Raw genomic sequence first — 56,263 nt, forward strand, 5'->3', positions numbered from 1 at the left:
GGTGTAGAAATCATGCGGCTCTGTTCTCTGTATCCGAGCCTGCAGGATAGGGGATCATACGCCGAAGGGTCGGATCTTTTCGGATGAAATGGTGCCACAGCGCCGCTGCCACATGAAGAAGCACAACCCCTGCTGCGAGATACGCCAGAGTCGCGTGAACGTCAGTCCAGAAGGCCTCGGATTGGTCGGAGATTGCCAAGGGCAACCCCGGCACAACGATGAGATCGAATACATAGCTGGGGATTTGCAGGGGAGACGTCGACGCTACTGCCCAGCCGGCAATGGGAACGGCCAAGGTGAGGAACATCAATGCAGTGTGAGCTGCCCGGGCGCCCAACCGGGAAACCGGACCTTCGCCATCAAGTGGCCATGGCTTTCTGCTGAAAACTGACCAAATGAAACGCGGTACGGCCAGGGCGAGCACCAGAAATCCAATCGACTTGTGATACTGAAAAAGGTCGAACTGAAGCACCGGGTCGATGTTGTCGCGGCTCATCAGATATCCCAGCGCAAGCTGGGCGAGGAATAGGACCGCGATCGTCCAATGGAAGGTGATCGCCACCAGCCCGAAGGATCTAGGCGAATTGCGCCATAGTCGTTTATCCGTCGATGCGCTATCACGATGATCCTCGAAATGGGTCATTGGCTAACTCAGCTGTTGATAGGTGTCTTTGGCAATGGCGTCCATGCGGTCGGATGGCAGGTTGCCAACCAGGACGCAGCGGATCGTTTCGTCGTCCCAGGATACGGTTTCCAGCGAGCCGACATTGGAGCGACGCATGGCGGTGTCGCTCGCTTCAGCCGCAGCCACGATATAAAGAGTGACGCGTTGTCCACTTTTGTCTTCGTACATAAGCTGGGCTGCGGCGCCCTGTGGGCTGGGAAGTACCCGTCCACCGACAAGGGACAGACCATGGCGGGTGAGGTCCGGGATATTCAGTTTGCGATCCAGCCGTTTCGACAGCCATTTTAGCAGATTGGCAGCGTCCTCTGCGTCGGCGCGAACCTCCACCGGATGGAGAACATCGCCAGCGAACAATTTATGTGCCTGCGTCGCATCCGCCACGATGGAATGGGCAGGTTCCGCGACCTGCGAGAGAAGCCCACGCCCGAACCAGCCGCCTGTCAGTCCAACAGCCAGAACAAGGATGGATGCCGCCGCCATGTTGCGCCAATCGGCGCGCTCCGATCGCAATCGCCGTTCCATACGATAAACATCGAGGCGCTCAGGTAAAACGTCTACATCAAGAGGAGGATAGAGAGCCGCCAACGTGGCATTTTGCTGCTGCCATAGCTCAACCCTGCGTGCGTCAGCGGGATTGGCGGCGAGATGGGTACGAACGGCGTCACGCCGCTGGTCGTTGAGCTGCCCGTCGACATAAGAGATCAGATCGGCTTCGGTTATCTGCGGCTGGCTGCCAGTCATTTTATCACCTTGAGGTTTGGCTGATCTTCCTGGGTCATCCGGGCCAGGGCTGTTCGGGCTCGCCCCAGACGGGACATCAGAGTGCCCAACGGAATTTCAAGAACCTTTGCCGCTTCCGCATAACTTAGACCTTCGACGACGACGAGGAGGAGCGCCTCCCGCTGTTCGCCGGAGAGTTTTTCAATAGCGCGGGCCATTTCAGCAAGCGCTATCCGGCCTGTCTGCGCCGCCGGCACGAACAGCTGTTCCGCAACATCGTCAATCGGGATTTGCGACGGCCGCCGATTTCGACCGCGCAGATTGTTGCGGTAGACGTTGAGCAGCACCCGGTACAACCAGGGACGCAACGGACCCTGCGGTCGCCACAATGCCTTTTTACGGATGGCCCTTTCCAGGCAGTCCTGAACGAGATCGTCAGCTGTGTCACGGTCGTGCGTGAGCGCATTCGCGTAACGTCGAAGCGCTGGTATGCAACCTGTAATCTCGTCCAGAAAATCCGGCATGGGTTCTATTCCTTGGCAAGGTGCCAGATATCGCCGCCGCCATCGTCTGTGGCGTCGACGGGGGTCTTGTCCATCCGCAAGCGAGACGGCGGCTTTTCGTCATGTGACGAGTGCATCATTCCATTCTTGCGGGTGACCGGTTTGTCGTCACCATCCGCCGTATCAGTTTTGGAGGCGAGCAACGGCCATTTCCCTGCACAACCATCATAGCCGAACGACGATCCATCGACGAGATGCACACGCATAAGTTAGTCCCTTGGGAGGTAACGGATCGGACAACATGTCCAACATTATACAGAACACCAGCCAGCTGCACTTAATCCCACGCCACTGGCTTTTTTGGCCTTTTTTGTTTTTATCTGACGCCCTTCAAGTCTATGTCGAACGCAACTGTATTCGAATAGAGCGGTACGCCGACACCCATGCCATAGGGCATGCGGGGGACATTTCCGGTGACGTGGAAGGTGACTGAACCCTTTTGCTGCTCAACGAATGTTGCGTGAAACGTTTCGGGCCTGGATACGCCTCTGGCCGTCAGGACACCTTCGACCACTGCGCTGCGCGGCCCGTCCTGAGTAACGCGGCTGGAGCGAAACATGATTTGCGGGTAAGCGGCGATATTAAAAACCGCACTGGATCGCAGGAAATTTTCCACGCGTTCCTGTCCCGTCTGGACGCTGGAAGGGTTCAGTTTGATTTCCACGAAGGATTTGGACGGCTGGTCCGGGTCGATGTCGAAGCGGCCGGATATATCGGGAATTGTGCCTTTGATCCCCGGGCCGGCAATCTGGTCGATTGAAAAGCCGATGTGAGACGTAGAATCGATTCGATAATGTCCGGCGGCGGATGAGAACGGATTGGCAGACACGGGCGTGCAAGCCAGTGCCACAATCACGAAGATGGCGGAATAGGGGGATTTCACGGCGCAAGCTCCTTTGTACGCGTGTAGTCGTACCCAAGAGAACACTGCAGGAAGCTATTTAATCCACGTCTGTTCCGGTGGAATTGTCGTGCCTGTTAAAGCTTCAGCCATGAAGCTGCTCGGGGCAATTCGATGAGCGTGCCGCGCACCGTGCCAAGTGACTCAGCGCTGATCCCTTGCTTATGGGCCTGTGCATCGGACATACTGGCACTTGAACCACAAGGGCCAAGGGCAAGACGAACCGGCAATGCAAAGCTGGATCGCGGAGCCATGCGAGAAGATTTTACCTCATGAATACGCGATTTCTCGAAACCTTCCTCTGGGCTGCACGGTTGAACAGCTTTTCGGCGGCGGCGGAACGTTTGCACACGACCCAGGCGTCGGTGTCCAACCGGATTGCCGCTCTGGAAAGAGAGCTTGGTGTCGTGTTGTTCACCCGCGATGTGCGCTGCGTCAACCTGACGCCGGCCGGTCGTCTGGCGCTGCAGCATGCCGAAAAGATCGTCAACCTGACCGGGGAATTCCGGCAGATCGTGAGCAGCCGCGAGGCGCTGAGAGGTACCGTGCGTATCGGCGCTGCGGATACCATTGTCTACGCCTGGTTGCCGCTTCTCATTCGTCGAATGAACGAACAATATCCCGGTGTCAGCCTGGATCTGACCATCGATACCAGTCTGAAATTATCCCAGCGCATTCAAAACGGCGAAGTGGATGTCGGTTTCATCATGGGACCGGTCATGGCTGCGAACATCTATAATTCGCCGCTGTGTACGTTCGAGTCCTGTTGGGTTGGTGCGGTTGATTTGCCATTGCCGGAAACAGGTGTCACGCTTGAAGATATCGCACATTTTCCGCTACTTACCTTCTCGACCGGCTCCCAGCCGCATCAGGCATTGCGTGCGCTGCTCGATGCCCACGGACTGTCTGACAGCCGCATTTATAATTCCAATTCCCTGTCAATCATGACCCGCCTCGTGGCAGCGGCCGTCGGTGTGGGCGCTTTGCCGCGCGTGCTGGTGGACGGCATCATCAAGTCCGGGGAAGCGCGTATCCTCGATATTGCGCCGTCTGTACCGCCCCTGACATTCCACACTGTTTATCAGGAACGTGGCGACAACGCGCTCGCCCGGGCCATTGCCGATATGGCGACGGAAATCGTCAGTGAAACCACCACGCAATGGATGACTGTTGCCGCCTAAATTTTGCGCTGCAACACGAAATGATTAATCTATAAGCTTACCTTATGGGTTCCGATAGAGTTTTTCCGTTTGTCATGAAAACCGTTCCCGTTCTTAATTCTCCTCGCAACATGAGAGGAGAGCAACGTGAAAGTCTCACTTGTTCAAATGAATACCCAGAACGACAAGGCAGAAAATCTTAAGGTTGCTGCCGATCTTATCGAAAAAGCAGTCAAGGCGGATAATCCAGACCTTGTTGTTCTTCCAGAATACTTTGCATTTCTTGGAGATAATCCTCAGGAGATGCATGAAAGCGGGGAAGAATTTCCCGATGGCGAGATTTATACGCTGCTTTCGGGGCTCGCCAAAAAGCACGCGATTACGCTGCATGCCGGTTCCATCGTCGAGAAGGAAGGCAACCGTTTTTACAATTCGACGCTCGTTTTTGGTCCTGATGGCAAGCAGATCGCCCGCTATCGCAAGATGCACCTGTTCGACGTCGATACGCCGAACGGCATCAGCTACCGTGAGTCCGACTCCGTCGCCCGCGGCGAAGACGTGGTGACCTATAAGGTCGGCGACAAGACGGTTGGTTGCGGCATCTGCTACGATATCCGCTTCCCGGAACTGTTCCGCGCCCTGCGGGACAGGGGGGCGGACGTGATCGTTCTGCCAGCCGCCTTCACCCTGATGACAGGCAAGGACCATTGGGAAGTGCTGGCCCGCGCCCGCGCCGTCGAAACCCAGACCTATTTTCTGGCTGTAGGCCAGATCGGCACCCATGCGGGCGGCAAAAAGGCGTGCTGGGGGCATTCCATGGTCATCGATCCCTGGGGCCACATCATCGCCCAGTGCTCCGACACCGTCGGGACCGCAGGTGCTGCCCTCGACTTCGACTATTCGGCCAAGGTGCGTGCCAACGTGCCGGTGGCAAACCACCACGTGCTCTGATCGGAGAAAGACTTATGTTTATCGTCAATCCCATGCCGGAGCAGATCGACGCCGATATCGTCGATCTTCTTGAAAAGGTCGAAGTCGCAACGATCGGCCATGTGCTTCATTCCGGCTTCGTCGATCCGGAAATCCGCGCGGTTCTTCCGGGCAAGCGGGTGGCCGGTACCGCCGTCACGCTGCGCATCCCGAACGCCGATTCGACCATGCTTCACTACCTGACGCAGATTGTGCGTCCGGGCGATATCGTGCTCATTGATCGCTGCGGTGATACCCGCCACGCCTGCTGGGGCGGCGTCATCACCAACACGATGAAAATGGCCGGCGTCAAGGCTGGCGTGGTCGATGGACCGGCGACCGACTTTTCGGAGTTCGTCAAGGTCGATATGCCCATGTGGTGCCGCGGCCCATCGCCGATCACCACCAAGATCCTTGGCCTTGAAGGCGCGATCAATGTTCCGATCAGCGTCGGTGGCCAGATGATCAATCCGGGCGATGCGATCCTGTGCGATGAAAGCGGCGTTGTCGCCCTTCATCCGAGCCAGGCCCGCGCCATGGCCGAGCGCGCCATCGGCATGCAGGAAGCTGAACTCGTGCTTCTGGAGCGTCTGCGCAACGGCGAGAAGTTGCCGGATATTTCCGGCGCCAACAAGCTCGTTCAGGCCAAGCTAAGCGCCTGACACCGCCTTACGGGTGGCGGACCAGTCCGCCACTCCCAATAATAATAGAGGAGAACAGGACAATGAAGAAATCTATACTTCTGAGCGGGATTCTCATGCTTGGCGCGGCGGCTCTGCCGGCGCACGCCCAGCAGACCGTAACGTTCCTCGGCTATAGCGGCCTTTTCCAGGAGCGTTACACCAAGGCTGTTATCGAGCCTTTCATGGCCGCCAACCCGGATATCAAGGTTGAATATTTCCCGCAGCAGGGTTCCGCCGCCATGCTCGGTTCGTTGCGCGCCCAGAAGGCTGCGCCGCAGGCCGATGTCGCGCTGATGGACGTCTCCGTTGCCAAAACCGGTACGGATGAAGGTCTGTTCGACAAGATCGATGAAAGCGTAACCAAAAACGTCGCCGACCTCTATCCCAACGCCCGTTTCGAAGGCGTGGCCGGCGTTGGTGTGACGTTCGACAATCTTGTGCTCATCTATAATACCGATGCGATCAAGACCGCACCGGACAGCTGGAACGCTCTGAAGGACAGTGCCCTCAAGGGGAAAGTCGCCATGTTGAGCGCTCCGGATATTGTCGGTATCGGCACGACGATCATCATGGACCACATGAATGGCGGCACTGACTTCATCAAGAATATCGACGCCGGCATCAATGCGATGGCTGAAGTTGCGCCAAACATTCAGACCTGGGAGCCGAAGCCGGAAGTTTATCCAAATGTCGTCAACGGCCAGGTTTCACTGGGGGTGGGCTGGAATGCCCGCAGCCAGGTGAATGCCGATGGCTCCAAGGGCAAGATGAAGGTTGCGCTTCCCAAGGAAGGCACGATCCTCCAGATCAATACGCTCAATCTCGTCAAGGGCGGCCCATCGTCCGAGGCGGGGCGTAAATTCGTCGATTATGCGCTGAGCCCTGAAGCACAGGCCGCCTTTACCGCCGCCATGTATTATGCGCCGACCAACACCAAGGCCACCGTCGCCGACGATGTCAGCGAGCGCACGGTCATCAAGGCGATGGATAAGGTTATTCCGGTTGACTGGATCGGCCTTTCAAAGGTCCGCGACCAGATCACGCAGGACTGGCGTCGCAAGGTCATCCCGCTCAGCCGCTAAGGCTCGTGCAGAATGGCAGATCTTCCGCATTACTCATGCGGCTGCGGAAGTAAGAAAACAACACATTCCCTCTGTCGACACTGGGGTCGGCGGAGGGGGTAAGACGGACATGCATTCCCTTTGGCCTGGCATGTCTGCGATACGGGAAACGCCGTGAAACAGCGCAGCGAAGTTCTGCTGCGACTGTATAGATCAAGGGACAGGCCACTTCCGCGCCTAACCGGCCGGACATGTCCTGGAGAAAGGCAAAAAGCCAGAATGGGAACTTCAGACATCATGCAGCCCGGATTCCTCTCGATTCGTTCACTAACCAAGCGCTACGAGACCATGGTCGCCGTAGATGATCTCAACCTCGAGATTCCCAAGGGCGAACTGGTTGCCTTCCTCGGTCCTTCGGGTTGCGGCAAGTCGACATCGCTGCGCATGATTGCGGGCCTCTCTCCCGTCTCGTCAGGTTCGATCTTGATTGGCGGCAAGGATGTGACGCAGCTTGCGCCTTACAAGCGCGACATCGGCCTCGTTTTCCAGAGCTATGCGCTTTTCCCTCACATGACGGTTTTGAAGAACGTCATGTTCGGTCTTGAAATGCGCAAGGTGCCGGCTGCCGAGGCCGAACGCCGTGCGCGTGAAGCCATTGCCATGGTGCATCTGGAAGGGCGCGAGGACCGCCGTCCCGCCCAGCTTTCCGGCGGCCAGCAGCAGCGGGTCGCACTGGCGCGCGCCCTCGTCATCCAGCCTTCCATCCTCTTGTTCGATGAGCCGCTCTCCAATCTTGACGCCAAGTTGCGCGACGAGATGCGCGCCGAAATCCGCCGTATCCAGAAACAGCTCGGCATCACCTCCATCTTCGTCACGCATGATCAGGTCGAGGCGCTCAGCATGTGCGACAAGGTCGCCGTCCTCAACGGCGGGCGCCTGGAACAGCTCGGTACGCCGCACGATCTCTATGAGCGCCCGGCGACGGCTTTCGTTGCTTCCTTCGTTGGCCGCACCAACAGGCTGGTCGGCAACGCGGCCGGCGATCGCATCACGGTCGGCGATGCGGTTTTGCGTGCACCCGGCTCACACGCCGGCAAGATCGACCTGATGGTACGGCCACATCGCATGGCCATGACGATTGCCGGCGACGCTGTGCCTGATTTCAATGGAGCGCCGGTCAACCGCATCGCCGGCGAAGTGCGCGATGTCTATTATGCGGGCGACATTCTCCACTACGAGATCGCCGCCGGCGGGCAGATTATGTCCGTGGAGCGTGCGACGTCCGGTGGCGAAACACCGGTAGTGGCGGGTAGCGCAGTCAGCCTCGTCTGGCGCGTGGAGGACACGCTGGTTTTCGGAGCAAACCAATGACAGCGTCGGTCATGATCACGGCTCCCGGCAGCCGCACCTCCTCCATCGTATTTCTGGCAACGCTCCTGCTCGGACCGATCATCGCGGTCAATGGTCTGGCTTTCGTGATGCCCGTCTTCAACCTGCTTTTGCTTTCCTTCCGCGAAAGCCTCGGCGGCGGCGGTCTCGGGGAAGCCCACACGCTTGAAAACTGGTCGTCCACCCTGACAGACGGTTTTTATATCGAACTGATCGGACAGAGCATCCTGACCAGCCTTATGATCACGGTTCTGACGCTGGTCGCCTCCTACCCAATCGCTCTTTATCTTCACAGGGCGCAGGGCCGCTGGAAGACGCTGCTGCTTGTGCTCGTCATTTCGCCGCTGCTCACCTCGGCCGTGGTGCGCACTTATGGCTGGATCGCGATCCTTGCGGATGATGGCCTCATCAACAACATCCTCTTCGCACTGGGTGCTGAAAGCGGCGTGCGCCTGTTATTCAACAAGGTTGGCGTGGTCATCGGCCTCACCGAAATCCTGATGCCCTATATGATTCTCGCATTGCTTGCCGGTTTCGGCAGGCTTGATCCGCGGGTCGAGGAAGCTGCTGAAACGCTCGGCGCATCGCCCTGGAGGGTGTTCTGGCGGATTATCGTGCCGCTCACCATGCCCGGCGTGGCGCTCGGTTGTCTGCTCTCCTTCGTGCTGGCCGTCAGCTCGTTCATCACCCCCAAGCTGCTCGGTGGCGGCCGCGTCTTCCTTCTGGCGACGGAAATCTACGACCAGGCCATTGTGACGCTCAACTGGCCTCTCGCCGCAACGCTTTCGATGATCATCCTCGTGATTTTCGGTGCTGCCCTGGTGCTCTATTCCCGGCTTCTGCGGGCTGTTCTGTAAAGGAGATCGAAGATGGAAGAACGTCCCGTTCCGCTGGCGCTGAAAATTATCGCCTTCGTCATGTTCCTCTTTCTGCTTGCGCCCGTGGTGCTCGTCGTGCCGATCTCTTTTTCGGCCGACAGCTACATGACCTTTCCGCCTTCCGGCTGGAGCCTGCGCTGGTATATCGAGCTCATGCACAATTCCAAGATGATTGGCGCGCTGGGCACCAGTACGCTCCTCGCCGTCATCGTCACGGTGCTGTCGATGCTGATTGCGCTGCCGGCCTCCTACGCCATCGTCCGCATGCGGGTGATCGGCGCAGATGCATTGCTTGCCTTCTTCACTGCGCCCCTGCTTCTGCCGACCATCGTTCTCGGCCTCGCGATCCTGATCGTTTTTGCCGGTGCAGGTCTGCTCGGCGCGTTCACGGGCCTGGTGATCGCGCATCTCATCATCGTGCTGCCCTATGCCCTGCGTGTGCTCACCACGTCGCTCGCCGGCCTGCCGCTGATTTTCGAAGAGGCTGCCTCGACGCTCGGGGCATCGCCGTTCACCGTCTTTAGCCGTATCACCATGCCGATGATTGCGCCGGGCGTTGTTGCGACGGCGGCGCTTTCCTTTCTCGTCTCGTTCGATGAGGCCGTGATTTCGCTGTTCCTCACCGGTCCGCGTATCACAACGCTCCCCGTCGCCATGTATCAGCATGTCGAAACCCAGGCTGATCCGCTCGTTGCGGCCATTTCCGTTCTTCTGATCGTGCTGACGCTTGCCGTCGTCCTGATCGTCGATCGAACGGCGGGCCTGACGAAGACTTTTGTCAAATAAGGGCGGCAGGCCTATCGAGAAATATTCCTCGTGAGGCCGATTAAATTCAAAGGGTCGGCGCCGGCTTTGTCTGGCCGGAACCAGCACTAATTTCATTCCCGTTGATGAACGCCTCCTGCATCGGCGTGATCCGTCACGTCTGTTGATTTCGTTTTTAAACTACGAAGGGGAAACCAATGGTCCAGAGCCTCTCCACGGAATTCGACGTTGCCGTCATCGGTGCCGGGGTTGTCGGCTGCGCGGTCGCCCGTCGTTTCGCTCTTGCCGGTGCGAAGGTGGTCGTCATCGAGAAGGGCGCTGATATTCTCTCCGGGGCTTCGAAGGCCAACAGCGCCATTCTTCATACCGGCTTCGATGCGCCGGAAGGTAGTCTGGAACTGGAACTGGTAAAGGCGGGTCGGGCGGAATATCTGTCCATCCATGGGCAGATGGGTCTCAGCCTCGTCGAGACCGGTGCACTTGTCTGCGCCTGGAGTCCGGATGAGGCGGAGAGACTGGCGGCGATTGCCGAGCAGGGGCGGCGCAACGGCATTGCCGAACTCGACCTTCTCACGGCCCGGCAGGCCCGTGAAACCATGCCCGGCCTGTCCAGCCATCTCATCGCCGCGCTCGAAGTTTCAGGCGAACACATCATCGATCCGTGGTCCGCGCCGCTGGGCTATCTGACGCAGGCAGTGGGGTTGGGCGCGCAACTGGTGCGCAATGCCGAAGTCCTGTCCGGTTCGTTCGATGGCGTATGGCGGATCGAGACGACGGCGGGTCCGATTCTTGCCGCAAGCGTTGTCAACGCCGCCGGGTTGTTTGGTGATATTGTTGATGTGCGGCTGGGTTTTGTCCCCGAATTCACCATCATGCCGCGCAAGGGACAATTCGTCGTTCTCGATAAGGCCGCTCGCCGGCATGTGCCGCGCATCGTCCTGCCCGTTCCCACCGAAATCACCAAGGGTATCGTGGTCTGTCCCACCGCCTTCGGCAATGTTCTCATCGGCCCGACGGCGGAAGAGCAGGATGACCGTGAGCGTGCGACCGTGGAGACGGCGACGCTGGAAGCGCTGCTGAAGCGCGGCGCGGAGATCGTTCCGGCACTGGCCTCCATTTCCGTGACCGCCGTCTATGCCGGCTTGCGCCCGGCATCTGACAAGAAACATTACCGGATTTCCGCGCGGCCGGACCGGCGGGCGATCACGCTCGGCGGCGTGCGTTCCACCGGCCTCAGCGCTGCGCTCGGGCTGGCGCAGCATGCGTTGACGCTTCACGCAGGTTTCGGCACCCGCTTTGAACTGCCTCTCTCCGTGCCCGAGGTGACGATGCCCAACCTGACCGAAACCTGCGAGCGGGACTGGCAGCGTGCCGATCACGGTGAAATCGTCTGCCATTGCGAACTCGTCACCCGGCGTGAGATCGATGCGACATTTTCCAGTCCGGTGCCACCGGGCGATTTTGGCGGGGTGCGCCGGCGCACCCGCGCCGGCATGGGGCGCTGTCAGGGGTTTTATTGCAATGCCCGGCTCGCCGCGATGACGGGCGAACGTCTGGCCGTACCGCTTGCGGTCAGCGCGGGAGACGAGCGATGAGTACCGTGAAGCTTTTTCAGCAGGAGCGCGAAGACGCTTCCTATGCCGATGTCATTGTGGTGGGCGGCGGCCCGGCGGGCGTGGCGGCAGCTCTGGAGCTGAAAGCACGTGGCATCGCGCATGTGATGCTCCTCGAGCGCGAGCCGGCCCTTGGCGGTGCGCCCCGGCATTGCTCGCACTCGCCTTTCGGTATGCGCGAATTCGGGTGCGTCTATTTCGGCCCGGCCTATGCGCAACGCCTAGAGAAGGAAGTGCAGGATGCCGGTGTCGATATCCGCACCGGTCATTCCGTGGTCGAACTCGGACAGGATGGCGCATTGCTGGTCACATCGGCGCGCGGTGTCGAGAGCATGAAGGCCCGGCGCATCGTTCTGGCCACCGGCGCACGGGAAAAACCACGCTCGGTGCTGCTTCTGCCCGGCGACCGGCCGGTGGGTGTGATCACCACCGGCGCGCTGCAATCCTATGTTGCCTTTCATGGCATCATGCCCTTTCGTCGGCCGCTTGTCATTGGCTCTGAACTGGTTTCATTCTCTGCGCTTCTCACCTGTCTGACGCATCGCGCGCGGCCTGTGGCGATGATCGAGCCTGAGCCGGAACCGCTGGCACGGTTGCCTTTTCAATGGTTTCCGCGACTGGTCGGGGTGCCGTTTCATTGTGGTGCCGTGCTTATGGACATTCGCGGGCGCGGCCGTGTCGAGGAGGCTGACATCCGGCTGGCGGATGGCCGTCTCCTGACTGTCAAATGCGATGGTATTCTTTTGACTGGGCGGTTCACGCCGGAGGCGGCGCTTTTGAACGCATCCACGGTCGATGTGGCGGCAGGCAGCGCCGGTCCGATGATCGATCAGGACGGCCGGATGGCTAACCCAGTCTTTTTTGCCAGCGGAAACCTGTTGCGGGCCGTGGAAACGGGCGGCTGGTCGTTTCGTGAAGGCCGCGGCGTGGGTGCTGCCGTTGCCGCCGATCTTGCCCGCGAACCCTGCAACGACCGGGCGATACCCGTCACTTTCGCTGACCCGCTCAAACTCGTGGTACCCACCATGGTGCGCAGGGGAGGGCTTGACCGTCCCGCTTTTCGCGACTTTCAGCTGCGTTTTACCAAACGTGTTCGAGGCCGGCTTTCTCTTCATCTTGATGGAACGGAAGTGTGGAGCAAGAGCGGCCCGTGGCTGCCGGAGCGCCGTGTGCTCATGCCCATTCCCCGCGCTGCGTTTGAAGCAAGCCAGATTGTCTTTCACTTTCGGGAAACAAATTGATGCGCATTGCGGCGATCGATCAGGGAACGACATCGACCCGATGCCTTGTGGTCGGCGACGGCATGGCGCAGGTCGTCTCCAGCCTGCGTCATGCGCAGTTCTATCCGGCGCCCGGCCATGTGGAGCATGACCCCGAAGAACTGTTGCGCAATATCCGCGCGGTGCTTGCCGCTGCCGGGCCGGTGGATGCCATTGCCATAGCCAATCAGGGCGAGAGTTGCCTGGCGTGGGACGCCGAAAGCGGTGAGGCGCTGTCGCCGGTCATCGTCTGGCAGGATGCCCGCACCGCCGATGCTCTTGCCGCTCTGCCGCCATCGGCAGCGGATCGTTCGAAAGAGATTTGCGGCTTGCCGCTTGATCCCTATTTCTCGGCAAGCAAACTGTCCTGGCTGGTCGAGCATAATCCAGCCGTGGCGCAGGCAAGGGCGGCCGGGCGGTTGCGGCTGGGCACCACCGATGCGTTTTTTCTGGATCGGCTGGCCGGCTGTTTCCGCACCGATCTTGCCACGGCGTCGCGCACCGGGCTGCTTGATCTGGCAACCGGAGGCTGGAGCCCGGAACTCTGCATGCTTCACGGTGTGCCGCTGGATTGCCTACCCGTTATCGGCCCTGTCGATGGCGGTTTCGGTGCAATCGAGGCAACGCCCGTCCGCGTTTCCATCGTTGACCAGCAGGCGGCGCTTTACGGGCATGGTTGCCGCAAACCGGGTGATTGCAAGATAACCTTTGGCACGGGAGCTTTCCTGTTGGCTGTCGCTGGTAACGAGCGCCCGCTGACGGGGGAGCTTTTGCCGGCCATTGGCTGGCACAGGCAAGGCGCGCCAGCCGTTTTCGCCATTGAGGGAGGGGTCTACGATGCCGGTGCCGCGCTCGAATGGGCGCGAAAGGTCGGCCTATATGCTGATAATGCCGAACTCGACGGTTTCGAGGGACCATCGGCCGTTCGGCGCGGCCTTGTGTGCGTGCCCGCATTTTCGGGCCTTGCTGCGCCCTATTGGGACAGACAGGCCGTGCCGTTGTTCATCGGTATGGAGCATGCCACTGAGCGGCATGACATGGTGCGCGCGCTATTGGAAGGTATTGCGATGCTGACGGTTCGATTGATCGATGCGATGCCGGCTGCAACCCCCATCGGTGACACGATCTCGATCGACGGTGGCCTGTCGAATAGTCGCTATTTCGCCCGTTTTCTGGCGGCGGCCAGCGGCCGGACTATCTGCGTGCCGGCCATGCGGGAGTTGACGGCGCTCGGTCTGGCGGAGCTGTGCGGTATCGATGTCACCGCCACGCGAAACGATACAGAGATATTCATGCCCGATGGATCGGTTGATGCCGCAGATCATCATCGCTTCGCACGTGCCGTGGACAATGCGCGGGCTTGGCGAAACGCGTAAGCTTTCGTGAGGACGATCTTGTCCATCGGCGTGCCCGTCGTAAATTTCCTCTGCCAGACCGAACTGTCGTGTCTTTGAAATGTAAAACGGGCATCATCCCTGCAACCTGGGGAGGATCAGATGCGTCTTGCTGTCTACAACGTTGAAAATCTCTTTGATCGCGCCAAAGCGATGAACCTTGGGAGCTGGGAAGAGGGAAAGCCCGTTCTGGAGCATTTCGCGGCGCTGAACCAGTTGCTTGGCCAGATCGAATATAGTGACGAAGATAAGGTCGAGATCGCCCGGCTCGTCGTCGCGTTAGGGATGGAGCAGTCCGACACGGGGCCTTTCGTCATCCTTCGCCGAAACCGTGGCGGTTTGCTCAAGCGGCCGACTGCGGGCGGTGTCGTGGTCGTTGCCGAAGGCCGGGCCGACTGGGTCGGGTCGCTGGAACTGCGCGACGAGCCAGTCAACGAGCACGCCATGCGCAACACCGCGCGGGTGATGGTTGATCTCGAGGCTGACGTGCTCGGTATCGTCGAAGTCGAGAGCCGCCCGGTGCTTTCCGCCTTCAACCGCGAGATTCTGCCGGCGATCGGCGGCACACCGTTTCGGCATGTGATGGTGATCGACGGCAATGACGAGCGCGGGATCGATGTCGGCATGATGACCCGCAAGGGTTATCCCATCGGCGCCATGCACAGCCATGTCGATGATTGCACACCGAACGGTGAGGCGATCTTTTCGCGCGACTGCCCGGAATATGAAATCACCACGCCCGCCGGCGCTAAGCTTATCGTCATGGTCAATCACCTCAAGAGCAAGGGTTATGGCGGAAAGGCTAAGTCGGATGCCAAGCGAAAGGCACAGGCAAAGCGTATCGCCGAAATCTACGAGAAACTGATCGAACGGGGCGTCGAATATGTCGCTGTTATCGGTGACTTTAACGATACCCCCGGCAGTGATCCGCTGGAGCCACTTCTTGGCGGCACCTCGTTAAAAGACATCTTCAAGCATGAGGCTTTTGATGATAGCGGTTACCCCGGCACCTATGGCGGGTGCACGGCCTCCAACAAGATCGACTATATCCTGCTGTCTCCAGCCCTTTTTGCAAAGGTCAAGGACGGCGGCGTGTTCCGCAAGGGCATGTGGCCGGGTGTTCGGCCGAAGAAGTGGGAAAGCTATGACGAGGTGAAGCGTCAGGAGGACGCCGCGTCCGATCATGCCGCGCTCTGGGTCGATCTCGACATTTGAATGCTGCCGGGGCGACACCGACTGATCTGGGGCGGTGGGCTGATCTGTCGCTCACGGTCGGCGACAGAGAAAACTCGTCTGGATCGCGGAGCCTTTGAAAAACAAATTGGCGGATGCGCCATGTCACTCAAAACCCGGAGCCATTCTGGTGTTCAAACGACTGGACATATGGCGCAGCGCGATGAAGGCCTCTTAAGTGGCTCCCGCCGCACCCGGCCAGTAATACGACGCCGGCAGGGCGCGCGCGCCGAAGACTGCCTGGCCGACACGGACAATGGTCGCCCCCTCTTCGATCGCCCATTCAAAATCGCCCGACATGCCCATTGAGAGGTCGCTTAAAGCTGCCCCCTGCGGTGCATCGGAACGCGCACGGTCGCGGATGTTGCGCAGGAGGCGGAAGCAGCGGCGGACCTCCGTTTCCTCAGGTGTGAAGGTTGCAAGGGTCATGAAACCCCGCAGGCGTATTGCGTCGAATGCCGTCAATTCCTTGAGAAAGGGTGCCACGGCATCGGGCGCGAGACCAAATTTGCTGGCTTCGCCTGATGTGTTGACCTGCACCAGCACATCCAGACCACGTCCCAGAAACTGCAGCCGCTTTTCAAGCGCTGTCGCCAGTGAGAGGCGATCGAGCGATTGCACTTCGGAGGCGAAACGCAGGACGTCCTTGACCTTGTTGGACTGAAGATGGCCGATCATCGACCATTGCGCCGGTTCGCCGGAAAGGGCTTCAGCCTTGCTGCGCCCTTCCTGCACCTTGTTTTCACCCAGATCTCCCGCTCCGAGGCGGATGACTTCACGGACGCGTTCGGCCTCGATTGTTTTCGTGACCAGCACGAAGCGGACTGCGTCGGTCGGTCGGCCGGCGCGCGCGGCGGCGCTGGCGATCCGGGCCGTGACGCTGGAGAGATTTGCGGCAAGCGTGCCCGTGGGTTCGGAGGTGTTGCTCATGCCTCAGCCAGTCCGCGCGTGTTTGAATGTTCGGTCTCGCATTCAAAGTCGAGTTCCCTCAACCATTCGGTAAACATTTTGCGGGCAGCTTCGCGGAGTGCGGGTCCATGGCGCGAGGCGTCCCTGCGTATGCTGCCGGGGTCGATACCCGCGCCGGCCAATTCCGCGGCATGGCCGACGAGCCATTTTTCAAGGCCGGAACCGGCATCAACCTCGGGGTGAAACTGAAGCGCCAGCACATTGCGGTCAATTGCGAAACCCTGTGTCGCGCAAAGAGGCGTTGTTGCCAGATTGACGGCTTCTCTCGGGGTTTCAAAGGCATCGCCGTGCCAATGCAGTGTGGCTATGCCCTCAAGATGCCGCATCGGCCCCAGCCGCCCCGCATCGGTTAATGTCAGTTCCGAAAAGCCAATTTCCTTGTAGCCCATCGGTTCGACATTGACGCCGAGTGTAGCAGCGATCTGTTGCGCGCCGAGGCAGATGCCGAGGATCGGCCGGCCGGTGTAGAGACGATGTCGGATCAAGGCCCGTTCTTCAACAAGAAAGGGATAGGCGTCTGTCTCGTAAACACCGACCGGACCGCCCAGTATGATGAGCAGATCCGGCTCCGCCGGCTTGAAGGTTGCAAGATTCACCTCACCCAGATCGCAATAGCGCAGGTCGTAGCCGGCTTCGGAAAGCACACTTTCGAAACTACCCAGATCCTCGAAATGAACGTGGCGAATGGCTGTTGCAGTCCTCGACATAATCCTGCTCCCGGCATTAGCGCAGGGCTGCAAGATCGGCGCCGTGGTTTATGTGATAGACGGCGCCGTCAATGACGAAAGCTGGGACGGACTTGACTCCCGCTTTTTCGGCTTCGGCGAGGCGGAGTTTATTCTCTCCCAGATGAACGATCTCGACGTCGAATAGGCTTTTATCGAGAGAGGTTGCAAAGCGCTGTTCCGCATCAACGCAGACCGGGCATCCGGCATGATAGAATATTGCTTTCTCGACCATCGTATTTTCCTTTCGGCTCATCGGAGCGGCGTGGTTGTCGCGCCGGTATCTGCCATGCAATAAATCCTATCCGGCCTAGTGTAGTGAGCCGGATTTTAGAAAATGGATATGCCGGATGGGCAAGGGTGCGACACTTGTGATCGAATGGCGGCAGAAGGAGGGGGAGCCTGTCTTTCTTGCGATAGCACAGGCGATCATTACGGAAATCGAACGCGGGCGGCTGAAACCCGGTGATCCCCTGCCGGGTACCCGTGCACTTTCAAAAAACCTCGGTGTGAACAGGAATACGGTGGATGCAGCCTATCATGAGCTGCTGATGCAGGGATGGCTGGTGGCGGAGGCATCGCGAGGCACCTTCGTTGCAAGAGACCTGCCGGACTTTGCACAACACCGGCCCCTGCAAGAACCCGGCGGTGCGGAAAAGACCAGTGCTGCATCTGGCAAGCAGCCGGCGCTGAACCTTTCCGACGGGGCGCCTGATTCCCGCTTGGCGCCGACCGTACCGCTGGCGCAGGCATTTCGGCGCGCGTTGAATTCGCCCGTGTTCAGCGCCGATCATGGTTATGGCGATCGGCGTGGCAGCGCCCATCTGCGAGGGACCCTGTCTGATTATCTCAAGGACGAGCGTGGGCTTGCGGCAGATGCCGGCGATATCATGGTGACACGCGGCAGCCAGATGGCGCTTTTCCTCGCCGCCGCAACCTGTGTCGAGCCGGGATCAGTCATCGCGGTTGAAAATCCGGGTTATCCGCTCGCCTGGGCCGCATTCCGGGCGGCCGGTGTCCGGACTGTGGGGGTGACGGTGGATGCCGGCGGGATCGATATTGATGCGCTGGAAAAGCTTGCAGTACGGGAAGCAGCGCTCAGAGCCATTTATGTCACGCCGCACCATCAATATCCTACCACTGCCACCCTTAGCGTCTCCCGGCGATTGCGTTTGCTTGATCTGGCGCGCCGTTACCGTCTGACGATCATCGAGGATGATTATGACCATGAATATCGCTTCGATGGGCGTCCTGTCCTGCCACTTGCCGCCAGAGCCAAGGCGGAAACGCCTGTTATTTATATCGGGTCGCTTTCCAAGCTTATCGCACCCGGGATCCGCATCGGTTACGCCGTTGCACCGCCGACCCTGCTGCGCCGGATGGCTGATCTGCGCGAAGCGGTTGACCGGCAGGGTGACCTGCCACTGGAACACGCCTTGGGCGAGCTAATTCTCGACGGCACGCTCAGGCGTCATGCACGCAAGGCACGGCGTATCTATCATGCGCGCCGGGATCATGCCGCCGCCTTGCTTGCCGAGCATTTTTCCGACGTGGTGGATTTCACGCTGCCTGCGGGTGGGCTGGCCATCTGGCTGCGCATGCGTCCGGGGGTGAGTGCCGAGAGCTGGGCGCTGAACGCCAGCCGGCTTGGCCTTGGCATTCTTCCCGGGCTTCGCTTCGCGCTTGATCCCGCGCATCCGCCTGAAGCCTTCAGGTTTGGATTTGCCCGCCTCAGGGAAGCGGAGCTTGAGCGGGCGGTCAGAATATTAAAACAGGCAAAGCCGTGATGGTAGGTGTCGATCAGGCGGGATTGAATTGACTGGACCGGGAGCACCAATCGCCGCGTGCCGCAGCAATTATTCGTTCAGGTTTGCTTTGACGGTTGCCGCCTTCTCCTCGGCCGAAATGATCGCATATTCATCCGCCAGAAAGTCCAGAAGTGCGCGCACGGAAGGCAGGAGACCGCGGCGCGATGGGAAGGCGGCATGGATGATGCCGCTTCGCGGCGCCCAGTCCGGCAGGAGGTCGATCAGCCGTCCCGCCGCCACATCCTCCCTGACGACCATGGTGGGAAACTGGCAGACCCCGATGCCTTTGAGCGTTGCAAGCCGCAGGGCCACCATGTCATCGGTAATCAGCAGCGGCTGATAGGGAATTGCCGCCGAGGCACCGTTGGGGCCAAGCAGGTTCCATTCGAAACTGCTGTGGGATGAACCCCAGGCGAGGCCGGGCATGTTGACGAGATCGGCCGGAACGGTGACGCCTGATTTGACGATTTTCGGACTTGCGACCAGCCGCTGTTCACTTTCCGCCAGCTTGCGGATAACGAGATCGCTGTCCTCGAGCGGGGGAAACCGCACCCGGATGGCAAGGTCGAAACCCTCGCGGATGACATCCACCCGGCGGTTAGTACTTTCCAGATGGACTTTCACCTTGGGGTATCTGGCCATGAAGCGGGCGATCATTTCTCCGACCTGAAAATAGATCACCGATGCGGGGCAACTGACCCGCACCGTGCCCTGCGGTTCCGCCCGCATACGATCGATCACCTCCAGCGCCGCATCCGCCTCCACCACCATCGCCAGACAATGGCGGTAAAATTCCTGGCCGATCTCGGTAATCGCAAACTGCCGGGTGGTGCGCTGCACCAGCCTCACGCCAAGATCCTCCTCCAGCAGGCCGATGCGGCGGCTCAGCCGTGAGCGGGGTACGTCCAGTTTCCTGGCGGCGGCCGAGAACCCGCCTTGTTCCACGACGTCGACGAAGAGGCGCAGATCGTTCAGATCGGGCATGATGATGGCCTTTCATTGTCCTGTTTTCAGGACGGTATATCCTGATCTTCGATCTACCGGCCAGTTTGTTCCAGAACTATTTTGCTCTCACACGATCACCAGCGACCCTTCACAAGAAAGAAGGGCATCCAGGAGACTATGATGAGACAGGTTCTTGGCGTTTACAGCAGCACATCGCCGCATTGGGTGGGGGATGGATTTCCGGTCCGCTCCATGCTTTCGCACATGACCCAGGGCGAACATATCAGTCCCTTCCTGCATCTTGACTATGCCGGGCCGGAACGGTTTGCGCCGGGCAAGACGCCGCGCGGCGTCGGCGCTCACCCGCATCGCGGGTTCGAAACGGTGACCATCGTCTATCAGGGCGAAGTGGAGCATCGCGACTCGACCGGCAGCGGCGGGCTGATCGGCCCGGGCGATGTTCAATGGATGACCGCGGCTGCGGGCATCCTGCATGAGGAACGCCATTCGCAGGCCTTTACGAAACAGGGCGGTACGCTGGAAATGGTGCAGCTCTGGGTGAACCTGCCGGCCAGGGACAAATCCGCACCGCCCGCCTATCAGACGGTGCTCGACGGGGATATCCCCGCCGTGGCGCTGCCTGACAATGCGGGAACCGTGCGTGTCATCGCCGGCGACTATGCGGGACACAAGGGGCCGGCGCGCACCTTCACGCCGATCAATGTGTGGGATTTGCGTCTGACGCAGGGAGGGCGCGCGATATTCGACCTGCCGGAAGGGCATAGCGCCGGTCTTGCCGTTCTTCGCGGAGCCATCACGGTCAACGGGACGCGATCGGCACGGGACGTTCAGTTTGTCATGCTTGATCGCGAGGGCGGCAGTTTCGAGATCACCGCCGACAGCGACGCAACGGTGCTTTTGCTGAGCGGTGCGCCGCTTGGCGAGCCGGTTGCCATGCAGGGGCCGTTCGTCATGAACACGCCTGAAGAATTGCAGGAAGCCTTCATGGATTTCCGGGCCGGAAAATTCGGTGGCATCCCTGCCTGAGCCATTCCCGTGGCTTTGCAAGGGGCCACGGGCCTCACCGGGCGGAAGTGATTTCAGCCCACAAGTCCATGCCTACCAACCAAGGAGACTTACAATGAGTACACCTGCCAATTTTAACGGCCAGCGGCCTGTCATCGATCCCGATGATGCGGTGATGCTTTTGATCGACCACCAGAGCGGTCTGTTCCAGACGGTGGCGGACATGCCGATGCCTGTTCTGCGCAGCCACGCAACAGCGCTTGCCAGAATGGCAACGCTGACGAAGATGCCCGTTATCACCACGGCATCGGTACCGCAGGGGCCTAATGGTCCGCTGATCCCGGAAATCCATGAAAACGCACCGCATGCGCAATATGTGGCGCGCCGCGGCGAGATCAATGCCTGGGACAATCCGGAATTCGTGGCTGCCGTCAAGGCGACCGGCCGCAAGACGCTGATCATTGCCGGCACCATCACCAGCGTGTGCATGGCCTTCCCGGCGATTGCAGCGGTTCAGGATGGCTACCGGGTATTTGCGGTGGTGGATGCTTCCGGCACCTATTCCAAGATGGCGCAGGAAATCACCCTTGCACGGGTGGTTCAGGCCGGCGTGGTGCCGATGGACACGGCTGCGGTTGCCTCGGAACTGCAGAAGACTTGGCATCGCGACGATGCCCAGGAATGGGCGGCTGTCTATACGAAGATCTTCCCTCCCTACCAGCTTCTGATCGAAAGCTACATGAAGGCGCAGTCGGTCGAGAAGAACAGCGAACAGCTCGATTCACAGCGCGGCTGATCGTAAAAGGCAAAAGGGCGGCGCAGCTTGCGCCGCCCTTGTTCGATCATGACGGAAGCCGTTCAATGCCAGTCAGGCTTCGGCGGTTCGCGCGGCTCATTTTGAAGGCATGCGCACAACAAGTTGTTCACGTTGTTACAGCCGCTCTCTTAATCGTCAATTTCAGAGGTGCGGCGCGGTGTTAAAACTCGTCGCAAACATCGAATAATTTTCACCAGGAATCTCCCATGACTGCAAAGATAAATGACATGATCATCCTTCTGGCGCGCCTTTCCATCAGCGCCCTCTTCCTTCAGGCCGGCATCGGCAAACTCTTTGAAATTTCAGGTTTCGCGGCGTCTTTGGCCGCAAAGGGCGTGCCTTTTGCCGGCCTTGTCGTATACATCGTGATTTTGGTGGAAATTCTCGGCGCTGCTGCCTTGGTATTTGGGGTGAGGGCCAGAGAAACGAGTGTGATATTGCTGGCTTTCACCTGCGTCGCGACCTTGCTCAGCCATGCGTTCTGGTCGTTTCCGGAAGAGGCGCGTTCTGCCCAGCAGGGGCAGTTCTTCAAGAATCTGGCCATCGTCGGAGGCCTGCTTTTGTATTTCGTTACTGGACCCGGCAGATACCGCCTGGGGCAGGATGCGAAGTAGCGCAGGCCGCTGCGGCAAAAGGGCAATCCGGAGGCGTTGCTGCGTTACCGGGTTTTTCTGCCGCCGCCCTGAAACGAGGCTCGATAGTCGCGCGGTGTCATGCCGCGCAGACGCAGGAACTGGCGATTGAAATTGGCCAGCGAGGTATAACCGACATCGGCAGCGATATGCCGGATTGGCTGGGTGGTGCCCGAGAGCCGGGCGCAGGCTTCGCCGACCCTGAGGCCGATGAGATAGTCTGAAATGCTGACCTGCGTATGTTTCCTGAACATGCGGTGCAGGCCGGATTCGCTGAGAGCGGCTATTGCGGCAATCTGCTCCATGCGGAGCGGCTCGTGGTAGTGACGGTGCAAGTGGATCAGGACACGGTCAATCCGCGAGCGGTCCCCTTCCACCTGCTGCGGCACGACGGTTGAAAGAGGTGCGCCACCGTCCTCCGCCGCCAGCCGGGCCAGAATATCCAGAAGGCCGGTCAGTTGCCTGACCGGCGGACAGGAAAATATAGCTTCAAAATCATCCGCCAGAGCCCGGCCGAGTGCGGGATCGAACGCCAGCCCGGTTGCGGCGTGTTGGATGAGGCGTCTGACGGGCGCCAGTTCCACCGATCCGCCGGCCAGTCCTTCGATCCATTCTTTCCTGAACCAGAAGACGAGGGCGACATGTGGTTCAGCCGGATCGAGTTTGTCGCGCGACGCCCAGGTGTGCGGCAGGTTCGGGCCGATGAGCACGAGGTCGCCGTGATCGTAATTGGCAACATGATTACCCACGAACCGCTGCCCACGGGAATTCAGTGTCAGCGTCAACTCGAACTCGGGATGGTGGTGCCATTCGAACGGAATGGCGTCGTCAAGCCGCCGGTTGAGCCTGCTCCAGGAAGAATCCGGCGATGTCGGCAAATGTTCGAGATGTGGTCTCATTCCGCGCTTTCTGGGATTTATACGCTGGAATAGTATCATTATTGTCCATCTGCGGACAACAAGTCCCCCGGGAAAGCCGTAGTTTTCCTTTCATCGCCTGATGGTCAGGGAGATGATGATGGGAGAAAGACATGCAATCCACCGCAGCAATCAAACGCGACAGCCATCCGACGACGGCCGCCACGACCCAGCTCAAGGATATCAAAAAGACCTTGCCGCTGCGCGTCCTGTCGGAAGCGGACTGGCAGCACTGGACGACGAGGGGATATATCATTGTCCGTCAGGCGGTGCCTGCGGCGAATGTGGAACGCCTTGTCGATCTGCTCTGGAAATTCGATGAAAAGGATCCGGCCGACGCTTCAACCTGGTATGCGCCGCAAAGACGCGAACACAAGATGAAGGAATTGAACAATACCGGCATGCTGGAAATCTATAATCACCAGTATCTCTGGGACAATCGTGCGGAGCAGCGGGTTTATGACGTCTTCGTTGACATATGGGACCGGGAGGATCTGTGGGTCACCATCGACCGCGCCAATCTCAATCCGCCGAAAAAGGTGAAAGGCAATCCCAACGGTTTCATCCACTGGGATGTGGACACGTCCATCCGCCCGCTGCCGATCGGCGTACAGGGCGTGCTGAGCCTGCAGAAACAGGACGGCGATGTCGGCGGGTTTCAGTGCGTGCCCTATCTTTTTGAACATTTCGATGAATGGGTGAAGACGCAGCCGGAAGATCGCGACCCGATGCATCCGGATATGGCTGGCCTGTCCGTCGTCAATATCGATATGGAACCGGGCGACCTGATGATCTTCAACTCGCTGCTTGCCCATGGCGTGCGTCCCAATCATTCCGATGGCCGTGTGCGCATGGCGCAATATATCTCCATGCACCCGGCGGAATTCGACAATGAGGTGGAACGGCAGGAGCGGATCCGACTCTGGAAGGAGCTCGATCATCCGCAGCGCGACGCCTTCCCCGGTGATCCGCGTGAATGGGAGAAACGCCATGCCGAAACCGCCAGGCTCAACCCACTCGGCGAAAAGCTGCTGGGCCTGACCCGCTGGTGAATTTGCATCGAACACACAGAGAAAATGACCGCTCCAGGGGGCGGTCATTTATCTTTTCGGTGATCCGCAATAACGCCGATCCAGACGAATTGCCATGCGGGTGATGGCCTTAAGACTGGCTTAAGGTGGGGGCCGGCTATGTGTCGCGGAACAGGAGACACAGCCCAGAATGCACGACATCCCGATTTTCACCACGCGCAGAAACCTTCTTGCCCTTGGGCTTGCGGGCCTGCTGGCAGGTTGCGCTACGTCCGGTGAACCGCCAAAGCCGGCGACGTTGTCGAGGAACGACGAACCCTTGCCCAAGACGCCTGCGCCGGCCACGCCGGCCATGTATGCGGCGCTTCCCGATGAGACATTTCCGATCCCGGCAGTGAATATCAAGCAGGTGGACCCCCGCTACTGGCGGCAGGTCGTCGATTATCCGACCGAAGAAAAGCCCGGCACGCTGATCGTCGATACGCCGAACAAGTTTCTCTACCACATTCTGCCGGGCGGCAAGGCGACCCGTTACGGGATCGGTGTCGGCCGTGATGGCTTCTCCTGGGCCGGCCGGGCGACGGTCGCTTATAAGCGGGCATGGCCGAAATGGACGCCGCCGGACGATATGGTGGCGCGGCAACCCAGCCTCCAGCCCTACAGCATTGCCAATGGCGGAATGCCACCCGGCCTCAAGAACCCGCTCGGCGCGCGGGCGCTCTACATTCATCAGGGCGGCCGGGACACGCTTTACCGCCTGCATGGAACGCCTGAGGCCTTTTCTATCGGCAAGGCGGTTTCCTCCGGCTGCATCCGGCTGCTGAACCAGGATGTCATCGACCTCTTCAACAATGTGAGAGATGGCAGCACCATCGTGGTTATTCCCGACCCCTCGAAGCGCCAGCAGCTCGCCGCCTGACGATCGACACGGAAACGAAAGAAGACCCTTCACCATGGCATATAATGTTCGAAACCGCGCGGATGATTCAGCCCTTGCCGGGCTCAGACGCCGTGCCTTTCTCCTCGGCTCGATTTCGGTGGTCTCGGCCGTCGCCTCGCCGGCAGCGGCTTCGCCCAACGGTCTGAAGCTTGAGATGATCCTGCGCGATCCGGCGGCACCCGTCTCCGGCAATCCCGCCGGCAAGCTCACCATGGTCGCCTTTCTCGATTATAATTGCCCCTGGTGCAAAAAGACGGCCGTTCCCATGAGCAATGCGGTCTCGGCAGACGGGGATGTCAGGATGGTCTACAAGGACTGGCCGATCATAACACCTGACTCCGTCGAGGGAGCGCGACTGGCGCTGGCGGCGAAATATCAGGACGGTTATCACATCGTCCATGATGCGCTGATGGCGATCAAGACGCCGAAGGTGAAGGCCGACGAGATGCGCGATACCGTGCGTGCGACGAGTATCGACTTTGCCCGCCTCCAGCGCGACATGAAATCGAAAGCGGCGGAGATCGATGATTTGCTTGCGCGCAATCATGAACAGGCGATGTCGCTGCAATTGACGGGAACGCCTGCTTTCATCATCGGCAAGTTCCTCGTTCCCGGTGCAGTACAGAGCGCGGAAGCCTTTACGGATCTTTTCAAAAGAGCGCGTGAACAGGCGTAGCGTTCGGAGAATGATGGTTTCACGTCCGCTTGGACTGAAACCATCGCTTCAACATTCTGGCTGGGCGTGGCAGTGCCGATGCCCTTTGCCGTCTCGTCCTATCCCCGTGCCTTGGCGATTGCTTCCTTCAGGCCCTTGCGGTCGAGGACGCCGGCAAAGCTTGTCGTTCCCACCACAAATGATGGCGTGCCGACGAATTTGAAGGCGGCGGCCTGTACCCAGTTCCGGTCCAGCAGGCCGGAAATCCACGCCTGATGCTCGACAACGGCCTTGCCAACACCGTCGAAGGTCAGGCCCGCTTTCTTAAGGGCCTTTTCGACATCGGCCTGCTGCAGCTTGTTCGGCGTGTGAAACATGGCGTCGAGCGTCTTTTCATATTTGCCGAGCCTGGCGCTGGCGAGCACCGCCTGCGCGGCGATGACCGATGCGCCGCCGAAGACCGGCCAGTCCTTCAGCACAAGCCTGACCTTGCCATCCTGTTCGACCACGTCGCGCACCATGCCGTAGGATGATTTGCAATAGGGGCACTGGTAGTCGAAATACTCCACCACCGTCACGTCGCCTTTCGGATTGCCGAGGACCGGGGCTTCCGGATCGTGCAGCACCATCTCCCGGCTTGTCGGGTCTGTCTCGGCAAAAGCAAGTGAGGGGGGAGCAATGGCGGCAAGGCCGGCCATTGCGACAAGCTGTCGACGTGTAAGGGTCATTGGCGGGCTCCTGCGGTATTGTCGATTGCCGGTTTTGCAAGCGCCTGCTGCGTTTGCGCCGCCGCATCGATGAGTGAACGGGCCGAAATCTCGCCCACCATGCGGATGGAGGGGAGTTCGGCTCCTTTTCTGTCGAAGAACAGCATGGTCGGCGGGCCGATGACATTGCTGTCTTTCATCAATTGCTGTTTGTCTGGCGTCATGTCCGAAAGATCGACGGAGACGAGGTTCGTATCCTTAAGGCTTTCCGCGACCTGTGGATCATTCAGAACGGAGCGCTCGATAACGCGGCAGGAAACGCACCAGTCCGCAGTGAAGTAGACGAGGCTGGGCTTTCCTGCCTGAGCGACCGCGGCTTTCAGTTCCCCATTGGAATTCACCGTTGCAAAACTCGCCTTTGTCAGGCCGGGCATGGAGCGGCTGGCGATCGGGCCGCCGGAGAATTGCAGCGGCTGGAGCATGCTGGTGCTGCCGCTTGCCGCGCCGAAAGCGAGAAACGCGCCATAGAGCATGGAAAGAAGGCTGGCCGATTTCATCAGACGGCGGCCAATGCCGGCCTGTTGCGGCAGTGTGTCGAAAGCACCGAAGAAAACACCGATGGTAACGAGCAGCGCTGCGGAAAGCGCGAGCGTTACAGGCGGAGGAATGAGCCGGTCGAGATACCAGATCGCGGTGGCAAGGAAGATGAAGCCGAACAGCCAGCGTATCTGCGCCATCCATGCGCCGGCCCGCGGCAGCAATGCCGCGCCGGAGGTGCCGATGAGGATGAGCGGAATGCCCTTGCCGATGCCGAGCGCAAAGAGCGCCGCTGCGCCGAGCAGCAGGTTTCCGGTCTTGGCGATATAGAGAAGTGCGCCTGCAAGCGGCGCTGTCACGCAGGGGCCGATCAGCAGCGCGGAGCTGAAACCGAGAATGGCGGTCGAGCCGAACGATCCGCCGAGCGAACGCTGCGATCGCGCCAACCGGTCGCGAAGGCCCGCCGGAAGCTGGACCTCGACCATGCCGAAACTGGCGATCGCCAGAATGATAAAGACGGCGGCGGTGATGAGAATGGCCGGTGGCGACTGTAGGGCGATCTGGAAGCTCTGGCCAAGCCATGCGGCCAGTATGCCGAACAGGCTGAAGGCGGCGGCAAGCGCGGCGACATAGGTTGAGGAAAGGAGAAAGCTGCGACCGGGCGACAATGAAGCGCCCTGCCGGCCGAGCGTGGCCGCGAGGATCGGGTACATGGGAAACACGCAGGGCGTGAATGCGAGGAGCACGCCAAGACCCATGAAGGAGGCGAGAAGCAGCGCCGTGCCGCCCCGGGCGAGAAAACCTTCCACCATACCCGGCTCGGTCGGGGGTGCCGGTACAGGTACTGACTGCTCCGCCTTTTCCAGCTCTTCGGACGGTGCTATCAGGGCGAAGGACTGAAATGCGGGCGGTTCCTGCGGCCTTATGCCGAACGACGCCTCCGCTTCGATCCGCAACCCATCGATGGCGACCGTTCTGAACGGATAGCAGATGCCGCCATCCTGGCACCCCTGAAATGTCAGTTTCATGGTCTGCGGCGCGTCGGCGAGCGTGGCGGCGGTTTGCCCGAAATAGACTTCGGTGTTGCCGAAGCCGGGATCATCCTTCATCTCGCCGGCCGGCGTCCTGAGATCGAGCTTCGTTCCGTCCTCAGTGGTGGCCTGCAGGCTCTCCCGATAAAGATAATATCCTTCGGCGACTTGCCAGCGGAACGTTGCCGTCGTTCCCGTGCGGTCTATCGAAAGTTTGAACGCATCCGCCATGTCCATCGGCGGGCCGAGCGCGAGCGCCTGTCCGCAAATGGATAGCAGAACGAGGAGCACGAACGAAAAATTGAAACGCATTCTCTTTCCTTATGGGGTAGGCCTTGTGGGATAAGCCATGGATGGCGCAGGCTTCCGGCTGGAAGCTTAAGCCAGCCTTAAGGTTCGTTTTTCAGGTTCCCGCGCATCAAAATACCCGTGTGCCGGAATGATGGAGTGCTCAATGCGTTTGTTGGTGGTCGAGGACGATGATGTCCTGCTTGATGGTCTGCGGGTCGGGCTGCAGCTTGCCGGCTTCACCGTCGATGCTGTCATGACCCTTGCCGACGCAAAAATCGCCCTCGAGAATTGCCGTTTCGACGCCGTTGTCCTCGATGTGATGTTGCCTGACGGGTCAGGCCTCGATCTTCTGCGCCACACCCGCAATGAGCGCAACCGGGTGCCGATCCTCCTGCTCACCGCCAAGGATGCGACCACGGACAAGATTTGCGGCCTCGATGCCGGCGCGGATGATTATCTGGGCAAGCCTTTCGATCTTGATGAGGTTGCCGCCCGGTTGCGGGCGATCATCCGCCGTGGCGAGGGGCGTTCAGAGGGCACGCTGTCGGCGCTGGGCGTGACGCTCGATCCGGCGAAGATGGTGGCGAAGAAGGATGATAGTGTCATTGCGCTGTCGCGCCGTGAATTTGCGATCATCCACGCCCTCATGCAGAATCCCGGCATGATTTTTTCAAAGCCGGTTCTGGAAGAAAAGCTCTATGGCTGGCAGGAGGATGTGGAAAGCAACACCATTGAGGTCCACATCCACAAGCTCCGCTCCAAACTGGGCGCCGGTTTCATCGAGACGGTGCGCGGCGTCGGTTACCGCGTCGGGAGGGCTGCGTGATGTCGATCCGGGCAAGATTGTTTACCGTGCTTCTGCTGATGACGGGTCTCGTCTGGCTGTCGGCCTGCGTGTGGATTTATACCAGCACCAAGGCGCGGCTGGAGCATGTTCTCGATGCGCGGCTGGTGGAATCGGCAAGAATGGTTGGATCCCTCGTCGGCGACCGCCCGGTCGATATCCGCCTGATAGACGGCCATTCACCGACGCATGATGAGGACGCAGACGCTGATGCGGCGGCGATACCCTCCTACGAACGCCAGCTTGCCTGCCAGATCTGGTCCGTCAGCGGCCGTCTGCTCAGCAAGTCTGACAGCGCCCCGGATGCTTCCCTTTCGGATCATGCCTCGGGCTTCCAGAATACGGTCATCAACGGCATCGAATGGCGTGTTTATGCGGTCGTGAAGCCCGATCTCGGTGTCCGGGTTCTGGTGGGTGACAGTGTCGAGGTTCGCGACCGGCTGGTTGACGATGTCATCAAGGGGCTTCTTTATCCGGCGCTTTTCATCATGCCGCTGATGGCTGGCCTTATCTGGCTATGTGTTTCCAGGGGGCTTGCGCCCCTGCAAAAGCTCGCAAACGGCATGAAAGCGCGCGACGCGACTGAACTCCATGGTTTTGCCGACAAGGGAACGCCATCGGAGCTTCGGCCGATGATCCATGCGCTGAACAGCCTTCTGGCGCGTGTTCAGGCGACGCGGGAGAGGGAACGCGAGTTCACGACCTATGCCGCACATGAATTGAAAACACCGCTTGCCGGCCTGAAGACGCAGGCGCAGGTGGCCATGCGTTCCACCGATCCCGAGGTGCAGCAACAGGCGCTGCGGCGCATCGAGCAAAGCGTCGACCGGACAAGCCGGATGGCAAAACAGCTTATCGACCTAGCTGCCGTTGACGCCACCGAAGCGCAGGCGGTGAAAGCCGGCGTCGACATTCCCCATCTCATCCTTGATGTCATACAGGAGTTGGAGCCGCTCAGGCGTGCACGCGAGGTCGAAATTACCTGCCGGCTGTCGGAAGAGGCGGATACGATCCTCATCGAGGCGGATCGGTCCCTGCTTCGTCTTGCGATCCGTAACGTGATGGAAAATGCCGTGCAGCACTCGCCGAGGGGATCAACAGTCGAATGCCGGGCGGAAATGGCAAACGGCAAGATCAACGTCGTGGTTATCGACGAAGGGGCGGGGATCGCGGTGGAGGAACAGGAACGGGTGCTGCAGCGCTTCTATCGTTCGCCGCGATCGGAACCGGGTGGAAGCGGCCTCGGGCTTGCCATCGTCAAGATGGCCATCGACCGGCTGGGCGGGCGATTGCGATTTTCGCAATTCGGTCAGCGGTTCGCGGTATCGCTTGAGTTATGAGGGAGGCCGCAACAGGGCGGCTCTCTCTCTCTCTCTCTCTCTCTCTCAGAGGTCCTTTGCGAGGCGCAGCGCATCGTAGATTGCCGCATGGGTGTTGCGCGCTGCGACCGCATCGCCGATCCGGAACAGCCGGTAGGTGCCGGTCGGATTGCGCTCGACGGTCTGTGCCGCGCCCGCAATCAGCGCGTCATAGGATATTTCGCCAAGGTTCTTCGAGCCGGGCTTGAGCTCGAAATAAAGCTCGTCCAGCGGGATTGTGCCGTGATTGACGACGATCTGGTCGACGACGCGCTGTTTCGAAACGCCGCCATAATCGCTGCCAACATGGGCGATGATCTGATTGCCGCTTCTTTCCGCCGCCTCCAGCCGGTAGGTGACGGTGAATGTCGTGTCGTGTTTTTGCAGCGAACGCATATAGGGCACGAGATTCATGGCCATGACTTCCGGGGCGAAAGAGCGATCCGGCGTCATGATCTCGACCTTGCCGCCCGCCTTGGCGATGAATTCGGCGGCCTGAAGCCCGGTGTGGTCGCCCGCATCATCATAGACGAGAACATTGGCGCCCGGCTTGACGTCGCCGGAAATGATATCCCATGCGGAGACGACCAACTCGTTGCCCTTCGAAAGCACCTCGGTATGGGGCAGTCCACCAGTAGCGATAATCACCACGTCGGGTTTTTCGGCGACAACCGTATCCGCCTCCGCCCAGCTGTTGAAATGGAAGATGACGCCGAGCTTCTCGCACTGGCTCATGCGCCAGTCGACGATGCCGATCATTTCGCGGCGGCGTTCGCTCTGTGCGGTCAGGCGGATCTGGCCGCCGGGGTCGCTGGCGGCCTCGAAGACCACGACCGCATGGCCACGTTCCGCACATACCCTTGCGGCTTCAAGGCCTGCCGGGCCAGCGCCAACGATCACCACCTTCAGGCTTTTCTCGGCCCTTGTGATTTCATGCGGCATGGTTTCCTCACGGCCGGTTGCCGCATTGTGAATGCAGAAGGCGAGGCCGCCTTGATAAATACGATCAAGACAGTAATTGGCGCCGACGCAGGGGCGGATGTCCTCCTCCCGCTTTTCCATGATCTTGCGGACGATATGCGGATCGGTCATGTGGGCGCGGGTCATGCCGACCATGTCGACCTTGCCGGCGGCAATCGCATGCCGGGCGGTGGCGACATCCTGAATTTTGGCGGCATGGAAAATGGGGAAGCTGGTCGCCGCGCGGATTTCGCCTGCGAAATCAAGATGCGGCGCGCTGGCCATACCCTGAATGGGGATGACGTCGGTCAGGCCGGGATCGGTGTCGATATGCCCCCTGATGACGTTGAGATAGTCGATCAGGCCGCTCTCCTTCAGCCGTCTGGAGATTTCGATGCCTTCCGCCTTGCCGGTGCCGTTCTCGAGACATTCATCGGCGGTGTAACGAACCCCGAGGATGAAATCGTCGCCGACGCGTTGGCGTATCGCCCTGAAGACGTCGAGACAGAAACGCATGCGGTTTTCAAGCGAGCCGCCATAGGGGCCGTCAAGTTCGTTGGTCAGGGGTGAGACGAACTGGTCGATGAGGTGGCCATAGGCTTCCAGTTCCACCCCGTCCATGCCGCCCGCCTTCATCCGTTCGGCAGCATCGGCGAAATCCTTGATGATGCGCTCGATATCCCAGTCCTCGATCTTTTTCGGAAAGGCGCGGTGCGCCGCTTCCCGTTGGTGCGATGGTGCGAGTACCGGCAGCCAGTCGCCCTTGTCCCAGCGGGTGCGGCGGCCAAGATGCGTCAGCTGGATCATGATCGCCGAACCCGCCTCATGCACGGCGTCGGTCATTTCCCGGATCCACGGAACGATTTCATCCTTGTAGGCCAAGAGATTGTTGAAGACGGGCGGGCTGTCTTTCGACACGGCGGCTGAACCCGCCGTCATCGTCAGCGCCACGCCGCCCTTCGCCCGCTCGACGGTATAGGCGCGGTAGCGCCCTTTCGGCATGCCGTCTTCGGGGTAGGCGGGTTCGTGAGAGGTGACGATGATGCGGTTGCGCAGCGTCAGATGCTTGAGCTGATAGGGCTGAAGAAGGGGATCGTTCGACATGTGCCTGCTCCCAGAACGGTTGTGCGACAAGGCTAAGAGAAAATGTACATATGTGTCAATTAAGAAAACACTGGTGTTTACGAGATAAACAAGAGTGTACGCTTTGCCTTGTCGCGCAGGGACTGATTTGCTACGCAATTGTCATGGAAGCGACATTGAACGAAACCGGTTGGCGTGGATCGCAGGAGGGTTGGCTTGAGGCCGCCTACGAGGCGCTGCTGGAATCCGGGGTGGATTCCGTCAAGATCCTGCCTTTGGCGAAAAAACTCAATCTCTCGCGCACCAGCTTCTACTGGTTCTTCAAGGACCGGGAGGAATTGCTGGCGGCGCTGTTGTCCCGCTGGCGCGAGAAGAACACGGGAAGCATCCTCAGGCAATCGGAGGCCTATGCGGAAACCCTGGCCGAGGCGATGCTGAATGTGTTCGATTGCTGGCTGGATTCCTCGCTTTTCGACAGCAAATTCGAATTTGCGGTGCGCAGCTGGGCGTTGCAGTCCGATGATATTCTTGCCGAGCTTCGCAAAGCCGACCAGATGAGAATGGAGGCGCTTTCGCGTATGTTCATGCGTTTCGGCCACCCTGAAAATAAGGCAGACGTGCGTGCCCGCACCACTTATCTCGTGCAGATCGGGTACATTTCCATGCAGGTCGAGGAAGATGTGGCAGTGCGGATGAAAAGGATTGCGGATTATATCGCTATCTATACCGACGAAGTGCCGCAGCAGCGCGAGCTTGACCGATTTTATGCAAGACACGGGTACAAGCCGGGGCCGGACACATAACGCCCGAACACATGAGCGATGCCCGCCCGCCTGCAATGTAGTTGCAACATTCACCGACGAGTGGTGATGCTGGCAAGGGTTCACCTTTGGGGAAAGTCATTGCGAATCTTGCTTCTTGAGGACGAACCCGAAATGGCGCGCGCGCTGCTTGAGGCCCTGCGCCGGCGCGATGTGCTCGCGGACCACGTCAGCACCATCAGCGATGCCGACGCCCTTGCGCGTGATGGCTCTTACGATGTGCTGGTTCTGGATCGCCGCCTTCCCGATGGCGAGGGGCTGAACCTCGTATCGTCGCTTCGCCGGAGCAAACATACCGTACCGATCCTTGTCCTGACGGCGCTTGGAAGCGTCGATCACCGGGTCGACGGGCTGGATGCGGGGGCGGATGATTATCTTGCCAAGCCTTTCGCAATCGAGGAATTGCTCGCCCGCCTCAGGGCTCTTCACAGACGCGGCCCTTCGATCTCCGATAAATATACAAGTTTCGGAAATCTGAGCATTGATCCGAGAAGCAATGAAATCAGCGTTGCCGGCTCCATCATCGAGTTTCGGCGTCGGGAATATCTGGCGCTCGAAGCTCTGATGCGTCGTCCGAACCGCATCGTGACGCGGTCCAGCCTGATCGAGGCGGTTTATACGCTCGACGATGAGATCGAGTCCAATGCGCTCGATGCGCATATCTCGCGCATTAGGAAGAAGCTGGCGCAGGCCGAAGCGACGGTGGAGATAAGAGCCGTGCGCAATATCGGTTATCTCATCCGGGCAAAGACATGAGGCAGGAGCGCAACCGATCCCTGCGATGGGGGCTGATGAAGCGCCTTTTCGCCTTGCAGGCATTTTTTCTCGTTCTTTTCGTCATTCTTCTCGTCGGCTGGATCTGGATCATCGATCCGCGGCTGGAAGGCGCCAATGAAGAGGCCGCGCGCATCATTGCGGAAAGCGTGACGAAGGATGGGCAGGGCCGGCCACAGGTGGCTGCTACGCCCGATCTGGAGGCGCTGAAACAGCGCTATCCCGATCTCTGGTTTGTCGTGCGGGACGCTGACGAAATCGTCCTGCAATATGGGGATATCCCGGCGCCTGCTCTGGAGGCGGTGTTTCCCCGGAGCATCGAAAGGGCGCGTCTGGAGGCCGGGGAAACAGTCCGGGCCACCATGGAAAACCGCGATACGCCGGCCGGCCGGTTGCAGTTCATTGCCGGGACGGAAAAAGGTCTCCCGAATGACGGCATCAGTCTCTGGATCAATGTACAGCTGGATCTGGAAAAGGATGCCGATGGCGCCATTCGCTGGCTGACCGTGCTGCCCGGTGTCGGCTTCATCATCCTCATCGCCGTCGTGCCTATGCTGCTCCTGACGGGTATTGCGACATTGCTGGTGACGCCCCGTGCGGTTGGCCGTTCGCTGAGTGGCCTCATGGAAACGGTCGCCCAGGCGCAATCGATTAATTTCGAGAACCGGTCCGCCCGGATCGATCGTTCGAAGGTGCCGAGTGAAATCATTCCGCTCGTGGATGCCTTCAATGTCGCGCTCTCGAAACTGGACGAGGGCTATAATCGCCGTAACCGCTTCCTGGCCGATGCCGCTCATGAGCTGAGGACGCCGATTGCGATTGCGCGCATCCGGGCCGATCTTTTGCCCGATGACGAGCTGAGCCGACAATTGCGAGCGGACATTGATCGCCTCACGCGCGTTGCGCACCAGCTTCTCGAGATGCAGGCGGTGGGTGCGGTGGAACTGCCTGCCGAAGAGCAGGATCTGAATGTTCTTGTTGAACGCATCGCGACCGATCTTGCGCCGATTGCGATGGATGCCGGTTATGAATTTGATTTCGAACCGAGCGAAGGAAAGGCGCTATTCACGATCCAGACCTCGATCATCGAGATGGCGGTCGTCAACCTCATTCGCAATGCCATCGATCATGGTGGTGGCAAGGGCGCTATCACGATCCGGGTCGGTGCGACGGGAACGATAGACGTCTGCGATGAGGGGCCTGGCATACCCGTTTCGGAACGTGAGCAGGTATTCGAGCCGTTTCATCGCATCAATACCAATTCGTCTGGCGCCGGTCTGGGTCTTAATCTGGTCCAGAAGGCGGCGGAGCTTCATCGTGGACGGGTCCTGTTCCTCGACCTCAATCCCGGCTTTGGCGTTCGGCTGGAAATTCGATCCATTGCTTCACGAAGCGCTGTGGTTGATGTTGTGTAGCTGTGGAGATTACAGGCGGCGAGCCGGTGTCCCGATGGGGAAATTTCTTACAATTTAGTTAAGGGATTTCGTCTAACTATATTAAATTACTGAATTATTTTTCAATAAATTCGTTTCGTGCAATCCAGACGTAATTCTCGTGGGGAAAATGTCCGTATCTGCTGAGCTTATCCGCACAGGAGATCAACGGGAGCCGGTTTCCGGTTCTTCAACGCGAACGGAAACCCTGCAGCTGTCAGAGCATGGCGCATCGGTTTCGTCTGGAGTCATTCATGTCGTTCATCGCAAAATCGCTTGTCACCGTAACGGCTGCCGTCATGGTCGCAACCAGTGCCTATTCGGCTGATCTTACCAACTATAATGCGCAGCAATTCGACTATGCCAACCCGCCGGCCTTTTCCTGGGGTGGGGCCTATGTCGGTGCCCATGGCGGCATCGCCTCCCCAAGATTTAATCCGCTGGCCAGCGGCCGGGGTCTGACGGGTGGCGTACAGGCCGGCTATAATTTCCAGTTCGGCTCCGGTGTTGTCGGTGCGGAACTGGAAGGCTCCTATCTTGGCAACGAAGCACGTGTGCCGAACGGCCGGTTGAGAGAGCGCTTCCGGGGTGCGGCCAAGCTGAAGGCCGGTGTTGCGCTTGACCGCACGCTCGTTTACGGCACCGCCGGCCTGACCACGACGAAATTCAAGGATACGAATGGCGTCACCGGTCCCGATGGCTGGAAACAGGGCTATCTGCTGGGAGCGGGTCTGGAACAGAGCTTCGGCGGTGGTCTGTCGGCCAAGCTTGAATATAATTATGTGAGCACCGGAGATGTCACCACGACGACCTCCAGCGGGCGGTCAAAAACCGATGTGACCGATCATGTCATCAAGGCCGGCCTGAACTATCGTTTCTGAGCGACCGATCCGATGACAGATTTCAGGGAGAATTCAAAAGAATACCGCCGCTTTCAGCTTGGAAGCGGCGGTAAAACAGCGCATGGCGCGAAACGGGCGGGGCCGGGTGGAGATTTGAAATCCCCAAACCATCATTCGCATTCAAGCGAAGGTTGCCGGAAGCTCGTCACATACCACTCACTCCCGGAATTGCGGGTGTAGAACGTATAGAAACAATCGATGCGTTCGACATAACCCGGTGTCTCCGAGACTTCGTAACGCTCGCCACGCCGTGTTGTCCGCACTTCACCGCTCGATGATCCGGCAACGACCTGTGTCTTGTTCTTCCGCCATTGATAAGCCTGCTGGCCGGGACCCATGCTATAAATATTGTCAGGCGGCCCGTAATCCAGCATCACGCTGGTGATGGGCGCGCCGATATAGCTTTTCATGACTGTCGAGGCGCAGGCGGTGAGCACGGCCGATGCGACAGCGATGAAGATAATCGCTGCCGGGGCTGCAAATGACGATCTGTCGGACATGAAAATTCCTTTCAGCTGCGGTGGATTTCCGCAGGGATAGGAACCGGTCATTGCAAGTACATTGCACGTGAAGATCGTGAGGCGAGCGGGGCTTCCCGCGTCAGAGGCCGGCGATATTGCGGCCGATATGGCGCAGGATGCTTTTGAAAAGTTTTACTTCCGCGGGATCGAGACCTTCGATTGCGGTTTTTTCGAACATGGCCGCGATGGGCATCAGTTCTTCCGCAAGCTCCTCGCCTTTTGTCGTGAGCGTGATGCGCACGATGCGGGCATTGTCGGCCGGTCGCTCACGGCTGACAAGGTTGCGCCTGACGAGCAGGCCGACGAGCCGGGAAAGAGTGGAGATCTCCACCGACACGAGGTCGGCAAGCTCGGTCAGCGTCTTGCTCTCCTGCTGTCTCAGCGTCGCCAGCACGCGATACATCGGCAGGGTGATGTCATAGGAAGCCAGTCTCAGGGAAAAACGCTCGCCAAGCCGAACGCCCACCCAGTTGAGCAGGTAGGGTACCGAGTCGGTGAACTGATAAGACACGAAGTAAATCCCCGTTTGAGAGCCATCTGCGCAGATGCTGATGTGCGCCTATCGGCTGTACCGGCACAATCCATCCGTTTCAATAGCTTCGCTCCAGAAGGCTGCGGAATGGGAGATAGGCTGCTCGCAACAAATGACAAAAAACATTTGCATTGACAAACATTGCAAATGCAAATAAATAAGAATGCAGGATTTGGGAGGATCTCATGACATCAGCACTGTTCGGCCTGAACAACCTTGCACCGGAAGGCGTCGGCCAGACTTTCCGCACGACGATGCGCCGTTTTCCGGCAACCGTGACGGTTATCACTGCCTGTGCTTCCGGCGATCAGCGTGATCACGGCATGACCGTGACCGCCGTCACTTCGGTCTCGATGGAGCCGCCCTCTCTTCTGGTTTGCCTGAACAACCGCACACTGCTGCACGAGCTGCTGCTCTGCCGACCGGATTTCATCGTCAACGTGCTGACGCAGGATCAGATCGCGCTCTCGGATGCTTTCAGCGGCAAGGTGTCGCCGGAGGAGCGCTTCGGCAATGGTGACTGGCAGCGTCACGAAAACGGTGTTCTCTATCTGCCCACGGCGCATGCGGCCATCGCCTGCCGCCGGGTGGCGGCGATGCCCTATGGAACGCATACCGTGTTCATCGGGCAGGTGGTTTCGGCCGATGTCAGCGAGACAACAAGGCCATTGCTCTACGAAAACGCCCAATATTGCGCCGCAAGCCCGGCAGGTGTGCCGGCCTGATATTTCCGGCCAGATAATTCCCGGCCAACTCACTTCCGGAGGGAGACAATCATGAACGATATGAGCCATGCGCCGCAGCCGGTGCAAACGACCCCGCGTGTCCACCTCACCAGCCGCGTTGCCGGCATAGCCGATCTTTTCCGGTCGAGCGCCCGCCAGACGGAAGAGGCGCGGCGCGTTCCCGCCAGCCATATCGAGGCGCTGCGCGGTATCGGTTATTTCGATATCGTCAAACCCCGCGCTTTCGGCGGAAAGGGCGGTGAGTTTGCTGAACTGGTTGCGGCCAATATCGAGCTTTCGGCCGCCTGTGCGTCAACCGGCTGGGTTGCCGGACTGCTTTCCGCTCATCAATGGCTGCTGGCGATGTTTCCGGAAGAGGCGCAGGCCGATGTCTGGGGTGAAAACCCTGACGCGTTGCTGTGCGGTTCCTATGCGCCGGTGAAAATGGCTGACGTGGCTGAGGGCGGTTATCGCCTCAGCGGCAAATGGGCCTTCGCCTCGGGTTGCGAAAACGCGCAATGGTCTCTCTGCGCCGCCATTCTGCCGCCGCAGGGTGAGGGCAGGCCGGTTCCCGCCTTCCTTCTCGTTCCCGCCAGCCAATATGTCATTGAAGACACATGGCATGTGGTGGGGCTGGCCGGCACGGGCTCCAAGACGCTGGTTCTCGACGATGTCTTCGTTCCCAAACATCGGGTTCTGACCTTTCCGGACGCCACCAGCGGCAAGACGCCCGGCGGGCAATATTATGCGGAGGAAGGCCTGTTCAACATGCCGCTTCTGACCGGCATTCCGTCCTGTCTTGCGGCGGCTGGCGTCGGAGCGGCCAAGGGGGCGCTTGCGGGTTACGTCGATCATGTCGGCGGCCGGGTGACGCGCGGTGCTGTGGCGGGTGGCAATAACCGCATGGCGGAATTCCCGACCATTCAGCTGCGCGTTGCCGAAGCGGCGGCGAGCGTCGATGCGGCTTGTGAAATCCTGCTGCGCGATGTGGCACGTGCACAGGTGCTGGCGCAGGCCCGGGTCGAAGGCCGGGCGGAATTCACCGTGGATGACCGCCTTTTGAGCCGTCGCGGCCAGGCCTTTGCGGTGTCTCTGGCGCTGCGCGCCGTGCAGGCACTCAACGACTCTACCGGCGGCGTCGGGCTTGATCTTGCCAATCCCGTGCAGCGGGCCTGGCGCGATGCGAATGCGGTTGGCCGCCACATCAGCATGAACTGGGATGCCGTGGGCACCATGATCGGCCAGAGCATGCTCGGGCTGGAACCCAAGGGCCAATATTGACCGCGCATCAAGCGGCACGTGAACAGCAATTTCGGAGGAAACAACATGCAAGGCAAGGTCGCTCTCGAGGAGCATTTCGCAATCCCGGAGACACTTCAGGATTCGGCCGGGTTTGTGCCCGGTGACTACTGGACGGAACTGCAGCATCGACTGCTCGATATTCAGGATACGCGCCTGAAGCTGATGGATGCGCATGGTATCGAGACCATGATCCTGTCGCTGAATGCGCCGGCGGTGCAGGCTATTCCGGATAAGAGGAAGGCGATCGAGATTGCCCGGCGGGCCAATGACGTGCTTGCCGAAGAATGCGCCAAGCGACCGGATCGTTTCCTTGGCTTTGCCGCTTTACCTTTGCAGGATCCGGATGCGGCGACCGAGGAACTTCAGCGCTGCATCAACGATCTCGGTTTCGTCGGTGCGCTCGTCAACGGTTTCAGCCAGGAGGGCGACGGCCAGACGCCGCTTTATTACGACCTGCCGCAATATCGCCCCTTCTGGGGTGAGGTCGAAAAGCTCGGCGTGCCGTTTTACCTGCATCCGCGCAATCCGCTGCCGCAGGATTCGCGCATCTATGACGGCCATCCCTGGCTGCTTGGCCCCACCTGGGCCTTTGCGCAGGAAACGGCGGTACACGCGCTGCGTCTCATGGCGTCCGGCCTGTTCGACGAGCATCCGCGCCTCAACATCATTCTCGGCCATATGGGCGAGGGTTTGCCCTACATGATGTGGCGTATCGACCACCGCAATGCCTGGGTGAAACTGCCGCCGCGTTATCCGGCCAAGCGCCGCTTCGTGGATTATTTCAACGAGAATTTCCACATCACGACCTCGGGCAATTTCCGAACCCAGACGCTGATCGACGCCATTCTGGAAGTTGGGGCGGACCGTATCCTGTTTTCCACCGACTGGCCCTTCGAGAATATCGACCATGCCTCCGACTGGTTCAACGCCACGAGCATCGCCGAGGCCGACCGGGTGAAGATCGGCCGCACCAATGCGCGCCGCCTGTTCAATCTCGACGGGGCTTGAGCCATGCAGCCCTTCGTCTACATGGCAGCGCCGGCCCGCATCGTTTTCGGCGCGGGAAGCTCAGTGGGGGTGACGGAGGAAATCCGCCGCCTTGGCCTGTCGCGGGTGCTGGTGCTCTCGACGCCACAGCAGAAGACGGATGCGGAAGCGCTGGCTGCCCGGCTCGGCCGTCTCGCGGTTGGCGTCTTCTCCGAGGCTGCCATGCACACGCCGGTTGAGGTGACGAAAAGGGCGATTGAAGACTATCGCGCCGCCAATGCGGATTGCGTCGTGGCGCTGGGCGGCGGCTCGACCACCGGTCTCGGCAAGGCCATTGCGCTGCGCAACGATGCGGCGCAGATCGTCATTCCGACGACCTATGCCGGCTCGGAGGTGACGCCCATTCTCGGCCAGACGGAAAATGGGGTGAAGACCACCATGCGCGGCCCGGAAATCCTGCCTGAGGTAGTGATCTACGATGCGGAACTGACGCTCGGGCTGCCCGTGGCCATCAGCATGACGAGCGGGCTGAACGCCATGGCGCATGCGGCCGAGGCGCTTTATGCCCAGGACCGAAACCCTATCGCCAGCCTGATGGCGGTTGAGGGATTGCGGGCAATGGTCGAAGCGCTTGCCCGTGTGAAGGCCGAGCCGCAGGATATCGCGGCGCGCGAGACGGCACTTTATGGCGCATGGCTGTGCGGCACGGTGCTCGGCGCTGTCGGCATGTCGTTGCATCACAAGCTTTGCCACACCTTTGGTGGCAGTCTTGATCTGCCGCATGCGGAAACCCATGCGGTGCTTTTGCCGCATACCATCGCTTATGTGGAGCAAGCGGTGCCCGATCTGCTCGCGCCGCTTGCCGCACTTTTCGGTGGGAAGGCCGGGGCAGGGCTTTTCGATTTTGCTGCCCGACTTGGTGCGCCATCAAGCCTCGCAGCGCTTGGTGTGCAGCGGAGCGATCTCGATCCCATGGCCGAGCTTGCGACAGCCAATCCCTATTGGTGCCCGCGGCCAATCGAAAAAACTGCGATCCGCGACCTGTTGCAGCGCGCCTTTGAGGGCGCGCGGCCGGAGTGATGGGAGGAAGTCATGATGGATACGAAGATGACCAGCGATGATGGCTATTTCGTTGAGGAGCGTTCGGCTGAAACCGTGATTGCCCGCATGCGCGACTGTAACGATCCGCGCCTGAAGGAGATCATGGCCGTCGTTACGCGCAAGCTGCATGAGGCGGTGAAGGAAATCGAGCCGACCGAGGAAGAGTGGATGAAGGCGATCCATTTTCTCACCGAGGTTGGCCAGATCTGCAATGAATGGCGGCAGGAGTGGATTCTGTTCTCCGATATTCTCGGCGTTTCCATGCTGGTCGACGCCATCAATCACCGCAAACCGAGTGGCGCGTCGGAATCCACCGTTCTTGGGCCTTTCCATGTGGCCGATGCGCCGGAAATGCCGATGGGCGCCAATATCTGCCTCGATGGCAAGGGCGAGGATATGCTGGTGACCGGCCGTATTCTCGATACCGAAGGCGCACCGGTTGCCGGTGCGCGCATCGATGTCTGGCAGGCCAATGACGAGGGCTTCTACGACGTGCAGCAGAAGGGCATTCAGCCCGATTTCAATCTGCGCGGTGTTTTCGTCACCGGCGAGGACGGGCGCTACTGGTTCCGGGCGACGAAACCGAAATATTATCCGATACCGGATGACGGCCCGGTCGGGCGATTGCTGCGGGCCATGGGGCGTCATCCTTACCGGCCGGCGCATCTGCATTATATCGTTTCGGCAGAAGGTTTTGGCACGCTCGTCACGCATATTTTTGATCCGGATGATCCCTATATCCGTTCGGATGCGGTGTTCGGTGTGAAGGAGAGCCTACTGGCCGATTTCCAGCGGGTGGAGGATGCGGAAAAGGCCCGGCAACTGGGTTTCATCGGCGACTGGTTCTGGTCGGTGAACCATGATTTCGTGCTGGCCCGATGAGTGGCGGCAGCGACCGTCCCGGCCTCTATGTTCGTTTTGCCGAAAGCGACCCCGCAGCCGCTGAGCAGCGGAAGGTGCAGATGGATGCTCACAAGGCCTATTTGCGCAGTGAGGAAACCGCGCCCCTGGGGTTCAGAATTCTGGCATCCGGCCCCATGCAGGCGGAAAGCAGCGGGTCATCAGCTGCACTCGTCATCGCCGAAGCCCATTGCATTGAAGATATGATTGCCTTCAGCGATGCCGATCCATTTGTCATTCACGGCGTCTATAAGCGCGTTCGTATCCTGCGCTGGACGCCGACACTGTCGAGGGTTCCCGGGCTGAAGCCTGACTGACATTTCTGTCGGGTCGTTGGACCTGACAATGATAAATATTGCATTTGCAATTTTTGCAAATGCAATGCTTAATCGAAGACGGGTGATATCGGCGATATGTGTCTTGACAGGAGCGGGACACATATCAGGGTGGAGCAGGCCGGGCACTCGCGGAGCTATCGCCAGGAACGGGAGACGCAATCCATTCCGGATAGCGCGTTCAGGCGTGAAAGGGAGGAAGATGTCCACGAATTATATGAGCGCCGCCTCAGTGCGGACGAAAAACCCGGCTGGCGTCATCGCGACATGTGGTCTGATGATCATGTTCGACGGTTACGATCTGGTCGTTTATGGCGCGGTTGCGCCGGCGCTGCTGAAAGAGGGCGCATGGGCGCTCAATCCTGCCATGGTCGGTCGCGCTGCGGCGCTGACGCTGGTGGGAATGCTGCTGGGCGCTCTGTTTGCCGGCACCATGGCCGACCGTATCGGCCGCCGCAAGGTCGTGCTCATCAGCCTTGCCGTATTTTCGGCTATGATGATCGCCTCGGCCATGACGCCGAACTTTCTGGCTTTTGAAATCACGCGCTTCCTCGCTGGTCTCGGGCTTGGCGCGCTTTTGCCGACAGTGACCGCGCTGGTGCTGGAATTTTCGCCGCCCAAACGCAAGGCGCAGGCGAATTCCCTGTCTTTCCTCGGCTATCTTATCGGCGGCATCATCTCCGGCCTGATGGGCATCCTTCTGCTGGAAACCTATGGCTGGCGGCCGTTGATGCTGATCGGCGGTCTGCCGCTTATTCTCCTGCCGCTATTCATGCGCTTCCTGCCGGAATCGCCGGAATGGCTGGCAAGCAAGGGCCGGCAGGCGGAAGCGGACGGTATTTGCGACACTTATGGCCTGCAACGCATTGTGCCACACGCCAAAATTCAAAAGGGTGGTGTCGGCGCGCTGTTTTCGGAAGGCCGGCTGCTTTCGACGCTGAATGCCTGGGGCATTCACTTCTGCTCGCTGCTTCTCACCTTCGGCATGGTCAACTGGCTGCCGACCATCATGAACAAGATGGGTTATGATATCAGCTCGGCGCTCAGCTTCTCGATCATGCTGAATGTCGGGGCCGCTATCGGCATTCTCATTGGCGGGCGGTTTGCCGATAAGGGCAACGTCAAGGTGGTGGTGGCGGTGCTGTTTGCCATCGGTGCGGCCTCTATCTGGGCTCTGACGGTAAACAAAGGGCCGCTGCTGTATGTCTTCGTCGCCCTTGCCGGTGCCGGAACGATTGGAACCCAGATCCTTGCCAATGTTTTGGTGGGCCGGCTTTATCCCGTCCATATTCGCGGCACGGGCCTCGGCTTTTCGCTGGCGGTTGGTCGTCTCGGCGGCATTGCCGGCCCGATGATCGGCGGCCTCGTGCTGCAACGGGGGCTGGCTCCCGAGTGGAATTTCTACATTTTCGGGTCGGTCGCGTTGGTGGGGTTGTTGCTGACCGTGTTGACCCTGCTATACCGCACCTCGGGTGACGAGCGGGTTTGATGAACGAGGTGCTGGCCGCCGGGTGAAACCTGCGGCCAGCAGAATGGCTGATGCCTCATGCATTCAGCGACGACACGGTTCTGAATTTTCACTGCAACGAATGATCTAGCTTCTGCGACCGCTGCGGAGTTGTGCGAGGGTCGCAAGCGTATTGCCGCTGATCCCGCCGTTATTGCTGAACAAAGCCATACGCGGATCGGATTCGGCGCTGTTCGCTTCGAACATCACCAGAAAGCGGCTGACCAGCTTTTCGACCTTTGCAGGGTCCTGCAGGTCTTTCATCTTCAGCCTCTTCTCGATCATCTTTGCCTGCACATCCACTTTGGAATTTGCCGTTTCGGCAGGCATTCCAAGGGCGGTGCGGGTGAATTCCGCCAGCGCATTGTCGGCGAGGATGTCGTAAGGATTGGAAATGCCGCCGGCCATTCGCTTGAAATAGAGCGCCAGTCGGACACCGGAGTTTTCCTCTCCCGCCCGCTCCTCCAGCGTCTGGCGCACATAGTTGTCGCGCGTTTCCATCAGGCTGCGGGTATTCTGGATCGTCTGGCCGGTTGTCGCGCGGATATTTCCCTTGGTATCAAAGTTGAAAGAACCGGCAAGCGCGCGAAAGCGGGTATCTTTTTCGGTGTTGGCAAAGCTTTTGGGGTCTTTAAGGTCGGACTTGAAAATCTTCTTCAGATAATCGGTGGTCACCGATTTGGGGTCGATGCGTTGGGCAACCAACATGAAATCGAGCAGGCGGCGGTCGGCAAGCAATTGATCGACTGTTTCCAGCGTCTCCATTTTCTCGCGATAGTAGGAGACTTCCTTCTCTCCCTTCTCCCTGACTTTCTTGTCCTTGTCCCAACGGGTGACTTCGGTGAGATAACGGCGTGAAATGCGGGTGATCTCGTTTTCCGCCTGGGCAAGGCGCGGTGAGCCGATTTTGCCTTCTGAATCGAAATTATATGCCTTTGCCAGCCGCACGAACCTGTCATCGTTCAAGCTGCGAACATAGCTTTTCGGGTCTGACAGATCGCTTGTGAGGGCTTTTTTCAATTTGAAGGTCGAGGCTTCCTCCGTGCTGATATTGAACGCCTTCAGCGCGAAATTGCGAACCGTGACTGCGGCCGGCGCATTCGACAGAAAGTCCTCCAGGTTTTTCGTCAGGCCGATATAGCGTTTGTAGTCCTTGATTAGCCTTTCGTCGTCGGCCACGTCGTCGTCATCGTAGCGGCTAAAGTAAAAGTTCATCATCGTGCTAAGCTGCACATCGGTCTGCACTGCCTTTCCAGGCGCGACTTTGCCGTCGTCACCGAAATTGAAAGCTTTTGCCAAGTCGATGAGGCCTTTGTCCTTCTCCTGATAAAGCGGGCTTTGCGCGTCCTCAGGATTTTGGCGAAGGGCCCACTGGATTTTCTTGTCGATGTCGACGTTGTCGAGCAGATTAAAGGCGACGATCAACATTTCTCTCAGGCGGCCATTGCTGGTCATCTGCCCTGCATCGGTGACGCTCTTGATCTTGTCCACGAAGAAATCACGATTAAGAATCGCGCCGGCCTGCGTCAGGCGCGGGCTAGAAAGAACGTAGGTTTCGTTGATCAGCCGTTTCTGGGCCGTCGTCTGCGCTGGCGTGCCGGTATCGACGGCGCCATCGTCGCGGAAGTTGAACGCCGCCGCCATTTCGAACAATTTATAGGCATCGGCGATGCGTTTATTGTACTGGTCGATCAGATATTGGACCTTGTCGTGCGCCGGCTTGTCGGTGGTGGGAATATTGTCCCGCTCAATTCGCAGACCTGCCGTTTTTAACTGCCACTCATTGACCAGCGGTTCGTAGGTCTTGTTGACGTAGCTATCGGCACTGCTGATATCGCTGGTCAGAACATCTTTGAGATGCTTGTAGCTGAAGCTCTGGGCATCGATGCCGAAAGATTTGAAAACATAGTCCCGAAGCCGCGTGTTTTTGAATATGTCATCCAAATGACCGACCTTGTCGATGAGGATGTTGTAATATCGCGTTTCCTCCTTCAGTTCCTCGTTTCGTTGCTCGATCGTGCTGTTATACGCGGCAACCAGCCGGTCCTGCTGGGATTCGGTCTGAACCGATTTTTGCGCTTTGATATTGCCGAAATCGAACGCCGCCGCGAAATCGCGGTAGCGTGTGTCCTTCATCTTGTTGGCGAAACTGTTCGGGTCGTTGAGGTCACTTTCCAGCACCTTCTTCATGAAGGCGGTGGCGTAAGTCATGTCTTCCAGCCCAAACGCTTTCATGGCGTAGGAATAGAGTTTGTAGTCCTTCAGAAACTCGTCGAGGTTTTTAACCTTGCCGATATTGTCCGCATAATATCTGGCGTCTCGCGATATGACGGGGTCATTCGCGACACGTTTCAGCGACAGGCCGAGGTCACGATTATAGAGGGCATAAGTCGTGTATGCGGGCAGCACCATGTGCCTCCGGGAAAATTGTTGCCGAAATCTATGTGTGAACAAATACTATAATTGAATTATCGCAGTATTGTCTTGTGCGAGACTGTATTTACTAAAATTGTATTTATGTTAATTATTGTATATTGTTAAATTAGAAATTTATATTCTGATAGGACGAATTTTTCTTGATGTTGTCTCTTAGGGTTTTCGCGCAGATAAAAGCTGCACATGGCCAACAACCAGCCCAAAGCGGTATGCGGAAATGCGCCGCCGCAGTTTCTGGGCAGTTTCAAGATGTGCCAGTTTTTGGACGGGAGCGGCTGCGGCTGCCTTAGGGCTTTTTGCCGGAGACAGGCGTGATGCTCGCCATTTGCTGCAATGTCCGCTCATTCGTGCGCTTGGCGCGCGCCAGCGCATCGTCGCGATCTTCGGGCAGCGTGTAGGTCATGTAGGACAACGAGGTTTCGAGGTCGTTGTTATTGTGCCCCAGAATGGCAGCGAAATAGCTGTTCTTGGTGACGTGGGGCGGGGCGAAATTGTGATAGGCGACTTCGGCATAGAGGTGCCGCAGGCCATAGGGCTTGGGAAGTTCTTCCTTCGGCCAGAAATCCTCAAACAGGTTAAAAACCGTATCCCGAAGCAATAGACGGGTTTCCGATGAAAAATCGTCGATCGACATGCCGTGCCACAGTTTTCCCTGCCCGCTAGCGCGCAGCCGTTCATAGGCGGAGAGAATGGTGGCGGAACGGGCAAGGACCGGGATTTCGTAGGTAATACCGAATTTCGTTCCTTCTCCCTGTTTCGTCTTGGCCTGGCCGTTGAACAGGATGCTCCATTTGGAAACACCCTTGCCATAGGGGGCGGGGGAAAACTCGGCCTGGGTGAAGACTTCGTAGGGACGCCGTCCCGTCATGCCGATCAGGCCGATGCCGATCATCAGCGGGTCATTGGACTGGAGAGCGTCGGTGCAAATCTTCAGAACCTGCCGGTAGTTGTCGAAGGTGATCAGCGCACCATGCTTGGTGGCGATCTTCTCCATCTTCACCCGGCGGGCGTCGTCATACATCGCCGCATCGCCGGTTGCGATCTTCAGCATCGGATGCTCATCACCGAAGGCCTCGCGAATGGCGTTACGGTATTTGGTAATGTAGGAGATGATCGTCGTCTGCGCCCTGTCCTTCATGGTGCTGAGTTCAGCGTTCCACAGGGCCTGCATTTCATCTTTCTTTGCCACACCATTCATCGCTGCAATGAAATCCGCGATACGCAGAAGAACCGTGGGCTTTCGTCCCGCGGTGTTGAATTCCGCCCGTTCGATTTTTTCGACGATGGATGTCGCCACGCCGGTTTTCGGATAGTCGGCCCGTTCGATATAGGTATTCAGCCGTTCGCGCAGTTTTTTCATGTTGCAGATGGCAAGCGGTGTGCTCTTTGGGCCGAATTCGGCCTTTAGGGCATACCTATATTTCATGATGTAGAGTTCGAGCGTCTTTTCGGTGCGGCCATTGTCGAAATGGTAGCGGACCTCGGCATCCCAAAGATCGCGGATTTTTTTGTTCCGCACAGCGTCGCTGCTTTTCATCGCCTCTCTGACGCCAGCGACGAACTGGTCGATGCGTTCCACGAGGACGGGTGTTTTTGTCTTGCGCTTTAAGGCGGGCATGCGGCGGCTCCCTGAACCGGTCCGAAAATATAAAATCCATGGTTGGCAATCAACAGAAGCATGGTTGAGGAAACGCCATGAACATTCGCCGCGGGCCGGGTTCTTTTGAATAATAATTTAATCGATTCCGCAAGCGTGGCTGGCGATCGAAGACGGGTTTCGAACTGCCGCCGGTCATTCAACCGGGGCTGAAGGCTGCGGGAGATGATGTTTCCGGGGAGGGAGCCTGCAAATTCATGTTCGGAGCTTCGGAAATTTTCCCGAAGCCCCTCAGGTCAAAATACTCTATTTAGGCAGGCGGGTCTTCAGCGATGTCACAATCCGCTTTGCAAGCGCCTCATAGTCTTCGTCGAAATGGTGGCCGCCTTCAATGGCGATCGTTTCCACACCCTTCGCCTTCAGGCCGGGGCAGGGATCTTCATCCTCCTCCTCCGTGCCATATACGCACTGCACCAGCTTCGGATCGATCTTGGCGATGTCGTCCACCGTCTTGCCGCCCTTGCCTTCGCCAGCCACGCCAAGCCAGCCCTGAACGGAAATTTCGAAATCCACTTCCGTCGACAGGCCCAGCAGGGAGAGCTGCACGACGTGGGATTTTGCGCGTTCCGGCAGAAGATTGTAGGTTGCAGGAATGATGTCGGCACCGAAGGAATAGCCGATCAGCACCACGTTGCGAACCTTCCACTGCTTGCGATAGGTGTCGATGATGCGGCCAAGGTCGCTTGCCACTTCCTGTGGCTGCTTTTCTTTCCAGAAATACCGCAGGGCGTCGACGCCAATCACGGGAATGCCCTGTTTCTGCAGCGCGCCGCCCACTTCCTCGTCAAGATCGCGCCAGCCGCCGTCGCCGGAATAGATCACCGCCATGGTGTCCATGACAGGGCTCGTTTCCAGAACCTTGATCGGCAGGCCGAGCGGGCTGTCGGTGTCGCCGGCGGCGTCGATCTGGTCGGACAGGGTCTGTGTCAGGATGTCGTCCGCCTTGTCGGTCACGTCAGTCACGTCAATATCGGGATGCAGCTTGACGAGTGCGTTGACGTGGTCGCGGCCCTTCTGGTCCGCCGCGGGCGTAAACAGCACGCTGACGGGCGCGGGCAGTGGACCATCGGTCAGGCCATAGACCGTTTCGCCATCCACCTTGTCCTTGGTGGCGGGGGTGCAGAGGATTTTCTCAAGCGGCAGGCCCGCCTTGGGGTCGACGGCGAGAGCGTCGCGGACGGTGGAGACAGGGCTTTGTGCGATCATCGCCAGCGCCAGCGTTCCGCCCTTGCCGATGCCGGTGAGAATGGGCTGGCGATAGCTGCTGGTGCCGGCGGTGCGCTGGATCTGCTGCGACAGCGATTCGATGTCCGAGATCATGTAGATGCAGTCGTCGTCATCGGCTTCGAGCGCCTTCAGATATTCCTTGAAGTCGATGCCGACCACGGCCGCACCCTTTGCAACCAGCGCCTCGGCGCGGGTCTCGTCGGCGGCTGTCCAGCCGTCGGCGTCGGAAATCAGGAAGACGCTGGCGAGAATATCACCGTCCGGTACCATGATGTGTTCGGCCGGGATCATGCCTGTCTCATAGGCTGGCTTGTCCTGCGCAAAAACGGAGGTAGAGGCGAACAGGGCGGAAGCGGCGATGACCGCCTTCATCATGGTGGATTTTCTCATTTTCCGATCACTCCTCTGACGCCGCCGCTGATCAGAACCGTTGCGTCCATCAGCGCCAGCGCGGCGTCTGCGCCGTTCTGAACGGCAAGGTAACGCGGTTCCCATTTCGGGTGGAACTTCGTCTTGAACGCACGAAGGCCCTTGAAGTTGTAGAAACGTTCGCCGTGTTCGAACAGCGTGCTGCCGATGCGATCCCAGACGGGTGCTGCATCGCGCTTCGACATGCCGGACATCGGCGCCATGCCCAGATTGAAGCTTTCATAACCCGCCTCACGCAGATATTGCATGATACTGACGAAGAGGAAATCCATCGCGCCGCGCGGCGCATCCGCCGAAAAGCGCATGAGATCGACGGTGGCTTCCTTTTTCGTTTCCGTCACCATCAGATTGGCAAAGGCGGCAATCTTTCCATCCTTGCGCAGGATGGCAACGGGTTGTGACAGGATGTAGTCCGGTTCGAAAGCACCGAGCGAGAAGCGCTTTTCCCGCGTATTGTGATGCGCAAGCCAGCCATCGGAGACCTGTTTCAATTCATCGAGAATATCCGGCACCTGCGATTTTTCGACAACCTCGAAGGTCAGCCCGTCGCGTGCGCCGCGGCTCAAGGACTGGCGAAGGGTGGCGAGCTTGCCGCCCTTCAGTTCGAATGCGGTGAGATCAACCAACGCCAGTTCGCCGAGCTTGAAGGCGCGCAGGCCGGCATCGGCGCAATGGGAAAGCAGGAACGGCGAAATCTGATAAAAGGCGGCGCGTGCTCCCGCCGAACGGGCGGCCTCCACAAATTGCCAGACGAGATCGGGAAAATCCTCCTCGTCGCCAACCGGATCGGCAAAGGCGATCCAGGAACGGCCTTGAATGCCGTACATGATGAAGGCGTTGCCGCTCTCGGAGAACATCACGTGTTTGTCGCCCATGCGCACGAGGTTGGCGTCGGCGGCGTCCTGTTTCATGACGATGCCGGTTGCGTTTACCACGTCTTCGGGCTCGATCGCATCCGGCCTGTAGGCCACCGGCCGCATGAGGCTGAAGATGGCGATGGTGGATGAGGCGAGCACGAGACCGAGAAGGGCGCGCAAACCGCGCGGCGCTTCTTCGGAGAATTCGAACTGCCACCATAAGGTCTGACTGTAGTCCGTATCGCGATAGACAAAGAGCAGGATGGTTGCCGCGCCGGCGACGATAACGGCCATGGCGGCGAGCCAGCTCGGTCCGAGCGCCTGTTTGACCAGCGATGCATGGCGGTTGAAGCTGCGCATATTGGCGGCGAGTGCGATGATGAAGACGCCGAGGATCGCGGCTTCAAAGACGGCGATGGCCTTAAGGATGGAGAGAACCAGCGCCAGCGAGGCGGCGACCAGCGCAATCCACCAGGCTCCATCAAGCCGCTGCCCGAGGCCACGTGAGGCGACGACGAGCACAAGGCCGAGAATGCTGGTGAGAAAATGCGCGGCTTCGATGATCGGCAGCGGCACGAAATTGGAGAGGAAATCCAGATTGCTGTCGGGCGTCGGCGTCACGCTCGAGAAGATCAGCATGGTGCCGAGGATCATCGCGAAGGTTGACAGCAGCGGCGGCGCGAGCCGCACGGCAAGCTGGCTAATATCGGAAACAACAGGCTTTGCGGCGAACTGCTTCATCTCCGAGACCAGCATCACCAGAATGGCGACCACCAGCGGCAGGACGTGATAGATCACGCGGTATAGAACAAGGCTGCCGAGCAGCTGGTCGACGCTGATGGCGTTGCCAAGCCCTGCGACCATCACGGTTTCAAAGACGCCAAGACCGGCCGGCACATGGCTGAGGACGCCAAGGCCGACGGCTGTGGCGTAGATGGCGAAAAATGTCGGCCAGCCGAGATGCGTATCGGGCAGCAGCACGTAAAGCACGGAGGCGGAGGCGGCAATATCGAAAGCCGAGACGAGGAACTGGCGCGACGATGTGCGGCTGTCGGGAAGGCGAAGACGCCATGCGCCAAGACGGATCGTGTGACCGTTGCGCCCGATATAGGCGGCAACAACGAGGACGGCGATGATGGCGAGCGCCGCCCCGCGGAGGAACAGCGCGTCAACCCCGATGATGGCGGCGATGCGCGGTGCGACGATGAAGGTGGAGACGGCGCTGACCGAAAGCAGGCCAAGCCCGAAGGACAGCGTGACGAAAGCGATGACGCGGGCGATTTCACCAGGCGACAGCCCGAGCCGCGAATAGGCGCGAAAGCGGATGGCGCCACCGCTCAAAGGTCCGAAACCGGCGGTATTGCCGATGGCATAAGCGGCAAAAGCCGTCGCTGCCATGGGCGGAAACGGCAATTTGCGGCCGATATATTCGATTGCATTGGCGTCGTAGAGTATCAGCGCCAGAAAGCTGAGCGCCGTGAAGAAAATGGCAAGCAGAACCGCCGAAGCCGAGGTCTGCGTCAGCGCGTCGATGACGTCGTCATAACGCACTTCGGAGGTCAGGTGATAGATGGCGAAGGTCATCATCACGAAGACGAGCGTGATGGCGATCGCGGTCAGATAGGGGCGGTTTCGGGCAATAAAGCTTTCAACCGCGGATTCCGCGACATCGGTTTGTGTGATTTCGCTCTTGTCTGCCATTTGCTTTGTCCAGCGCCCGTTCCCAAGCTTGGCGAACCACAGGAATGTGTCGCTAATTCGTTTCGGTTGAGGAAATGTGATTAGCAGAAAAGCATGAAGTGTCGATGTAGAGTTTGGCCCGCTGGTTGGTGAATTTCGCCAATTCTGAGGGCAAAAATGCAACTATGAAATGCATGATTTGTCGGATTGTTGCGAAACATACCAAATTGACCGCTGCGGTTGCTTGGTGGTGGCGTTTGATGCCATTACACGCTCCTTTTGATTGAAGGAGATGCAGATGAACACGCCTACAAGAATAGCGCTTTCGCTCGTCGTCGCCCTCGTGGCGGGCGGCGGATACATGGCAGTGGACAAGATGCGCGGTGCCGAATGGGTCGTTTCGCCGCAGCAGATTGCGGAGGCCAAGGCAAAAGGGCAGATGGGTTATGAATCCCGTCCGGGCACTGTGACCGTGTTGCCGATCCGCAGTGAAACGGCGGATGTATTGCCGATGAAATGGGCGATGATCGGTGTCGTTGCCGGGCTTCTGGCTTTCCGGGCGAGCGGCAAGAAAAAAGCGGCAAAGGCTTAAGGAGCCTGCCGCTTCATATCTCCGGCGTTCTGCGCCGGAGAGGGATTTTACGCTGAGCCTTACGCGCCCCAGGTTTTTTCCAGCACACGGACCCAGTTGCCGTGGCAGATCTTGGCAAGCGCCTCGTTGTCATAACCGCCCTTGCGCAGGGCTTCGACCAGCAATTGCAGATCGCCTGCATCCTTCATGGCGGCGGGAATGGTGGTGCCGTCGAAATCCGAACCGAGGGCCACGTGATCGATGCCGATGCGGTTGACGATATAGTCCACATGGCGGACAAGTTCGCCAAGATCGGTATCCGGGTTCTTCACGCCGTCCTGGCGCAGGAACAAAACGCCGAAATTGATGCCGGCAAGACCACCCGTGTCGCGGATGGCATCCAGCTGGCGATCCGTCAGGTTGCGGCTGTGGTTACACAGCGCATAGGCGTTGGAATGAGAGGCGACGAGCGGCGCGTCTGAAATCTTGGCGATGTCCCAGAAACCTTGCTCATTCATGTGCGAAAGGTCGACCATGATCTTCAGGTCGTTGCAGGTCTTCACCAGTCGTTTGCCGGCATCGGTGAGGCCGGGGCCGATATCCGGCGTCGAGGGGAAACGGAAGGGAACGCCATAAGCGAAAATATTCGGGCGGCTCCAGACCGGTCCGAGCGTGCGAAGGCCTGCCTCGTAGAGCACGTGCAGCGCATCAAGATCAGCGCCGATCGCTTCCGCACCCTCGATATGGAAAACCGAGGCAAAAGCGCCCTCTGCCATGGCGCTGCGGATATCGGCGGCGGTGCGGCAAACCTTCAGTGCGCCTGCGGATTGTTTTTCGGCGCGGAAGAGCAGGCCGGCCATGGCGAGCGTCGCCTTCAGCGCATCCGCCTCAGTTGGTGTCGAAAAATCGCCGTTGGCGTCCTTCTCCATGCTTGGCGACGGCACGTAGATGGCGCAGAGGCCGCCGGCCAGCCCACCCTTCCTGGCGCGTGGTAGGTCGATGTGGCCAACCGTGTCACCCTCGATGAGGAGGGTTTCGGGAGAGGCATTGCCCGATCGCCATAACCGCAGAAGCACATCGTTGTGGCCGTCGAAGACGGGTACGGTTTTTTCATCGGTCATGGTCATTCACCTTCGGATAGGGGGAGGGCGCGGATGCGCGCCTATTCAGACTTTTGGGAATTGGTAGAGGAAAGGTCAAGGCCGGAGCAAATGCAATCCGTGCATAGGCTCTGCCAAATTTGGAATTGGTCGGGCCTCGTTTGCTCGTGTTAATCGCGGGAAAACATAAAAAAAATGACTGGATTGGGGCAAACCCACACCGTTTCCGAAAAATAAGGTCCGAAAGGGGATTTTCGATGATTTCAAGACGCAACCTGCTGATCGCTGGCGCAGCCGTGCCGTTCCTGTCCTATGCGCGCATTCCGGCATTTGCCGCGACACCGAAGGATATTCTGGTCGTTGCCCAGCAGCTGGACAATATGACGAGCCTTGACCCACATGAAGGTTTCGAGGCTGTCGGCGGTGAAATCATCTCCAACATGTATCAGAAGCTGGTGCGCGCCAATCGCGAGGATTCCACCAAGGTTGATCCGGTTATCGCAAAGTCCTGGGAAGCCGATGCGGACAGCAAGGTTTTCACCTTCGTGATCGGTGACGAAGCGACGTTCGCGAGCGGTGCTAAAGTGACAGCCGAAGACGTCGCCTTCTCGCTGCAGCGCGCCATCAAGATGAACAAGAGCCCGGCCTTCATCATCAGCCAGTTCGGCTTCACGCCTGACAATGCCGAGACGACCATTGTTGCTGCCGACGACAAGACGGTGAAGCTGACGACGGCAAAGCCGACCGCCATTTCCTTCCTGCTTTATTGCCTCTCCGCCAATATCGGTGCGATCGTCGAAAAGAAGGCGGTTCTCGCCAATGCATCGGGCGAAGACCTCGGCAATGGCTGGCTGCAGAAGAACAGCGCTGGTTCCGGCGATTTCATGCTCCAGGCCTGGAAGCCGAGCGAAAGCGTCGCGCTCACCGTCAATCCGAACGGTCCCTACAAGGGCAATATCAAGCGCATCGTGCTGCGCCACGTCACCGATCCGTCCTCCCAGCTGCTGATGTTGCAGAAGGGCGATATCGACATTGCCCGCGACTTGACCTCGGAACAGCTGCGCACCGTCAAGGACGACGCCAATATCGAGCTGGAGCGCAAATCCATCGCCTCGCTGGTTCTGATCTCGCTTAATCAGGGCAATGAGAACCTTGCCAAGCCGCAGGTCTGGCAGGCGATCAAGTGGGCGTTGGACTATAAGGGCATGCAGGAAAACCTCGTGCCGCTGACCCACAAGGTTCACCAGAGCTTCGAGCCGGAAGGTTTCCCCGGTGCGGTCAACGATACGCCCTACCAGCGCGATGTCGAAAAGGCCAAGGCGCTGATGGCCGAGGCCGGTCTTGCCGACGGTTTCGAGATCAGCATGGACCACTATTCCGCGCAGCCTTACCCGGATCTGGCGCAGGCCATTCAGGCCAACCTTGCCGATATCGGCATCAAGGTGCGTCTGCAATCGGCTGAAAACCGTCAGGTTCTGACCAAGATGCGTGCCCGCGAACACCAGATGGCGCTCTCCGCATGGGGTACGGATTATTTCGATCCGCATTCCAACGCTGATGTCTTCAACATCAACAAGGATAATGGCGACGACGCCAAGTCGAAGCCCTTCCTGTGGCGTTCGCGTTTCAAGAACGACGACTTTGCCGCCAAGGCGGAAGCTGCTCGCGACGAGCAGGACCCGGCAAAGCGCGTGGAGCTTTATGAAGCCCTGCAGCGCGAATCCATGGAAAACAGCCCGTTCGTGTTCATGTTCCAGACCACGAAGACGGCCGCTTTCCGTAAGGGCGTTTCCGGCTTTGAACTCGGTGTTCTGTCCGAGGGCAATTCCTACCACGATGCGAAGAAAGCGTGACATTGAACAAGCGCGTCAAAAGCATATCGTCGATACTGGGCAGCGTCATTCTGACGCTGTTCGG

Annotated in this window: 54 protein-coding genes (1 of these 54 cut by a window edge); 34 read left to right on the forward strand and 20 right to left on the reverse strand. The window is 59.1% G+C overall.

What is annotated here, in order from left to right:
• Window positions 1–10 precede the first annotated feature (10 nt).
• The 5 genes from FCH38_RS05730 to FCH38_RS05750 form a co-directional block, all read right to left on the reverse strand.
• A complete protein-coding gene (locus FCH38_RS05730) occupies window positions 11–643 on the reverse strand; it encodes a cytochrome b (protein ID WP_153516401.1) in 633 nt (210 codons plus the stop codon).
• 3 nt (window positions 644–646) lie between these two features.
• A complete protein-coding gene (locus FCH38_RS05735; protein ID WP_153516402.1) occupies window positions 647–1,426 on the reverse strand; it encodes an anti-sigma factor family protein in 780 nt (259 codons plus the stop codon).
• On the reverse strand, window positions 1,423–1,929 hold the full coding sequence (locus FCH38_RS05740; protein ID WP_153516403.1) for a sigma-70 family RNA polymerase sigma factor: 507 nt from the start codon (window positions 1,927–1,929) through the stop codon (window positions 1,423–1,425). Before FCH38_RS05740 ends, FCH38_RS05735 begins: the two co-directional genes overlap by 4 nt.
• Window positions 1,930–1,934: 5 nt before the next feature.
• Window positions 1,935–2,174: a hypothetical protein gene (locus tag FCH38_RS05745; RefSeq protein ID WP_153516404.1), complete on the reverse strand. Its 240-nt coding sequence runs from the start codon at window positions 2,172–2,174 to the stop codon at window positions 1,935–1,937.
• A gap of 110 nt (window positions 2,175–2,284) precedes the next feature.
• A complete protein-coding gene (locus tag FCH38_RS05750; protein WP_174373146.1) occupies window positions 2,285–2,851 on the reverse strand; it encodes a YceI family protein in 567 nt (188 codons plus the stop codon).
• Window positions 2,852–3,141: 290 nt separating this feature from the next.
• Between FCH38_RS05750 and FCH38_RS05755 the strand changes: the two genes are divergently transcribed.
• The 11 genes from FCH38_RS05755 to FCH38_RS05805 all read left to right on the forward strand — a co-directional run bounded on the left by FCH38_RS05755 (window position 3,142) and on the right by FCH38_RS05805 (window position 15,255).
• Window positions 3,142–4,050 (forward strand): LysR family transcriptional regulator, encoded by a 909-nt coding sequence (locus tag FCH38_RS05755; RefSeq protein WP_142840627.1) that lies wholly within the window; start codon window positions 3,142–3,144, stop codon window positions 4,048–4,050.
• Between the two features lie 147 nt (window positions 4,051–4,197).
• Entirely contained in the window at window positions 4,198–4,980 is a 783-nt protein-coding gene (locus tag FCH38_RS05760) for a carbon-nitrogen hydrolase family protein (RefSeq protein ID WP_153516534.1), read from the forward strand.
• Window positions 4,981–4,994: 14 nt separating this feature from the next.
• A complete protein-coding gene (locus FCH38_RS05765; RefSeq protein WP_153516405.1) occupies window positions 4,995–5,660 on the forward strand; it encodes an RraA family protein in 666 nt (221 codons plus the stop codon).
• A gap of 62 nt (window positions 5,661–5,722) precedes the next feature.
• Window positions 5,723–6,763: an ABC transporter substrate-binding protein gene (locus FCH38_RS05770; RefSeq protein ID WP_142840624.1), complete on the forward strand. Its 1,041-nt coding sequence runs from the start codon at window positions 5,723–5,725 to the stop codon at window positions 6,761–6,763.
• A 276-nt stretch (window positions 6,764–7,039) separates the two neighbouring features.
• The gene (locus FCH38_RS05775) at window positions 7,040–8,113 is read left to right on the forward strand and encodes an ABC transporter ATP-binding protein (protein ID WP_149899769.1); all 1,074 of its coding nucleotides are present in this window, start codon (window positions 7,040–7,042) and stop codon (window positions 8,111–8,113) included.
• The gene (locus FCH38_RS05780) at window positions 8,110–8,988 is read left to right on the forward strand and encodes an ABC transporter permease (RefSeq protein WP_174373148.1); all 879 of its coding nucleotides are present in this window, start codon (window positions 8,110–8,112) and stop codon (window positions 8,986–8,988) included. The genes FCH38_RS05775 and FCH38_RS05780 overlap by 4 nt, the downstream gene beginning before the upstream one ends.
• A 12-nt stretch (window positions 8,989–9,000) precedes the next feature.
• On the forward strand, window positions 9,001–9,795 hold the full coding sequence (locus FCH38_RS05785) for an ABC transporter permease (RefSeq protein WP_174373149.1): 795 nt from the start codon (window positions 9,001–9,003) through the stop codon (window positions 9,793–9,795).
• Between the two features lie 176 nt (window positions 9,796–9,971).
• Window positions 9,972–11,369 (forward strand): NAD(P)/FAD-dependent oxidoreductase, encoded by a 1,398-nt coding sequence (locus FCH38_RS05790; RefSeq protein WP_174373150.1) that lies wholly within the window; start codon window positions 9,972–9,974, stop codon window positions 11,367–11,369.
• Complete coding sequence (locus FCH38_RS05795) at window positions 11,366–12,628, forward strand: FAD-dependent oxidoreductase (protein WP_174373151.1); 1,263 nt, start codon at window positions 11,366–11,368, stop codon at window positions 12,626–12,628. The genes FCH38_RS05790 and FCH38_RS05795 overlap by 4 nt, the downstream gene beginning before the upstream one ends.
• Window positions 12,628–14,022, forward strand: coding sequence for an FGGY family carbohydrate kinase (locus FCH38_RS05800; RefSeq protein ID WP_174373152.1), 1,395 nt, complete (start codon window positions 12,628–12,630; stop codon window positions 14,020–14,022). Before FCH38_RS05795 ends, FCH38_RS05800 begins: the two co-directional genes overlap by 1 nt.
• Window positions 14,023–14,142: 120 nt before the next feature.
• Window positions 14,143–15,255: an endonuclease/exonuclease/phosphatase family protein gene (locus tag FCH38_RS05805; protein ID WP_174373153.1), complete on the forward strand. Its 1,113-nt coding sequence runs from the start codon at window positions 14,143–14,145 to the stop codon at window positions 15,253–15,255.
• A gap of 192 nt (window positions 15,256–15,447) precedes the next feature.
• On the opposite strand, the gene FCH38_RS05810 is transcribed toward FCH38_RS05805, so the two are convergent.
• Genes FCH38_RS05810 through FCH38_RS05820 form a run of 3 tightly spaced genes read right to left on the reverse strand, consistent with a single transcriptional unit; the run spans window position 15,448 to window position 17,202 of the window.
• On the reverse strand, window positions 15,448–16,203 hold the full coding sequence (locus FCH38_RS05810; protein ID WP_174373154.1) for a YggS family pyridoxal phosphate-dependent enzyme: 756 nt from the start codon (window positions 16,201–16,203) through the stop codon (window positions 15,448–15,450).
• A complete protein-coding gene (locus FCH38_RS05815; RefSeq protein ID WP_174373155.1) occupies window positions 16,200–16,949 on the reverse strand; it encodes a glutamine amidotransferase in 750 nt (249 codons plus the stop codon). The genes FCH38_RS05810 and FCH38_RS05815 overlap by 4 nt, the downstream gene beginning before the upstream one ends.
• Window positions 16,950–16,965: 16 nt before the next feature.
• A complete protein-coding gene (locus FCH38_RS05820; protein WP_174373156.1) occupies window positions 16,966–17,202 on the reverse strand; it encodes a thioredoxin family protein in 237 nt (78 codons plus the stop codon).
• 115 nt (window positions 17,203–17,317) lie between these two features.
• On the opposite strand from FCH38_RS05820, the gene FCH38_RS05825 reads away from it, so the two are divergent.
• Complete coding sequence (locus FCH38_RS05825) at window positions 17,318–18,754, forward strand: PLP-dependent aminotransferase family protein (protein WP_174373157.1); 1,437 nt, start codon at window positions 17,318–17,320, stop codon at window positions 18,752–18,754.
• Between the two features lie 69 nt (window positions 18,755–18,823).
• On the opposite strand, the gene FCH38_RS05830 is transcribed toward FCH38_RS05825, so the two are convergent.
• Window positions 18,824–19,759 (reverse strand): LysR family transcriptional regulator, encoded by a 936-nt coding sequence (locus FCH38_RS05830; RefSeq protein ID WP_174373158.1) that lies wholly within the window; start codon window positions 19,757–19,759, stop codon window positions 18,824–18,826.
• 141 nt (window positions 19,760–19,900) lie between these two features.
• On the opposite strand from FCH38_RS05830, the gene FCH38_RS05835 reads away from it, so the two are divergent.
• The 3 genes from FCH38_RS05835 (at window position 19,901) to FCH38_RS05845 (ending at window position 22,177) form a co-directional block, all read left to right on the forward strand.
• Window positions 19,901–20,767 carry a pirin family protein gene (locus tag FCH38_RS05835; protein WP_174373159.1) on the forward strand — a complete coding sequence of 289 codons (867 nt, stop codon included), beginning with the start codon at window positions 19,901–19,903 and terminating at the stop codon, window positions 20,765–20,767.
• A 94-nt stretch (window positions 20,768–20,861) separates the two neighbouring features.
• Window positions 20,862–21,542, forward strand: coding sequence for a hydrolase (locus FCH38_RS05840; protein WP_174373160.1), 681 nt, complete (start codon window positions 20,862–20,864; stop codon window positions 21,540–21,542).
• Between the two features lie 248 nt (window positions 21,543–21,790).
• The gene (locus FCH38_RS05845; RefSeq protein ID WP_236776567.1) at window positions 21,791–22,177 is read left to right on the forward strand and encodes a DoxX family protein; all 387 of its coding nucleotides are present in this window, start codon (window positions 21,791–21,793) and stop codon (window positions 22,175–22,177) included.
• A gap of 44 nt (window positions 22,178–22,221) precedes the next feature.
• Here the strand turns inward: FCH38_RS05845 and FCH38_RS05850 are convergent, their stop codons facing one another.
• Window positions 22,222–23,094 carry a helix-turn-helix domain-containing protein gene (locus tag FCH38_RS05850; protein ID WP_174373162.1) on the reverse strand — a complete coding sequence of 291 codons (873 nt, stop codon included), beginning with the start codon at window positions 23,092–23,094 and terminating at the stop codon, window positions 22,222–22,224.
• A gap of 131 nt (window positions 23,095–23,225) precedes the next feature.
• On the opposite strand from FCH38_RS05850, the gene FCH38_RS05855 reads away from it, so the two are divergent.
• From FCH38_RS05855 to FCH38_RS05865, 3 genes are all read left to right on the forward strand, one after another.
• Entirely contained in the window at window positions 23,226–24,164 is a 939-nt protein-coding gene (locus FCH38_RS05855; protein WP_153516421.1) for a phytanoyl-CoA dioxygenase family protein, read from the forward strand.
• Between the two features lie 169 nt (window positions 24,165–24,333).
• Window positions 24,334–25,062, forward strand: coding sequence for a L,D-transpeptidase (locus FCH38_RS05860; RefSeq protein WP_174373163.1), 729 nt, complete (start codon window positions 24,334–24,336; stop codon window positions 25,060–25,062).
• 34 nt (window positions 25,063–25,096) lie between these two features.
• Entirely contained in the window at window positions 25,097–25,759 is a 663-nt protein-coding gene (locus FCH38_RS05865; RefSeq protein ID WP_236776568.1) for a DsbA family protein, read from the forward strand.
• A gap of 98 nt (window positions 25,760–25,857) precedes the next feature.
• Here FCH38_RS05865 and FCH38_RS05870 read toward each other — a convergent pair whose 3' ends face one another.
• A complete protein-coding gene (locus FCH38_RS05870) occupies window positions 25,858–26,466 on the reverse strand; it encodes a DsbA family protein (RefSeq protein WP_210267128.1) in 609 nt (202 codons plus the stop codon).
• Complete coding sequence (gene dsbD, locus FCH38_RS05875; RefSeq protein ID WP_174373165.1) at window positions 26,463–28,325, reverse strand: protein-disulfide reductase DsbD; 1,863 nt, start codon at window positions 28,323–28,325, stop codon at window positions 26,463–26,465. Before dsbD ends, FCH38_RS05870 begins: the two co-directional genes overlap by 4 nt.
• Before the next feature lie 142 nt (window positions 28,326–28,467).
• Here dsbD and FCH38_RS05880 point away from each other — a divergent pair, with 142 nt between their 5' ends.
• Both FCH38_RS05880 and FCH38_RS05885 read left to right on the forward strand, forming a co-directional pair.
• Window positions 28,468–29,130 carry a response regulator gene (locus FCH38_RS05880; RefSeq protein WP_174373166.1) on the forward strand — a complete coding sequence of 221 codons (663 nt, stop codon included), beginning with the start codon at window positions 28,468–28,470 and terminating at the stop codon, window positions 29,128–29,130.
• On the forward strand, window positions 29,130–30,488 hold the full coding sequence (locus FCH38_RS05885; RefSeq protein ID WP_174373167.1) for an ATP-binding protein: 1,359 nt from the start codon (window positions 29,130–29,132) through the stop codon (window positions 30,486–30,488). Before FCH38_RS05880 ends, FCH38_RS05885 begins: the two co-directional genes overlap by 1 nt.
• A gap of 45 nt (window positions 30,489–30,533) precedes the next feature.
• On the opposite strand, the gene FCH38_RS05890 is transcribed toward FCH38_RS05885, so the two are convergent.
• Entirely contained in the window at window positions 30,534–32,570 is a 2,037-nt protein-coding gene (locus FCH38_RS05890) for an NAD(P)-binding protein (RefSeq protein ID WP_174373168.1), read from the reverse strand.
• A 143-nt stretch (window positions 32,571–32,713) separates the two neighbouring features.
• On the opposite strand from FCH38_RS05890, the gene FCH38_RS05895 reads away from it, so the two are divergent.
• The 4 genes from FCH38_RS05895 to FCH38_RS05910 all read left to right on the forward strand — a co-directional run bounded on the left by FCH38_RS05895 (window position 32,714) and on the right by FCH38_RS05910 (window position 36,458).
• Window positions 32,714–33,352, forward strand: coding sequence for a TetR/AcrR family transcriptional regulator (locus FCH38_RS05895; protein WP_174373169.1), 639 nt, complete (start codon window positions 32,714–32,716; stop codon window positions 33,350–33,352).
• Window positions 33,353–33,451: 99 nt separating this feature from the next.
• On the forward strand, window positions 33,452–34,126 hold the full coding sequence (locus FCH38_RS05900) for a response regulator transcription factor (protein WP_149899793.1): 675 nt from the start codon (window positions 33,452–33,454) through the stop codon (window positions 34,124–34,126).
• Window positions 34,127–34,161: 35 nt separating this feature from the next.
• A complete protein-coding gene (locus FCH38_RS05905) occupies window positions 34,162–35,559 on the forward strand; it encodes a sensor histidine kinase (RefSeq protein WP_174373170.1) in 1,398 nt (465 codons plus the stop codon).
• Between the two features lie 272 nt (window positions 35,560–35,831).
• Window positions 35,832–36,458: an outer membrane protein gene (locus FCH38_RS05910; RefSeq protein WP_174373171.1), complete on the forward strand. Its 627-nt coding sequence runs from the start codon at window positions 35,832–35,834 to the stop codon at window positions 36,456–36,458.
• 131 nt (window positions 36,459–36,589) lie between these two features.
• On the opposite strand, the gene FCH38_RS05915 is transcribed toward FCH38_RS05910, so the two are convergent.
• Window positions 36,590–36,979 carry a hypothetical protein gene (locus tag FCH38_RS05915; RefSeq protein WP_174373172.1) on the reverse strand — a complete coding sequence of 130 codons (390 nt, stop codon included), beginning with the start codon at window positions 36,977–36,979 and terminating at the stop codon, window positions 36,590–36,592.
• Between the two features lie 100 nt (window positions 36,980–37,079).
• The gene (locus tag FCH38_RS05920) at window positions 37,080–37,511 is read right to left on the reverse strand and encodes a MarR family winged helix-turn-helix transcriptional regulator (RefSeq protein ID WP_149899797.1); all 432 of its coding nucleotides are present in this window, start codon (window positions 37,509–37,511) and stop codon (window positions 37,080–37,082) included.
• 206 nt (window positions 37,512–37,717) lie between these two features.
• Here FCH38_RS05920 and graD point away from each other — a divergent pair, with 206 nt between their 5' ends.
• The 7 genes from graD to FCH38_RS05955 all read left to right on the forward strand — a co-directional run bounded on the left by graD (window position 37,718) and on the right by FCH38_RS05955 (window position 44,371).
• Window positions 37,718–38,257 (forward strand): FADH(2)-dependent resorcinol hydroxylase reductase component, encoded by a 540-nt coding sequence (graD, locus tag FCH38_RS05925; protein WP_149899798.1) that lies wholly within the window; start codon window positions 37,718–37,720, stop codon window positions 38,255–38,257.
• 51 nt (window positions 38,258–38,308) lie between these two features.
• Window positions 38,309–39,538: an FADH(2)-dependent resorcinol hydroxylase oxygenase component gene (gene graA / locus FCH38_RS05930; RefSeq protein ID WP_174373173.1), complete on the forward strand. Its 1,230-nt coding sequence runs from the start codon at window positions 38,309–38,311 to the stop codon at window positions 39,536–39,538.
• A 45-nt stretch (window positions 39,539–39,583) separates the two neighbouring features.
• Complete coding sequence (gene tsdA / locus FCH38_RS05935) at window positions 39,584–40,567, forward strand: gamma-resorcylate decarboxylase (protein WP_174373174.1); 984 nt, start codon at window positions 39,584–39,586, stop codon at window positions 40,565–40,567.
• Between the two features lie 3 nt (window positions 40,568–40,570).
• On the forward strand, window positions 40,571–41,626 hold the full coding sequence (locus FCH38_RS05940; RefSeq protein WP_174373175.1) for a maleylacetate reductase: 1,056 nt from the start codon (window positions 40,571–40,573) through the stop codon (window positions 41,624–41,626).
• Window positions 41,627–41,641: 15 nt separating this feature from the next.
• Window positions 41,642–42,529: a hydroxyquinol 1,2-dioxygenase gene (gene graB / locus FCH38_RS05945; RefSeq protein WP_149900275.1), complete on the forward strand. Its 888-nt coding sequence runs from the start codon at window positions 41,642–41,644 to the stop codon at window positions 42,527–42,529.
• Entirely contained in the window at window positions 42,526–42,864 is a 339-nt protein-coding gene (locus FCH38_RS05950) for a YciI family protein (RefSeq protein ID WP_153516435.1), read from the forward strand. Before graB ends, FCH38_RS05950 begins: the two co-directional genes overlap by 4 nt.
• A gap of 220 nt (window positions 42,865–43,084) precedes the next feature.
• Window positions 43,085–44,371: an MFS transporter gene (locus tag FCH38_RS05955; RefSeq protein WP_174373176.1), complete on the forward strand. Its 1,287-nt coding sequence runs from the start codon at window positions 43,085–43,087 to the stop codon at window positions 44,369–44,371.
• A 105-nt stretch (window positions 44,372–44,476) separates the two neighbouring features.
• Here FCH38_RS05955 and FCH38_RS05960 read toward each other — a convergent pair whose 3' ends face one another.
• The 4 genes from FCH38_RS05960 to mprF all read right to left on the reverse strand — a co-directional run bounded on the left by FCH38_RS05960 (window position 44,477) and on the right by mprF (window position 52,696).
• A complete protein-coding gene (locus tag FCH38_RS05960) occupies window positions 44,477–46,801 on the reverse strand; it encodes a DUF1217 domain-containing protein (RefSeq protein WP_174373177.1) in 2,325 nt (774 codons plus the stop codon).
• 310 nt (window positions 46,802–47,111) lie between these two features.
• Window positions 47,112–48,443: a telomere resolvase gene (locus FCH38_RS05965; protein WP_174373178.1), complete on the reverse strand. Its 1,332-nt coding sequence runs from the start codon at window positions 48,441–48,443 to the stop codon at window positions 47,112–47,114.
• A 285-nt stretch (window positions 48,444–48,728) separates the two neighbouring features.
• Complete coding sequence (locus FCH38_RS05970; RefSeq protein WP_174373179.1) at window positions 48,729–50,099, reverse strand: virulence factor; 1,371 nt, start codon at window positions 50,097–50,099, stop codon at window positions 48,729–48,731.
• Window positions 50,096–52,696 carry a bifunctional lysylphosphatidylglycerol flippase/synthetase MprF gene (gene mprF / locus FCH38_RS05975; protein WP_174373180.1) on the reverse strand — a complete coding sequence of 867 codons (2,601 nt, stop codon included), beginning with the start codon at window positions 52,694–52,696 and terminating at the stop codon, window positions 50,096–50,098. Before mprF ends, FCH38_RS05970 begins: the two co-directional genes overlap by 4 nt.
• Window positions 52,697–52,973: 277 nt before the next feature.
• Here mprF and FCH38_RS05980 point away from each other — a divergent pair, with 277 nt between their 5' ends.
• Window positions 52,974–53,267, forward strand: a complete 294-nt coding sequence (locus FCH38_RS05980; RefSeq protein ID WP_142840594.1) for a hypothetical protein — start codon at window positions 52,974–52,976, stop codon at window positions 53,265–53,267.
• 59 nt (window positions 53,268–53,326) lie between these two features.
• Here the strand turns inward: FCH38_RS05980 and FCH38_RS05985 are convergent, their stop codons facing one another.
• The gene (locus FCH38_RS05985) at window positions 53,327–54,367 is read right to left on the reverse strand and encodes a dipeptidase (protein ID WP_174373181.1); all 1,041 of its coding nucleotides are present in this window, start codon (window positions 54,365–54,367) and stop codon (window positions 53,327–53,329) included.
• A gap of 236 nt (window positions 54,368–54,603) precedes the next feature.
• On the opposite strand from FCH38_RS05985, the gene FCH38_RS05990 reads away from it, so the two are divergent.
• The gene (locus FCH38_RS05990; RefSeq protein WP_149899807.1) at window positions 54,604–56,199 is read left to right on the forward strand and encodes an ABC transporter substrate-binding protein; all 1,596 of its coding nucleotides are present in this window, start codon (window positions 54,604–54,606) and stop codon (window positions 56,197–56,199) included.
• Between the two features lie 2 nt (window positions 56,200–56,201).
• A protein-coding gene (locus FCH38_RS05995; protein ID WP_153516539.1) for an ABC transporter permease crosses the window boundary here: on the forward strand, window positions 56,202–56,263 show its beginning. 952 nt of this gene lie beyond the right edge of the window; 62 of the gene's 1,014 nt are visible here — the first part of the coding sequence; the start codon lies at window positions 56,202–56,204; its stop codon lies beyond the right edge, outside the window.

Source organism: Agrobacterium tumefaciens (genome assembly GCF_013337285.1).
Classification (GTDB): Bacteria; Pseudomonadota; Alphaproteobacteria; order Rhizobiales; family Rhizobiaceae; genus Agrobacterium; species Agrobacterium burrii.

Excerpts from the sequence above, each read along its gene's own strand:
- FCH38_RS05730 (WP_153516401.1), bottom strand. The coding sequence starts at position 643 with ATGACCCATTTCGAGGATCATCGTGATAGCGCATCGACGGATAAACGA.
- FCH38_RS05735 (WP_153516402.1), bottom strand. The coding sequence starts at position 1,426 with ATGACTGGCAGCCAGCCGCAGATAACCGAAGCCGATCTGATCTCTTAT.
- FCH38_RS05740 (WP_153516403.1), bottom strand. The coding sequence starts at position 1,929 with ATGCCGGATTTTCTGGACGAGATTACAGGTTGCATACCAGCGCTTCGA.
- FCH38_RS05745 (WP_153516404.1), bottom strand. The coding sequence starts at position 2,174 with ATGCGTGTGCATCTCGTCGATGGATCGTCGTTCGGCTATGATGGTTGT.
- FCH38_RS05755 (WP_142840627.1), top strand. The coding sequence starts at position 3,142 with ATGAATACGCGATTTCTCGAAACCTTCCTCTGGGCTGCACGGTTGAAC.
- FCH38_RS05760 (WP_153516534.1), top strand. The coding sequence starts at position 4,198 with ATGAATACCCAGAACGACAAGGCAGAAAATCTTAAGGTTGCTGCCGAT.
- FCH38_RS05765 (WP_153516405.1), top strand. The coding sequence starts at position 4,995 with ATGTTTATCGTCAATCCCATGCCGGAGCAGATCGACGCCGATATCGTC.
- FCH38_RS05770 (WP_142840624.1), top strand. The coding sequence starts at position 5,723 with ATGAAGAAATCTATACTTCTGAGCGGGATTCTCATGCTTGGCGCGGCG.
- FCH38_RS05775 (WP_149899769.1), top strand. The coding sequence starts at position 7,040 with ATGCAGCCCGGATTCCTCTCGATTCGTTCACTAACCAAGCGCTACGAG.
- FCH38_RS05780 (WP_174373148.1), top strand. The coding sequence starts at position 8,110 with ATGACAGCGTCGGTCATGATCACGGCTCCCGGCAGCCGCACCTCCTCC.
- FCH38_RS05785 (WP_174373149.1), top strand. The coding sequence starts at position 9,001 with ATGGAAGAACGTCCCGTTCCGCTGGCGCTGAAAATTATCGCCTTCGTC.
- FCH38_RS05790 (WP_174373150.1), top strand. The coding sequence starts at position 9,972 with ATGGTCCAGAGCCTCTCCACGGAATTCGACGTTGCCGTCATCGGTGCC.
- FCH38_RS05795 (WP_174373151.1), top strand. The coding sequence starts at position 11,366 with ATGAGTACCGTGAAGCTTTTTCAGCAGGAGCGCGAAGACGCTTCCTAT.
- FCH38_RS05800 (WP_174373152.1), top strand. The coding sequence starts at position 12,628 with ATGCGCATTGCGGCGATCGATCAGGGAACGACATCGACCCGATGCCTT.
- FCH38_RS05805 (WP_174373153.1), top strand. The coding sequence starts at position 14,143 with ATGCGTCTTGCTGTCTACAACGTTGAAAATCTCTTTGATCGCGCCAAA.
- FCH38_RS05810 (WP_174373154.1), bottom strand. The coding sequence starts at position 16,203 with ATGAGCAACACCTCCGAACCCACGGGCACGCTTGCCGCAAATCTCTCC.
- FCH38_RS05815 (WP_174373155.1), bottom strand. The coding sequence starts at position 16,949 with ATGTCGAGGACTGCAACAGCCATTCGCCACGTTCATTTCGAGGATCTG.
- FCH38_RS05820 (WP_174373156.1), bottom strand. The coding sequence starts at position 17,202 with ATGGTCGAGAAAGCAATATTCTATCATGCCGGATGCCCGGTCTGCGTT.
- FCH38_RS05825 (WP_174373157.1), top strand. The coding sequence starts at position 17,318 with ATGGGCAAGGGTGCGACACTTGTGATCGAATGGCGGCAGAAGGAGGGG.
- FCH38_RS05830 (WP_174373158.1), bottom strand. The coding sequence starts at position 19,759 with ATGCCCGATCTGAACGATCTGCGCCTCTTCGTCGACGTCGTGGAACAA.
- FCH38_RS05835 (WP_174373159.1), top strand. The coding sequence starts at position 19,901 with ATGAGACAGGTTCTTGGCGTTTACAGCAGCACATCGCCGCATTGGGTG.
- FCH38_RS05840 (WP_174373160.1), top strand. The coding sequence starts at position 20,862 with ATGAGTACACCTGCCAATTTTAACGGCCAGCGGCCTGTCATCGATCCC.
- FCH38_RS05845 (WP_236776567.1), top strand. The coding sequence starts at position 21,791 with ATGATCATCCTTCTGGCGCGCCTTTCCATCAGCGCCCTCTTCCTTCAG.
- FCH38_RS05850 (WP_174373162.1), bottom strand. The coding sequence starts at position 23,094 with ATGAGACCACATCTCGAACATTTGCCGACATCGCCGGATTCTTCCTGG.
- FCH38_RS05855 (WP_153516421.1), top strand. The coding sequence starts at position 23,226 with ATGCAATCCACCGCAGCAATCAAACGCGACAGCCATCCGACGACGGCC.
- FCH38_RS05860 (WP_174373163.1), top strand. The coding sequence starts at position 24,334 with ATGCACGACATCCCGATTTTCACCACGCGCAGAAACCTTCTTGCCCTT.
- FCH38_RS05865 (WP_236776568.1), top strand. The coding sequence starts at position 25,097 with ATGGCATATAATGTTCGAAACCGCGCGGATGATTCAGCCCTTGCCGGG.
- FCH38_RS05870 (WP_210267128.1), bottom strand. The coding sequence starts at position 26,466 with ATGACCCTTACACGTCGACAGCTTGTCGCAATGGCCGGCCTTGCCGCC.
- dsbD (WP_174373165.1), bottom strand. The coding sequence starts at position 28,325 with ATGCGTTTCAATTTTTCGTTCGTGCTCCTCGTTCTGCTATCCATTTGC.
- FCH38_RS05880 (WP_174373166.1), top strand. The coding sequence starts at position 28,468 with ATGCGTTTGTTGGTGGTCGAGGACGATGATGTCCTGCTTGATGGTCTG.
- FCH38_RS05885 (WP_174373167.1), top strand. The coding sequence starts at position 29,130 with ATGTCGATCCGGGCAAGATTGTTTACCGTGCTTCTGCTGATGACGGGT.
- FCH38_RS05890 (WP_174373168.1), bottom strand. The coding sequence starts at position 32,570 with ATGTCGAACGATCCCCTTCTTCAGCCCTATCAGCTCAAGCATCTGACG.
- FCH38_RS05895 (WP_174373169.1), top strand. The coding sequence starts at position 32,714 with ATGGAAGCGACATTGAACGAAACCGGTTGGCGTGGATCGCAGGAGGGT.
- FCH38_RS05905 (WP_174373170.1), top strand. The coding sequence starts at position 34,162 with ATGAAGCGCCTTTTCGCCTTGCAGGCATTTTTTCTCGTTCTTTTCGTC.
- FCH38_RS05910 (WP_174373171.1), top strand. The coding sequence starts at position 35,832 with ATGTCGTTCATCGCAAAATCGCTTGTCACCGTAACGGCTGCCGTCATG.
- FCH38_RS05915 (WP_174373172.1), bottom strand. The coding sequence starts at position 36,979 with ATGTCCGACAGATCGTCATTTGCAGCCCCGGCAGCGATTATCTTCATC.
- graD (WP_149899798.1), top strand. The coding sequence starts at position 37,718 with ATGACATCAGCACTGTTCGGCCTGAACAACCTTGCACCGGAAGGCGTC.
- graA (WP_174373173.1), top strand. The coding sequence starts at position 38,309 with ATGAACGATATGAGCCATGCGCCGCAGCCGGTGCAAACGACCCCGCGT.
- tsdA (WP_174373174.1), top strand. The coding sequence starts at position 39,584 with ATGCAAGGCAAGGTCGCTCTCGAGGAGCATTTCGCAATCCCGGAGACA.
- FCH38_RS05940 (WP_174373175.1), top strand. The coding sequence starts at position 40,571 with ATGCAGCCCTTCGTCTACATGGCAGCGCCGGCCCGCATCGTTTTCGGC.
- graB (WP_149900275.1), top strand. The coding sequence starts at position 41,642 with ATGGATACGAAGATGACCAGCGATGATGGCTATTTCGTTGAGGAGCGT.
- FCH38_RS05950 (WP_153516435.1), top strand. The coding sequence starts at position 42,526 with ATGAGTGGCGGCAGCGACCGTCCCGGCCTCTATGTTCGTTTTGCCGAA.
- FCH38_RS05955 (WP_174373176.1), top strand. The coding sequence starts at position 43,085 with ATGTCCACGAATTATATGAGCGCCGCCTCAGTGCGGACGAAAAACCCG.
- FCH38_RS05960 (WP_174373177.1), bottom strand. The coding sequence starts at position 46,801 with ATGGTGCTGCCCGCATACACGACTTATGCCCTCTATAATCGTGACCTC.
- FCH38_RS05965 (WP_174373178.1), bottom strand. The coding sequence starts at position 48,443 with ATGCCCGCCTTAAAGCGCAAGACAAAAACACCCGTCCTCGTGGAACGC.
- FCH38_RS05970 (WP_174373179.1), bottom strand. The coding sequence starts at position 50,099 with ATGAGAAAATCCACCATGATGAAGGCGGTCATCGCCGCTTCCGCCCTG.
- mprF (WP_174373180.1), bottom strand. The coding sequence starts at position 52,696 with ATGGCAGACAAGAGCGAAATCACACAAACCGATGTCGCGGAATCCGCG.
- FCH38_RS05980 (WP_142840594.1), top strand. The coding sequence starts at position 52,974 with ATGAACACGCCTACAAGAATAGCGCTTTCGCTCGTCGTCGCCCTCGTG.
- FCH38_RS05985 (WP_174373181.1), bottom strand. The coding sequence starts at position 54,367 with ATGACCGATGAAAAAACCGTACCCGTCTTCGACGGCCACAACGATGTG.
- FCH38_RS05990 (WP_149899807.1), top strand. The coding sequence starts at position 54,604 with ATGATTTCAAGACGCAACCTGCTGATCGCTGGCGCAGCCGTGCCGTTC.